48 protein-coding genes (1 of these 48 running past the window's edge) are annotated in these 57518 nt (G+C 69.9%); 17 read left to right on the top strand and 31 right to left on the bottom strand.

What is annotated here, in order from left to right:
* Nucleotides 1-387 (bottom strand): rhomboid family intramembrane serine protease (locus D7Y21_RS09390; RefSeq protein WP_233612039.1); only part of this gene is annotated, 387 nt, incomplete at its 3' end.
* A gap of 228 nt (nucleotides 388-615) precedes the next feature.
* Here D7Y21_RS09390 and D7Y21_RS09395 point away from each other — a divergent pair.
* Nucleotides 616-2499, top strand: coding sequence for an FHA domain-containing protein (locus D7Y21_RS09395; RefSeq protein WP_120566815.1), 1884 nt, complete (start codon nucleotides 616-618; stop codon nucleotides 2497-2499).
* 42 nt (nucleotides 2500-2541) lie between these two features.
* Entirely contained in the window at nucleotides 2542-3135 is a 594-nt protein-coding gene (locus D7Y21_RS09400; protein ID WP_014398871.1) for a response regulator, read from the top strand.
* Here the strand turns inward: D7Y21_RS09400 and D7Y21_RS09405 are convergent.
* Genes D7Y21_RS09405 through D7Y21_RS09415 form a run of 3 tightly spaced genes read right to left on the bottom strand, consistent with a single transcriptional unit; the run spans nucleotide 3132 to nucleotide 5551 of the window.
* Nucleotides 3132-3896, bottom strand: coding sequence for an enoyl-CoA hydratase/isomerase family protein (locus D7Y21_RS09405; RefSeq protein WP_121712657.1), 765 nt, complete (start codon nucleotides 3894-3896; stop codon nucleotides 3132-3134). The two genes, D7Y21_RS09400 and D7Y21_RS09405, sit on opposite strands and share 4 nt — an antisense overlap.
* A 39-nt stretch (nucleotides 3897-3935) precedes the next feature.
* A complete protein-coding gene (locus D7Y21_RS09410; protein WP_120566813.1) occupies nucleotides 3936-4148 on the bottom strand; it encodes an acetyl-CoA carboxylase biotin carboxyl carrier protein subunit in 213 nt (70 codons plus the stop codon).
* Nucleotides 4149-4201: 53 nt separating this feature from the next.
* Nucleotides 4202-5551 carry an acetyl/propionyl/methylcrotonyl-CoA carboxylase subunit alpha gene (locus tag D7Y21_RS09415; RefSeq protein WP_120566812.1) on the bottom strand — a complete coding sequence of 450 codons (1350 nt, stop codon included), beginning with the start codon at nucleotides 5549-5551 and terminating at the stop codon, nucleotides 4202-4204.
* A gap of 173 nt (nucleotides 5552-5724) precedes the next feature.
* On the opposite strand from D7Y21_RS09415, the gene D7Y21_RS09420 reads away from it, so the two are divergent.
* On the top strand, nucleotides 5725-6066 hold the full coding sequence (locus tag D7Y21_RS09420; protein ID WP_233591908.1) for a hypothetical protein: 342 nt from the start codon (nucleotides 5725-5727) through the stop codon (nucleotides 6064-6066).
* Between the two features lie 19 nt (nucleotides 6067-6085).
* On the opposite strand, the gene ftsZ is transcribed toward D7Y21_RS09420, so the two are convergent.
* The 18 genes from ftsZ to mraZ form a co-directional block, all read right to left on the bottom strand.
* Nucleotides 6086-7321 carry a cell division protein FtsZ gene (gene ftsZ / locus D7Y21_RS09425; protein ID WP_120566867.1) on the bottom strand — a complete coding sequence of 412 codons (1236 nt, stop codon included), beginning with the start codon at nucleotides 7319-7321 and terminating at the stop codon, nucleotides 6086-6088.
* Between the two features lie 339 nt (nucleotides 7322-7660).
* Nucleotides 7661-14482: an Ig-like domain-containing protein gene (locus D7Y21_RS09430; protein ID WP_233612040.1), complete on the bottom strand. Its 6822-nt coding sequence runs from the start codon at nucleotides 14480-14482 to the stop codon at nucleotides 7661-7663.
* A gap of 343 nt (nucleotides 14483-14825) precedes the next feature.
* Nucleotides 14826-16061: a cell division protein FtsA gene (gene ftsA, locus D7Y21_RS09435; RefSeq protein WP_120566811.1), complete on the bottom strand. Its 1236-nt coding sequence runs from the start codon at nucleotides 16059-16061 to the stop codon at nucleotides 14826-14828.
* Between the two features lie 41 nt (nucleotides 16062-16102).
* Nucleotides 16103-16960 carry a cell division protein FtsQ/DivIB gene (locus D7Y21_RS09440; RefSeq protein ID WP_120566810.1) on the bottom strand — a complete coding sequence of 286 codons (858 nt, stop codon included), beginning with the start codon at nucleotides 16958-16960 and terminating at the stop codon, nucleotides 16103-16105.
* 135 nt (nucleotides 16961-17095) lie between these two features.
* Entirely contained in the window at nucleotides 17096-18052 is a 957-nt protein-coding gene (locus D7Y21_RS09445) for a D-alanine--D-alanine ligase (protein ID WP_120566809.1), read from the bottom strand.
* Nucleotides 18049-18981 carry a UDP-N-acetylmuramate dehydrogenase gene (gene murB / locus D7Y21_RS09450; protein WP_121712660.1) on the bottom strand — a complete coding sequence of 311 codons (933 nt, stop codon included), beginning with the start codon at nucleotides 18979-18981 and terminating at the stop codon, nucleotides 18049-18051. Before murB ends, D7Y21_RS09445 begins: the two co-directional genes overlap by 4 nt.
* Before the next feature lie 3 nt (nucleotides 18982-18984).
* Nucleotides 18985-20409, bottom strand: coding sequence for a UDP-N-acetylmuramate--L-alanine ligase (murC, locus tag D7Y21_RS09455; protein WP_120566807.1), 1425 nt, complete (start codon nucleotides 20407-20409; stop codon nucleotides 18985-18987).
* Nucleotides 20406-21557, bottom strand: a complete 1152-nt coding sequence (gene murG / locus D7Y21_RS09460; protein ID WP_120566806.1) for an undecaprenyldiphospho-muramoylpentapeptide beta-N-acetylglucosaminyltransferase — start codon at nucleotides 21555-21557, stop codon at nucleotides 20406-20408. The genes murC and murG overlap by 4 nt, the downstream gene beginning before the upstream one ends.
* Nucleotides 21554-22717 (bottom strand): putative lipid II flippase FtsW, encoded by a 1164-nt coding sequence (gene ftsW / locus D7Y21_RS09465; protein ID WP_120566866.1) that lies wholly within the window; start codon nucleotides 22715-22717, stop codon nucleotides 21554-21556. The genes murG and ftsW overlap by 4 nt, the downstream gene beginning before the upstream one ends.
* A gap of 5 nt (nucleotides 22718-22722) precedes the next feature.
* Entirely contained in the window at nucleotides 22723-24093 is a 1371-nt protein-coding gene (gene murD / locus D7Y21_RS09470) for a UDP-N-acetylmuramoyl-L-alanine--D-glutamate ligase (protein WP_121712663.1), read from the bottom strand.
* A 32-nt stretch (nucleotides 24094-24125) separates the two neighbouring features.
* Entirely contained in the window at nucleotides 24126-25304 is a 1179-nt protein-coding gene (mraY, locus tag D7Y21_RS09475) for a phospho-N-acetylmuramoyl-pentapeptide-transferase (RefSeq protein ID WP_120566804.1), read from the bottom strand.
* On the bottom strand, nucleotides 25304-26704 hold the full coding sequence (gene murF / locus D7Y21_RS09480) for a UDP-N-acetylmuramoyl-tripeptide--D-alanyl-D-alanine ligase (protein WP_121712665.1): 1401 nt from the start codon (nucleotides 26702-26704) through the stop codon (nucleotides 25304-25306). Before murF ends, mraY begins: the two co-directional genes overlap by 1 nt.
* A 27-nt stretch (nucleotides 26705-26731) precedes the next feature.
* The gene (locus tag D7Y21_RS09485) at nucleotides 26732-28270 is read right to left on the bottom strand and encodes a UDP-N-acetylmuramoyl-L-alanyl-D-glutamate--2,6-diaminopimelate ligase (RefSeq protein WP_121712667.1); all 1539 of its coding nucleotides are present in this window, start codon (nucleotides 28268-28270) and stop codon (nucleotides 26732-26734) included.
* Nucleotides 28271-28319: 49 nt separating this feature from the next.
* The gene (locus D7Y21_RS09490; protein ID WP_121712669.1) at nucleotides 28320-30341 is read right to left on the bottom strand and encodes a penicillin-binding protein; all 2022 of its coding nucleotides are present in this window, start codon (nucleotides 30339-30341) and stop codon (nucleotides 28320-28322) included.
* Nucleotides 30338-30730 carry a cell division protein FtsL gene (gene ftsL / locus D7Y21_RS09495; RefSeq protein WP_120566800.1) on the bottom strand — a complete coding sequence of 131 codons (393 nt, stop codon included), beginning with the start codon at nucleotides 30728-30730 and terminating at the stop codon, nucleotides 30338-30340. The genes D7Y21_RS09490 and ftsL overlap by 4 nt, the downstream gene beginning before the upstream one ends.
* Complete coding sequence (rsmH, locus tag D7Y21_RS09500) at nucleotides 30727-31632, bottom strand: 16S rRNA (cytosine(1402)-N(4))-methyltransferase RsmH (protein ID WP_121712671.1); 906 nt, start codon at nucleotides 31630-31632, stop codon at nucleotides 30727-30729. The genes ftsL and rsmH overlap by 4 nt, the downstream gene beginning before the upstream one ends.
* A 23-nt stretch (nucleotides 31633-31655) precedes the next feature.
* On the bottom strand, nucleotides 31656-32039 hold the full coding sequence (locus tag D7Y21_RS09505) for an STAS domain-containing protein (RefSeq protein ID WP_014398892.1): 384 nt from the start codon (nucleotides 32037-32039) through the stop codon (nucleotides 31656-31658).
* A gap of 49 nt (nucleotides 32040-32088) precedes the next feature.
* Nucleotides 32089-32541, bottom strand: a complete 453-nt coding sequence (gene mraZ / locus D7Y21_RS09510; protein WP_120566798.1) for a division/cell wall cluster transcriptional repressor MraZ — start codon at nucleotides 32539-32541, stop codon at nucleotides 32089-32091.
* A gap of 237 nt (nucleotides 32542-32778) precedes the next feature.
* On the opposite strand from mraZ, the gene D7Y21_RS09515 reads away from it, so the two are divergent.
* Nucleotides 32779-33489 carry a PilZ domain-containing protein gene (locus tag D7Y21_RS09515; protein ID WP_014398894.1) on the top strand — a complete coding sequence of 237 codons (711 nt, stop codon included), beginning with the start codon at nucleotides 32779-32781 and terminating at the stop codon, nucleotides 33487-33489.
* 33 nt (nucleotides 33490-33522) lie between these two features.
* On the opposite strand, the gene D7Y21_RS09520 is transcribed toward D7Y21_RS09515, so the two are convergent.
* Together D7Y21_RS09520 and D7Y21_RS09525 are read right to left on the bottom strand one after the other, a co-directional pair.
* Entirely contained in the window at nucleotides 33523-35331 is a 1809-nt protein-coding gene (locus tag D7Y21_RS09520) for an acyl-CoA dehydrogenase family protein (RefSeq protein WP_121712672.1), read from the bottom strand.
* A 181-nt stretch (nucleotides 35332-35512) separates the two neighbouring features.
* Complete coding sequence (locus D7Y21_RS09525) at nucleotides 35513-36235, bottom strand: hypothetical protein (RefSeq protein ID WP_121712674.1); 723 nt, start codon at nucleotides 36233-36235, stop codon at nucleotides 35513-35515.
* Between the two features lie 223 nt (nucleotides 36236-36458).
* Between D7Y21_RS09525 and D7Y21_RS09530 the strand changes: the two genes are divergently transcribed.
* The 7 genes from D7Y21_RS09530 (at nucleotide 36459) to D7Y21_RS09560 (ending at nucleotide 44130) form a co-directional block, all read left to right on the top strand.
* Entirely contained in the window at nucleotides 36459-38672 is a 2214-nt protein-coding gene (locus D7Y21_RS09530; protein ID WP_120566794.1) for a serine/threonine-protein kinase, read from the top strand.
* Between the two features lie 97 nt (nucleotides 38673-38769).
* The gene (locus D7Y21_RS09535) at nucleotides 38770-38985 is read left to right on the top strand and encodes a hypothetical protein (RefSeq protein WP_120566793.1); all 216 of its coding nucleotides are present in this window, start codon (nucleotides 38770-38772) and stop codon (nucleotides 38983-38985) included.
* Nucleotides 38986-39063: 78 nt separating this feature from the next.
* Nucleotides 39064-40023 (top strand): CarD family transcriptional regulator, encoded by a 960-nt coding sequence (locus D7Y21_RS09540; RefSeq protein WP_121712676.1) that lies wholly within the window; start codon nucleotides 39064-39066, stop codon nucleotides 40021-40023.
* A gap of 83 nt (nucleotides 40024-40106) precedes the next feature.
* Nucleotides 40107-40619 carry a hypothetical protein gene (locus tag D7Y21_RS09545; RefSeq protein WP_120566791.1) on the top strand — a complete coding sequence of 171 codons (513 nt, stop codon included), beginning with the start codon at nucleotides 40107-40109 and terminating at the stop codon, nucleotides 40617-40619.
* Nucleotides 40606-41556, top strand: a complete 951-nt coding sequence (locus D7Y21_RS09550) for a hypothetical protein (protein ID WP_120566790.1) — start codon at nucleotides 40606-40608, stop codon at nucleotides 41554-41556. The genes D7Y21_RS09545 and D7Y21_RS09550 overlap by 14 nt, the downstream gene beginning before the upstream one ends.
* Nucleotides 41553-43415 (top strand): ArnT family glycosyltransferase, encoded by a 1863-nt coding sequence (locus D7Y21_RS09555; protein ID WP_370038365.1) that lies wholly within the window; start codon nucleotides 41553-41555, stop codon nucleotides 43413-43415. The genes D7Y21_RS09550 and D7Y21_RS09555 overlap by 4 nt, the downstream gene beginning before the upstream one ends.
* Before the next feature lie 148 nt (nucleotides 43416-43563).
* Entirely contained in the window at nucleotides 43564-44130 is a 567-nt protein-coding gene (locus D7Y21_RS09560; RefSeq protein WP_121712678.1) for a hypothetical protein, read from the top strand.
* Between the two features lie 80 nt (nucleotides 44131-44210).
* Here D7Y21_RS09560 and D7Y21_RS09565 read toward each other — a convergent pair whose 3' ends face one another.
* Nucleotides 44211-44600 (bottom strand): ATP-dependent DNA helicase, encoded by a 390-nt coding sequence (locus tag D7Y21_RS09565; RefSeq protein WP_120566788.1) that lies wholly within the window; start codon nucleotides 44598-44600, stop codon nucleotides 44211-44213.
* Nucleotides 44601-44792: 192 nt separating this feature from the next.
* Between D7Y21_RS09565 and D7Y21_RS09570 the strand changes: the two genes are divergently transcribed.
* Nucleotides 44793-45317 carry a hypothetical protein gene (locus tag D7Y21_RS09570; protein WP_233591907.1) on the top strand — a complete coding sequence of 175 codons (525 nt, stop codon included), beginning with the start codon at nucleotides 44793-44795 and terminating at the stop codon, nucleotides 45315-45317.
* An 83-nt stretch (nucleotides 45318-45400) separates the two neighbouring features.
* Here D7Y21_RS09570 and D7Y21_RS09575 read toward each other — a convergent pair whose 3' ends face one another.
* The 4 genes from D7Y21_RS09575 to D7Y21_RS09590 form a co-directional block, all read right to left on the bottom strand.
* Nucleotides 45401-45817: an ATP-dependent DNA helicase gene (locus D7Y21_RS09575; RefSeq protein WP_120566787.1), complete on the bottom strand. Its 417-nt coding sequence runs from the start codon at nucleotides 45815-45817 to the stop codon at nucleotides 45401-45403.
* A gap of 158 nt (nucleotides 45818-45975) precedes the next feature.
* Nucleotides 45976-47160 (bottom strand): iron-containing alcohol dehydrogenase, encoded by a 1185-nt coding sequence (locus tag D7Y21_RS09580; protein WP_121712680.1) that lies wholly within the window; start codon nucleotides 47158-47160, stop codon nucleotides 45976-45978.
* A gap of 13 nt (nucleotides 47161-47173) precedes the next feature.
* Nucleotides 47174-48637, bottom strand: coding sequence for a glutamine synthetase family protein (locus D7Y21_RS09585; RefSeq protein ID WP_199724610.1), 1464 nt, complete (start codon nucleotides 48635-48637; stop codon nucleotides 47174-47176).
* Between the two features lie 67 nt (nucleotides 48638-48704).
* On the bottom strand, nucleotides 48705-50192 hold the full coding sequence (locus tag D7Y21_RS09590) for an aldehyde dehydrogenase family protein (RefSeq protein ID WP_121712682.1): 1488 nt from the start codon (nucleotides 50190-50192) through the stop codon (nucleotides 48705-48707).
* Between the two features lie 88 nt (nucleotides 50193-50280).
* Between D7Y21_RS09590 and D7Y21_RS09595 the strand changes: the two genes are divergently transcribed.
* The 5 genes from D7Y21_RS09595 to D7Y21_RS09615 all read left to right on the top strand — a co-directional run bounded on the left by D7Y21_RS09595 (nucleotide 50281) and on the right by D7Y21_RS09615 (nucleotide 56488).
* Nucleotides 50281-51039: a glutamine amidotransferase gene (locus D7Y21_RS09595; protein WP_199735387.1), complete on the top strand. Its 759-nt coding sequence runs from the start codon at nucleotides 50281-50283 to the stop codon at nucleotides 51037-51039.
* Nucleotides 51040-51141: 102 nt separating this feature from the next.
* Entirely contained in the window at nucleotides 51142-51969 is an 828-nt protein-coding gene (locus D7Y21_RS09600) for a triacylglycerol lipase (protein ID WP_120566783.1), read from the top strand.
* Nucleotides 51970-51972: 3 nt separating this feature from the next.
* Nucleotides 51973-52434, top strand: a complete 462-nt coding sequence (locus D7Y21_RS09605) for a hypothetical protein (protein WP_120566782.1) — start codon at nucleotides 51973-51975, stop codon at nucleotides 52432-52434.
* A 129-nt stretch (nucleotides 52435-52563) separates the two neighbouring features.
* Nucleotides 52564-53781: an AI-2E family transporter gene (locus D7Y21_RS09610; protein ID WP_120566781.1), complete on the top strand. Its 1218-nt coding sequence runs from the start codon at nucleotides 52564-52566 to the stop codon at nucleotides 53779-53781.
* A gap of 139 nt (nucleotides 53782-53920) precedes the next feature.
* Nucleotides 53921-56488 (top strand): ATP-binding protein, encoded by a 2568-nt coding sequence (locus tag D7Y21_RS09615; protein WP_121712686.1) that lies wholly within the window; start codon nucleotides 53921-53923, stop codon nucleotides 56486-56488.
* Nucleotides 56489-56509: 21 nt separating this feature from the next.
* Here D7Y21_RS09615 and D7Y21_RS09620 read toward each other — a convergent pair whose 3' ends face one another.
* Nucleotides 56510-56830 carry a hypothetical protein gene (locus D7Y21_RS09620; protein WP_014398915.1) on the bottom strand — a complete coding sequence of 107 codons (321 nt, stop codon included), beginning with the start codon at nucleotides 56828-56830 and terminating at the stop codon, nucleotides 56510-56512.
* A 26-nt stretch (nucleotides 56831-56856) separates the two neighbouring features.
* Nucleotides 56857-57518 carry the end of a transcription termination factor Rho gene (gene rho, locus D7Y21_RS09625; RefSeq protein ID WP_120566779.1) on the bottom strand. Its footprint extends 952 nt past the window's final position, so only the last 662 of its 1614 coding nucleotides appear in the window; the start codon falls outside the window, past its right edge; the stop codon is at nucleotides 56857-56859.

The raw sequence follows: 57518 nt of genomic DNA on the forward strand, positions 1-57518 counted from the left end.
CAGGAAGACGAGCACCGTGGGCAGCGCGTTCTCCCCGGAGAACCACCCGAGCCGCGCCTTTCCGGCCCCGGTCCGGGCGCGCCGCCCCAGCACCAGCAGCGCCCCCACGCACCCGAACACCCACCCGGACGCGCCCACGCTCACCGTTGGAGACCACCAGAGCGAGCCCGCCATCGTCGCCAGCCCGGACACGGCGAGCAGCGCCACGTAGTCCCACCACCGGCACGAGCGCTCCACCGCCGTGCCCACCCCCGCGAACACCAGCAGGTTGAGGCCCAGGTGCAGGGCGTCCCGGTGCAGGAGGTTGGCCGTCAGGAGCCGCCAGCCCTGCTCCGCGTCCGTCACCAGGGGGCCGGACTTGGCCCCCCAGTGGAGCAGCGCATCCACTCCCGGTGGGCCTCCGGACGCCACCAAGGTGTACAGAATGGCCTGCGCCGCGATCAGCGCTATCGTGAGCCCCGGTATCCTGCCCTCCCCACCCTTTCCGGCCAATCGACCGATGGACAACAGTGCCTTCCTGCCCCTGGGATGGGCGAAAAACCCTGTTGTTCTCGGGGGATACATGGCTTGTCTCGGCAAAGGGCATTCTGCTATAGCTGTACTCGGACCGGACCCGTGCTGAAGCTCATCATCGAAGACGACGAGGGGCGCAAGACCGTTGTTCCCTTCGTGCGCGACGAAATCACCATTGGCCGTCAGGAGGGGAACACCATCCGCCTGACTGAGCGAAACGTGTCACGTCGACACGCCCGGCTCGTGCGCCTCAATGGACACGTCGTGCTCGAAGACCTGGGGAGCTACAACGGCACCCGGATCAACGGAGAGCGCGTCGCAGGCCAGCTCCCTCTCAAGGAGGGCGACCTCATCCAGATCGGCGACTACGATCTGGCGTTGCAGGTCGAGGGCGCGGCCAACGCCGGCGCTCCTACTGGCGCCATCACCGCCAAGGTGCCCGCCTCCCGCCGGCCGGAGCCGGAGCCCGAGGAGGAGGACGACGACGAGGTCGCCGGAGGTCCCCGTCCCCGCGACACCATGGTGGATGGTGAGGACGAGGCGGAGGACGACGACTCGGGCGACGAGCACGAGCACACGCCCGTGTCCGCGGATGCGCGCCGCAACGCCACGTCCATCATCCGCATGGACCAGATGGAGGCGGACCGGCCCCGGCGCGTGGAGCGCGTGCCCGAGGACGAGCAGCCCCGGCTGGTGGTGCTCGGCCCCGCCGAATTCAAGGGCCAGGAGTACGACTGCAACCGCACGGAGCTGCGGATCGGCCGCACGTCGGAGAACGACGTGGCCCTGGACCACCGCTCGCTGTCCCGCACGCACGCGAAGGTCGTGCGCGAGGAGACCGGCGAGTGGCGCGTCATCGACATGCAGTCGGCCAACGGGATGACGGTCAACGGCGAGAGCTACGCCCAGGCGACGCTCTCTCACGGTGACATCATCGAGATGGGCCACGTGAAGCTGCGCTTCGTGGGGCCCGGCTCGCTGGAAGACGACATCGCCGCGCAGGGCCGCACCGGCTCCAAGAAGATGTGGGTCGCCGCGGTCATCGCGTTCCTGTCCATTGGCGCGGGCGCGGCGATCTTCGTGGTGAAGGGCCAGGACCTGCTGCCCAAGCCGCCGGACACCACGCCCCCCGTGGTCGCCGCGGATCCGCAGTCCATCCCGGAGCCGCCGCCGCAGACGAAGCCCCCGGAGACGAAGCCCCCGGAGACCGTGGCCGCGAACCCGCCCGCGACGCCTGAGAAGGCGCCCGAACCTCCGGCGGATCAGGCCTTCCTGGATGCGCTACAGGGGGGCAAGTTGAACATCGCCGCCACCGCGCTCGATTCGCTCCGCAAGACCAAGGCGCTTCCGGCCACGACCCTGGAGGCGCATCAGGCACGGCTGGACAAGGAAAAGAAGGCGGACAGCGCCATCCAAGCGACCCGCAAGGCCCTCAAGGCCAAGGAGGTCGATGGCGCGGTCAAGAGCTTCAGCGCCATCCCCGAGGACACGGTCTTCGCGGAGGCCCGCAGGGAGCTGAGCGACCAGTTGGAAGCCGCGCAGGCGCAGGCCGCGCAGACCACCCCTGTGACGGAGCCCCCTCCTTCGGATGCGCAGGGAGCGACTACCGCCGCCAAGAAGCCGGCTGGGCAGCCCACGTCCGAGTACATGCAGCGAATGAAATCGGCGGAGGGGGTTGCCAAGAACATCGAGGAGATCCAGGCCAAGGTCCGCGCCCTGATCAAGGATCAGGAGCTGGATAGGGCGCTGGTGATTGCCAAGGACTGCGCCTTGATGGCGCCAGACATCCCTGAGTGCCACCTGATGCTGGGCTTCACGTATGCGAAGCGCAATGAAACCGAGATGAGCGTGCGGCACTACGGGCAGTTCCTCTCCCTCACGGATGAGGGTTATCCCAAGCGCGACCTGGTGATCAAAGCCCTGGGCAAGCTCACCGAGACGCCGCCCCCGACGCAAAATCCCCCCACCTCACGTGATGGCAAGTAGATCCCCGCAGCACTTCCCTCAACCCTGCAGCGAGGAGACGCTGTGCAGATTCGCATCCTGGTAGTTGATGACGAGCAGGACAACTGCGACTACCTCAAGCTCGTGCTGACCCGTGAAGGCTACGAGGTCGTCACCACCACGGACCCCACGCAGACGGTGGACATCCTCCGTGGCTCCGACTTCCATCTCGTCATCCTCGACATGATGATGCCGCAGATGTCCGGCACCGAAGTGCTGGAGCTGATCCGCAAGTACGACACGGACATCGCGGTCATCGTCGCCACGGCCTACCCCACCGTGGACACGGCCGTCGCGTCGCTCAAGGCGCAGGCGTCCGACTATGTGAAGAAGCCCATGGAGCCGGAGCAGTTCACGGCCGCCGTGCGCAACGCGCTGCAGAAGAAGGGTCTGTCCCAGGACCCGGAAGCGGACCTGCACCGCGCCATCGGCCGCACCATCCGCGACGCGCGCAAGACGCAGGAGCTCACGCTCAAGCAGCTGGCCCGCCGCACCGGACTGTCCGTGTCCCTGCTGTCCCAGATTGAACGCGCGGAGTCCTCCGCGTCCATCTCGTCGCTCTACAAGATCGCCTCCGCGCTGCAGCTGCGCATGGGCGAGCTGTTCGGCGACACCTAGCGGCCGGAGAACCGGGGCGCGCGCTTCTCCAAGAAGGCCGCGCGCCCCTCCTTCGCGTCCTCGCTGCCAAACGCCTCGCCGCGCACCTGACGCAGGTGCGCGACGTCCTCCGGGGACAACCCGGAGCGCGCCAGCAGCCCGAACGCCTCCTTCATCCCCGACACCGCCTTCGGCGCCCCCGCGGCCAGCGTCGCGCACAGCGCCAGCGCGCGCGACTCTGCATCCTCGGGGCACTCATCCAGCAGGCCCCACGCGAGCGCCTCCGCCGCCGGCAGCCGGCGCGCGGTGAGGAACAGCTGCTTGGCGCGCGACAGCCCCACCAGCCGCACCGCCCGCGACAGGCCCTCCGGCGAGTACACGATGCCCAGCCGGGCCGGAGGCATGAGGAAGAACGCGTCGGAAGCCCCCACGCGGAAGTCGCAGGAGGCCGCCAGGTCGAAGCCCGCGCCCACCGCGCCGCCCTGCACCAGGGCCACCGACGGCGCCGGGTGCCGCTCCAGCTTCAGCAGGCACGCCACCAGCGGGTCATCCGGCAGCCGCCCGTCCGCGCCCGGCGGCCCCAGGTGCGTCAAGTCGTAGCCCGCGCAGAAGTGGCCGCCCTGGCCGCGCACCAGCAGCGCTCGCACGTGGGTGGCAGGCTCCAGCGCCGCGTCCATCCGGGCCAGCAACGCGTCATTCAGCGCGTTGCGCCGCGACGGGTTGGAGACGGTGAGCACCCGGACACCGCCCTCGCGATCCTCCACCTCCAGCGTGGGCTCCATCCTGCGCGTCGCTCCCGTCTCCTTGCGTGAAGCCCGTGGCTACTCGAGCACCACGAGGACATCACCCTCGTTGACCGCCTGCGCTTCCTTGCAGCGGATCTCCTTCACCGTGCCGCCCTCTTCGGCCTCCACGGGCATCTCCATCTTCATGGACTCGAGGATGACGAGCGTGGTGCCGGCCTCCACCTTGTCGCCCACCTTCACTTCGATCTTCCACACCGTGCCCGTGATGTGCGCCGCAACGTCCGCCATGAACCGTCCCTCCTCGGGTGGGAAACGAGCGCGGGGGGTCTCCCCGCCGCCCTTTAAGGCTTCGCGTGATGATCCAGGAAGTGCGTGTCCAGCTCGCCGGCGCTGAAGGCAGGGTCCTTCAGGATGCGCAGGTGGAGCGGGATGTTCGTCTTGATGCCTTCGATGCGGAAGGACTCCAGGGCCTTCACCGCGCGGGCAATGGCCTCGTCGCGCGTGGCGCCGCTGATGATGAGCTTGGCGATCATCGGGTCGTAGTTCGGCGTCACCACGTCCCCTTCCGCGTAGCCGGAGTCCAGGCGCACGCCCTCGCCCGTGGGCGGCTGGAACACCTTCAGGGGGCCGGGGGACGGGAAGTACTTCACCGGGTCCTCCGCGTAGATGCGGAACTCCAGCGCCGCCCCTTTGCGCTTCACGTCCTCCTGCTTCACCGTCAGCTTCTCACCCGCGGCGATGCGCAGCTGCCAGCCGATGAGGTCCAGGCCGGTGGTCAGCTCCGTCACCGGGTGCTCCACCTGGAGCCGGGCGTTCATCTCGATGAAGTACACCTGCCCGTCGGAGTACAGGAACTCCACCGTGCCCGCGTTGGCGTAACCGAACGCCTTCGCCGCCTTCACGGCCGCCGTGAAGAGCGTGTCCGCCAGCGCCGCGTTCCGTCCGTTGGCGAACAGCACCGACGGGGCCTCCTCCACCACCTTCTGGTGCCGGCGCTGGATGGAGCACTCGCGCTCCAGGCCGTGGATGAGGTGGCCGTGGGTGTCGCCCAGAATCTGGACCTCGATGTGGCGGGGCGCCGGGAAGTAGCGCTCCAGGTACACGCCCTCGCGGCCGAAGGCGGCCTTCGCGCGGTCCGTGCACTGGCGGTACACCTTCTCCAGCTCCGCGGGGGTGTTCGCCGCCGCCATGCCAATGCCGCCACCGCCGCTGGCGGCCTTGCACAGCACCGGGTAGCCGATGCGCTCCGCGGCCTCCAGGGCGCTCTGCACGTCCGGCAGCACGCCGTCGCTGCCCGGCACCACCGGCACGCCCGCGGCGGACACCAGCTTGCGCGCCTGGCTCTTGTCCTTCATCCGCGCCATGGCCTCCGGCGGCGGACCCACGAAGACCATGCCCGCGTCCGCGCACGCCTGGGCGAACTCGCCGTTCTCCGACAGGAAGCCGTAGCCCGGGTGCACCGCCTGGGCGCCCGTCTTCTTCGCGGCCTCCAGGATGGCGGGGATGCTCAGGTAGCTGTCCTTCGCGGGCGCGGGGCCGATGCGCACGGCCTCATCCGCCTCCTTCACGAAGGGCAGGTTCACGTCCGCGTCCGAGTGCACCGCCACCGTCTTCACGCCCATGCCCCGGGCCACCGCCCCGATGCGACGCGCGATTTCTCCCCGGTTGGCGATGAGCAGCTTCTGGAACATGGCAGGCACCCTGGCGTTGCGAAGGGCGGCCAAACTAACCCCCACCCCCTTGACTGACAAGCGTCCGGGCGGTCGCGCAACAGGTCCGTACAGTCCCGTAAATTTGCGGGCTTGCGAGCCCCTGGCGTACCTTGCCCGACGTGAATCCTCCCTCGACAGGAACGCACAGCGTCGTGGACCTGCATGGTGCCCGTCGCGCCCGCCGTCTGGACTTGTACCGGAACCGGCTCAACCAGCGGCAGCAGGACACCCGCGCCAATCTGGTGACGCTCTACGAGGGCGGCACCCTCTTCACGCCCGATGGCACCCAGCAGGGCCGCTCCCTGCTCAAGGCCCTGCAGTTGCTGCAGCGCGCCGGCACCCGCCTGGAGGAGCTGTCCGGCGACGGGCTGCTTCCCGCCCCCAGCGCGTCGGAGCGCATCGATGCGCTCTACGACGAGGTGGACGGACTGTTCACCAAATGCGACCGCCTCACCGGCAGGGGCACGGCGAGCGTCGCCCGCCTCCCCCGCTAGCGTCCCCGCCGCTGCCTGACTACGGCAGCTCCGTCTGGCCCTGACGGCGCAGGAACGTGGGGATGTCGAACTGATCCTCGTCCAGGGGCAGCGCCGCGTCCTTCACCACGGCCGTGCGCGCGCTCTGCATGGACGACTTGGGCGACTCCACGGTGGACATGGCCGGACGCGGAGTGCCCTTCGTGGGCACCAGGCTGGCCACCTCCTCACGCGACGAGGACAGCACGGAGGGCTGCGTGGAGGGACGGCCCACCAGCGGCACCTGCACCACCTGAGCCATGGGGCGCACCTTGGGCGCGTCCCGGTGCACGAAGCCCGTGGCGATGATGGTGATCTTCACCTCGTCCTGGATCTGCTCGTCGATGAGCGACCCGAAGATGATCTCCGCCTCGCCGTCCGCCGCGTCGTGCACCAGCGTCAGCGCCTCGTTGACCTCCTGCAGGGTCATGTCGCGGCCGCCGGTGATGTTGATGAGCAGGCCCGTGGCGCCGTCGATGGAGACGTCCTCCAGCAGCGGGCTGGAGATGGCCTGCTGCATGGCGGTGACGGCGCGGCGGTCGCCACAGGCGTGGCCCGTGCCCATGAGCGCCAGGCCCTTGTCGCTCATGATGGTCTTCACGTCCGCGAAGTCCACGTTGATGTAGCCGTGGTACTGGATGAGGTCGCTGATGCCCTGCACGGCGTTGAGCAGGACCTCGTCGGCGCGCTTGAAGGTCTCCAAGAGCGGCATGGGCTCATTGGAGAGCGACAGCAGGCGCTGGTTGGGGATGGTGATGAGCGTGTCCACCGCGGCCTTGAGCTCCACGATGCCCTGCTCGGCCTGCTTGCGGCGCTTGTTGCCTTCGAAGAGGAAGGGCTTGGTGACGACGCCCACCGTGAGGCAGCCCAGGCTCTTGGCGATGTCCGCGATGATGGGCGCGGCGCCCGTGCCGGTGCCACCGCCCATGCCCGCGGTGACGAAGACCATGTCGGCGCCTTCCAGCACCGCGGCGATCTGATCGCGCGACTCCAGGGCGGCCTCGCGGCCCATCTCCGGGTTGGCGCCGGCGCCCAGGCCCTTGGTGAGCGCCTGGCCCAGCTGCAGCCGGGTGGGCGCCTTGCTCGCGGCGAGCGCCTGGACATCGGTGTTGGCGGCGATGAAGTCGACGCGATCCAGCTTCGACAGAATCATCGTGTTGACCGCGTTGCATCCCGCCCCGCCCGCGCCCACGACACGAATCTTCGCGGCCTGCTTGTTCTGCTCGAACTGGTCCATGTCGTCCTCGTGGCGGAAGCACCGCGGCGCCGTCCGCGGAAACACCCACCCTCAACAATCATCAGGAAGTCGGGCGCTTTGGCAAGTATTCCGCTACCAGCCTGTAGCGCCCTGCTGCGCGGCCGAGTCCTGACGCCCACTTACGCGAATGGCATCAGCGGCCATGCGGACATCGCGCGGATGTAAACACCCTCTTGACTCGCGTCCGGTGACTCGCCGTGACCAGTTGTGCGCGCCTTCCGCGCACGCGTGATGTGACAGGACGGGGCGCGGATGACGAAAAGGCCCGGCTCCCTCGGGGGAACCGGGCCTTGCGTGTTTCATTCCTGAAGTGCAGCGCTACGGGGCGGGCTTCTCCACTTCCACCTTGGCCATCCGCGTGATGTTGAACTCCACGCGGCGGTTGTTCTCACGGCCCGCGGCCGTCTTGTTGGTGTCCACCGGCTTCGACTCACCGAAGCCCTCGGACTCCAGGCGCTCGCCCGCGATGCCCTCGTTGACGAGGAACGTCTTCACGCTGGCGGCGCGACGCTTGGACAGGTCCAGGTTGGCGGCGTCGTTGCCCTGGCTGTCCGTGTGGCCCTCGACGCGCAAGAGCTCCACCTGCGGGTTGGCGCGCAGCACGGCGGCCACCTGCTTCAGGATGGGGAACGAGCGCGGCAGGATGACGTCCTTGTTCGTGGCGAAGTAGACCTTCTCCAGGATGAGGATGCGCTCGCCCTCGACGAGCACCTTCACCTTGCCCTTGTCGGGGCAGCCGTCCTCGTCATCCACGCCGTTGATGGTCTCCGGCTCCAGCGGGCACTTGTCCGCCGTGTCGGGGATGCCGTCCTTGTCGTTGTCCGGATCCGGGCAGCCGTCCTCGTCCTGGAAGCCGTCGAAGTCCTCGGGCGCGTTGGGGCACTTGTCGTCCGGGTCCATCAGGCCGTCGCCGTCGGTGTCCACCGGCGCGGGCGGAGGCGGCACGGGCTTCGTGTCCGGGCAGCCGTCATCGTCATCGAAGCCGTTCACCGTCTCCGGCTCGTTGGGGCACTGGTCGGCCGTGTCCAGGATGCCGTCGCCGTCGTTGTCCGGATCCGCGCAGCCGTCCTGGTCCTGGAAGCCGTCGAAGTCCTCGGGGCCTTCCGGGCACACGGGCTTCGGAGGCGCCGGGGCGCGCTCCGGGGTGCTGTAGGCCACGGACGCGAGCACGCGGAAGGTCGGCGTGCCGTAGCCGTGCGTGAGGCCCGGGCCCGCGCCCACCTGCGCGGACAGACCGGTAGGCGCGCGGTACTTCAGGGCCGCGAGCAGCTCCAGGGGACGCTCCTCCTCGTTCTGCTGCTTGAAGCCCATCGAGCCCACCAGCGAGGCCTGGGCGGCCAGCGGCAGGTCACCCAGCGGAACCTCCGCGCCCACCCCGTACGCCAGCGCGCTGCCGACGTTCAGGTTGCGCAGCTGCTGCGACTCGCGGATGTCCACGCCCACGTTGGCGAGCACGCGGAAGCGCTTGCCGTACTCCGCCACCACGCGCGGGTTGACGGACACACCGGACCCGCCGAGGAAGTTCGACGCACCACCCGTGGGCAGCGAGATGGGCAGCACCACGGACACGCCGTAGTCATCGCCATCCAGCAGCCGCGCCTTCGGGATGAGGCGCAGGTCGCCGATGCCGCCCCCGCTCACCCCATTGGCGAAGGAGGAGTCCACGGCCGGCGAGTTCTCCGAGCCCTGAATGGTGATGGGCAGCACGACGCCGATTTCGAACCGGTCGAAGAGGCCGACGGCGCCCATCAGGTCGAAGCCCACCTGGCTCTTCACCAGGGAGGTGACGTACGTGTCCGAGCGGGGGTCGAAGAAGTTGAGCGGCTTGTCGGCGTAGTTGACCGACAGCCCCACGTTCCACCCCAGGTGCCGCTGCACCTTCGCGCCGTGCACCGCGAGCACGTCCGCGACGCCCGGGCCCGGCTTGTACTGCTGCACGTCGATGGCCTGCGACACGGCGGTGGCCTGCGCGTGGGCAGGGGTGCCCATGCCCACGACCAGCGCCATGACGAACACGGCCAGCGCCCCACCCGCGCGCGCCAGGAGGTCCCCGGCGCGGCGGAAGCGGCGGCCCACCAGGGGCAGCGCCAGCAGCATCAGCGCGAAGGGCGCCAGCGAACCGGAGCCGCCCGTGCTGCAGCCGTGGCCCACGACCAGGAAGTCGTCGTTGGCGTCGAGCGGATCGGAGCCGCCCTTCACTTCCGTGCCGTCATCGATGCCGCCCTGGTCGGTGTCCTTCATGTTCGGATCCGTCTCCGTGGCGTCACGGCGGCCGTCGTGGTTGGCGTCCTCCTCGCCGTCCTTCAGGCCGTCGCCGTCCGTGTCCGGGTTCTTCGGGTCCGTCTTCGTCGTCGGATCCGCGTCCGGCTTGAAGTTCGGGGACGTCTTGTCGGTGCCCGCCGGAGCGGTCTCCGCGGTGACACCCATCTCCGTGCCGTCGTTGATGCCGTCGTTGTCGCTGTCCGGGTCGAGCGCGTCGATGACGCCGTCGCCGTCCGTGTCCGTCAGTCCGTCGATGCCGTCCGGCACGCCGTCGTCGTCGGAGTCGGAGTCGAACGGATCCGTCCCGTGCTCCAGCTCCGTGGCGTTGTCGATGCCGTCGCCGTCCGCGTCCTGGTCATCCGCCGGGTTGAGCGGGTCGGACTCCTGCACGTCCACGCGGCCGTTGTGGTTCCTGTCCTCGATGCCGTCGAACACGCCGCCGTTGTCGGTGTCGGGGTCGAGCGGGTTCGTCTTGGTGTCGGGGTCCTGGTCCGCCTTGAACTTCGACGGGTCGGTGTCGCCGCCCTGGGGCACGGTGAGGCCCAACTCCAGGCCGTCCGTCAGGCCGTCGTCGTCCGTGTCGATGTCGTTCGGATCCGTCTCGGTCGGGTCCTTGAGGCCGTCGTGGTTGGCGTCCTCGTTGCCGTCGGTGAGACCGTCGTCATCCGTGTCGTCGTCCAGCGGGTTGGTCTTCGTCGACGGGTCCTTGTCCGCCACGAACCTGGTCGAGTCGGTGTCGTCGCCCTGCGGCTGGGTGAGGCCCAGCTCCACGCCGTCGGTCAGGCCGTCGCCGTCGGTGTCCGGGTTGTTCGGATCCGTCTCGTCGGCGTCGACGACGCCGTCGTGGTCCTTGTCCTCGTTACCGTCGAGGATGCCGTCGTCATCCGAATCGTCGTCCAGCGGATCCGTGCCGCCCACCTTGACCTCGATGCCGTCGGGGATGCCGTCGCCGTCGGTGTCCGGGTTGTTCGGGTCGGTGCCCGCGAGGACTTCTTCGGCGTCCGTCAGGCCGTCGTTGTCCGTATCCACCGTCCCCGCCTGGTTGACGGTGAAGGTGGTGGTCGCGGTCGTGCTGTTCGTGCCCGCGCCGTTCGTGGACACCGCGGTGACGGTGTACGTGCCGTCCGCCAGCGGGCCGGGCAGCGCCTGGCTCCAGTTGCCGGAGGCGTTCACCGCGATGGGGCCGTAGATCGTGCCCTGGAACAGCACCGTCACGGACGTGGCGTTCGCGGACGTGCCCGACACCGTCACGTTGGGGACCACCACCGTGGCGCCGTTGGCCGGGACGGTGATGGCCACCGTCGGGGCGGCCGTGTTCACCGTGAAGGTGGTGGAGGCCTGCGTGCTCGTGGTCGTCCCATCCGAGGACACCGCCGTCACCGTGTACGTACCGTTGGCCAGCGGACCCGGCAGCGCCACGCTCCAGCCGTTACCCGTCAGCGCCGCCGGGTAGTTCGTCCCCTGGAACGTGACCGTCACGCTGGTGGCGTTCGCGAACGTGCCCGTCACCGTCACGTTCGGGTCCGTCACCGTCGAGTTATTGGCCGGCTCCGTGATGGTCACCGTCGGCGTCGTCGGCACCGACACCGTGAAAGTGGTGGAGGCCTGCGCGCTCGTGGTCGTCCCGTTCGAGGAGACTGCCGTCACCGTATACGTGCCGTTGGCCAGCGGGCCCGGCAGCGCCACGCTCCAGCCGTTACCCGTTAGCGTCGCCGGGTAGTTCGTCCCCTGGAACGTGACCGTCACGCTGGTCGCGTTCGCGAACGTGCCCGTCACCGTCACGTTCGGGTCCGTCACCGTCGAGTTATTGGCCGGCGCCGTGATGGTCACCGTCGGCGTCGGCGCCGGCACCGTGAAGGTGGTGGAGGCCTGAGTGCTCGTGGTCGTCCCGTTCGAGGACACCGCCGTCACCGTGTACGTGCCGGCCGCCAGCGGGCCCGGCAGCGCCACACTCCAGGTGTTGCCCGTCAGCGTCGCCGGGTAGTTCGTCCCCTGGAACGTGACCGTCACGCTGGTCGCGTTCGCGAACGTGCCTGTCACCGTCACGTTCGGGTCCGTCACCGTCGAGTTATTGGCCGGCGCCGTGATGACCACCGTCGGAACCGGCACCGCCACCGTGAAGGTGGTGGAATCCTGCGCGCTCGTGGTCGTCCCATCCGAGGACACCGCCGTCACCGTATACGTGCCGTTGGCCAGCGGGCCCGGCAGTGCCACACTCCAGGTGTTGCCCGTCAGCGTCGCCGGGTAGCTCGTATTGTTGAAGCTCACCAGGACGCTGGTGGCATTCGCGAACGTGCCCGTCACCGTCACGTTCGGGTCCGTCACCGTCGTGCCGTTGATCGGCGCCGTGATGGTCACCGTCGGCGTCGTCGGCACCGCCACCGTGAAGGTGGTGGAGGCCTGCGTGCTCGTGGTCGTCCCGTTCGAGGACACCGCCGTCACCGTGTACGTGCCAGCCGCCAGCGGGCCCGGCAGCGCCACACTCCAGCCGTTACCCGTCAGCGTCGCCGGGTAGTTCGTCCCCTGGAACGTCACCGTCACGCTGGTCGCGTTCGCGAACGTGCCTGTCACCGTCACGTTCGGGTCCGTCACCGTCGAGTTATTGGCTGGCGCCGTGATGACCACCGTCGGCGCCGGCACCGCCACCGTGAAGGTGGTGGAGGCCTGCGCGCTCGTGGTCGTCCCATCCGAGGACACCGCCGTCACCGTGTACGTGCCATTGCCCAGCGGGCCCGGCAGCGCCACGCTCCAGGTGTTGCCCGTCAGCGTCGCCGGGTAGCTCGTGTTGTTGAAGCTCACCAGGACGCTGGTGGCATTCGCGAACGTGCCCGTCACCGTCACGTTCGGGTCCGTCACCGTCGTGCCGTTGACCGGCGCCGTGATGGTCACCGTCGGCACCACCACCGTGAAGGTGGTGGAGGCCTGCGTGCTCGTGGTCGTCCCGTTCGAGGACACCGCCGTCACCGTGTACGTGCCAGCCACCAGCGGGCCCGGCAGCGCCACGCTCCAGGTGTTGCCCGTCAGCGTCGCCGGGTAGTTCGTGCCCTGGAACGTCACGGTCACGCTGGTCGCGTTCGCAGCCGTACCGGTCACCGTCACGTTCGGGTTCGACACCGTCGAGCCGGTGGCCGGCGTGGTGATGGTCACCGTCGGCGTCGCCGCGGCGGTGATGGTGAAGGCGTTGGTGTTGCTCTTGGGGCTCGCCTGGCCGTTGACCTCCGCGTACGCGTACACCGTGTGAGCAGCGACGCTGAGCTGGGTCGTGGGCGTGAAGGTCCAGTTGCCCGAGGCATCCGACGTCGTCCGGCCAATCTCCACGTTGTCCACGATGACGACGATGGTCGTGTTCACCGGACCCGTGCCGGTGAAGGCGGGCGTCCGGTTGGACGTGGTGGAGCCGTTGGCCGGCGTGGTGACAACCGGAGCCGCGGGCACGGTCAGCGCGGACGTGAGCGTGTTGACCACGCCGACATTGCCCGCCGCGGAGCCGTACGTCGCGCCGTCATAGGTAGAGCCCGCGAGCGCCTGCGTGCCCGCCGCACCGCCCGAGGTCGCCGTGGCCGCCACGGTGTTGCAGTTGATGGCCGCGCCCTGGAGGAAGATGTTGCCACCTCCCGCGCCTCCGCCCGTCCCGTGCTCATCCGCGGAGCTGATGCCGCCACGGCCGCCCTTCGCGGAGATATTGCCGGGATTGCAGGTCAGATTGCCATTGAAGCGCAGGGACAACGTACCGCCCGCGCCACCGCCACCCGCCGCGTCATTATCCGAGTCGCCGCCCGCCGCGCCGTCCGCATTGATGACACCGGCGCCCGCGAGCGAACCGCCGCGGATGAACACGGCACCACCCGCGTTGCCGCCACCACCGCCCACTCCGTCGTTGCCATGACCCGAACCGCCACCACCGCCGAACAGCACGCGCGTCGGCGGCAGGAAGTTCATCTTCGCGCCGCCCAGGCCGCCCACCGCGCGCGCCGGGGCGGTGTCACCCGTCCACGTCCGGCCGCCGATGCCGCCCTGACCGCCGTTGCCGCCGCCACCACCACCGGAGTTGTGGCAGATGCCGGCGCCGCCCGCGTTGAGGATGTTGCCCCGGCCCGTGATGCCGTCGGCATCAGGGTACGCCGCCGGAAGCTTGAAGCGACCCGGCACCACGCCTTCTCCCTTGATGGCACCGCCCGGATACACCTCGTCGAACTCCGTGCAGTTGTCGCCATCCCCGTTGAAGTACGTCGCGCCACGGAAGCCCGCGCCATTGGCGGAGATGGTGCCGTTGTTGATGACCGCGCCCTGGGCCAGGAAGACCACGATGCCGCCCAGGCTGTCGATCTGGTCCTCGTCGTTGGACCAGCCCTTGGCGACGATGCTGCCACCCGCACTGACGGTCACCGTCGTGTACTCGGGCACGCGGATGGCCTGGGCCGCGGAGCGGCGGGCCAGCTCGTCATCGTCCGGGCCGCCCAGGAACGGCACCGTGAGGGGCGAACCGAAGGTGAGGCGCGTGTCCGTCAGCGCCGTCACACGCGCGAACTGCCAGCGGCCCACCGGGTCTGATGAGAAGTCGAACGGCCCCTGGTTGCCGGACGTCACCGGGCCCGCGTAGCCGGTGGACTGGTACACCATCACCAGGTCGCCGACGGCGAAGCCCGTCGTGTCCGTCACCTCCACGAACGACTGCCCGGCGTTCGCGGGTTCCGTCAGTCGCGCGTAGGTGTTGATGGTCAGCGTCTGGCCGGCGCCGACCGTCAGCTCACCGTTGTGGCCATTGCCCAGACCGAACGTGTCAGGTTCCGCGAACGCGGGTGGCGCCAACAGCACGGCACACAGCAGGGCCAACAGGCCCGCGGCCGAGCGGCGAAGTCCCGTGAGGGGCGTCAGCAACCGCGAAGTCTTTTGTGGAGTCATAAGGTCAGAGGCTCACCAGGAGCGGAGAAATCCGTTCCGGGAGCCACGGGCTCCCATAGCAAGCCGGAAGCCATCCTCTGTCGAATTCCCAATCCGTCCAAATCCTGGAACTTGCACGACTGGCCGCCCGTACTTAGGGCGAGAGTCCGGAAGCCGGATCCGGATTCCGGATTCTGGAAAGGGCTCCGCGTCTTGGACGGACGCGTCAGCGTCCCCCTCTGACACGTCAAACGAGTTCCCGGACACACGCCTCCAGAAACGCGAAAGGGCCCCCGAAGGGGCCCCTTGGCTCAACGCGTCAGCAAAGCCGGGAACCGGCCTAGAAGATCTCTTCCAGCCACTCGCGCATCCGGCCCTTCACCTTCTTGTAGACGTTGCCGTCCTCGCGGATGCGGAACATGCGGCGGTCCATGTGCTTGGCGCCGTAGACGACCAGGCCCACGCCCGTGGCGTACATGGGGCTCTTCACCACGTCCACCAGGCCGCCAATGCCGCGCGGCATACCCCGGCGCACCGGCAGGCCCAGCACCTCTTCCGCCAGCTCCGGCATGCCCGCGAGCAGCGTGGAGCCGCCCGTGATGACGATGCCGGACGCGAGCAGGTCCTCGTAGCCGCACTTCTGGATCTCCCGGTGCACCAGCTGGAAGATCTCCTCCACGCGCGGCTCCAGGATCTCCGAGAGGATCTGCCGGCCCAGGACGCGCGGCTGACGGCCGCCCACGCTGGGGACCTCAATCGTCTCGTCCTTGTTGATCATGGACGCGAGCGCGCAGCCGTACTTCTGCTTGATGCGCTCGGCCTCGTGCGCGGGGGTGCGCAGGCCGATGGCGATGTCGCTCGTCAGGTTGTTGCCGCCCAGGGCAATCACGGCCGTGTGGACGATGGCGCCGCCGGAGAAGATGGCGATGTCCGTGGTGCCGCCGCCGATGTCGACGAGGCACACGCCCAGCTCCTTCTCGTCCTCGCTCAGCACCGCTTCGGCGGAGGCCAGCGGCTGGAGCACGATGTCGGAGACGTTCAGGCCCGTGCGATTGGCGCACTTGACGATGTTCTGCGCGCTGGAGACGGCGCCCGTGACGATGTGCACCTTGGCCTCCAGGCGCACGCCGGCCATGCCCAGGGGCTCCTTGATGCCGCCCTGGTCGTCGATGATGAACTCCTGCGGCAGGACGTGGATGACCTCCCGATCCAACGGGATGGCCACCGCCTTCGCCGCGTCGATGACGCGCGCGATGTCCGCGTCGCGGACCTCCTTGTCCTTCACCGCGACGATGCCCTGGGAGTTGAAGCCCTTGATGTGGCCGCCGGCGATCCCCGTGTACACGTGGGAGATCTCCGCCCCGGCCATCAGCTCGGCTTCCTCCACGGCGCGCCGGATGGACGACACCGTGGCCTCGATGTTGACCACGACGCCCTTGCGCAATCCCTTCGACGGATGCGTGCCGATACCGATGATGTCGATACCGCTATCGGTCAGCTCGCCGACGATGGCGCAGATCTTCGTCGTGCCGATGTCGAGGCCGACGATGATCTCCCCCGACTTCTGCTTCGCCATGACTCCTCCCAGGCTCCCTCACTTTCGTGAAGGAAGCATCCTCACTGCGTCGAGTCCCCGCTCCGCACGGAGTCGGACCCACTCGAAAGCCTCACCGCCACCCAACCCGGTCGGGCACGGTTATCCAGGCGAATGATCGCGGCCGCAAGCCCCCTTGTGCTGAGCTCGCGTCGAACGCGCGCCAGCCGCTGGAGCTTGACTTCCGTATCGCCAGCACCGAGGCGCACCTCCTGCCCCGTCGCCGTCACCAGCGCAAGCCCGGTGTTCTCCAGGCGCACTTCAGAAAGCCGCTCGGATCGCCCGGGCAACAGCCGCGCATAAGCACGGGTTACATCCAGCGCGTCGCGGAACTTCGAACGCACCGCGTCCGGGTCCGCCACGTACGCATCGCGCTCCACGCCCGTGACGAGCGGCAAATCCAGCCCGTCCCCCGGGGTGACGCGCTTGAAGGGCTCGCCCTCCTCGTCCAGCACGTACAGGTCGCCCAGCACCGCCAGCGCCGCGGGTGCGTGCTCCGTCACCTCCACGGACACCCCGCGCGGAAACCGGCGCGTCACCTCCACCGTGCGCACCCAGGGGTGCTGGCCCATGGACCGCGCCAGCGCGGCCGGGTCCAGCGTCCACAGGTTCTGCCCCGCCGTGAGCCCGGACAGCTTCAAGAGCTCCGGGCGCGACGCGCGCTCCAGGCCGGAGAAGTTCACCGACTCCAGCGCGAAGCGCGGCGACACCACCGCCCAGGCGCGCAGCTCGATGCCGCCCCAGATGAGCCCCGCCGTCGCCACCGCCAGCCCCAGCGCCTTCGCCACCGACGGCCCGTGCGAACGGACCGCGCCCTTCACCGCGTCATTGCGCGGTGCGGCGTCCAGGCGGCGGCGGTTCTTGGATTTTCCGAAGGCCATGACTAGGGAGGCGCATGCTGCGTGCGGACATCGAACCACGCCAGTTTTTGGCTACAGGCACGTCGCTGTAGCGGCATGGGGGGACAACCCCGGCCCCGCAAGAGACCGGAACTCCAGGAAAGAACGCGGAGCGGCTCAAGCCTTGAGCGAAGCGCCCTGGAGCAGCCGCTCACAGAGGGCCGGGAAGTCGATGCCCCGCCCCGCCGCGATTTTGGGCAGGAGGCTGGAGGCCGTCATTCCGGGCAGCGTGTTGATTTCCAGCAGGAACACGTCGCCACTTTCCGTGACGATGACGTCCGAGCGCGACCCGCCGGAACACCCCAGCGCCTTGTGGGCGCCCAGGGAGACCTCGTTGACGCGCGCGTACAGGTCCGGGGGCAGCGGCGCGGGGAAGAGATACTGAGTACCGCTGCCGGCCTTGTACTTGGCTTCGTAGTCGTAGAACTCGCGGGCGGCCTTCACTTCGATGACGCCCAGGGCCTCGTTGTCCAGCACGCCGCCCTGCACTTCCCGGCCCTTGATGAACTGCTCCACCAGGAGCGTGCCGGCGTGCTTCGCGGCGTCCTGGACGGCGGCGGTGTACTCCTCGCGCGTCTTGCAGATGTGCACGCCCACGCTGCTGCCCTCGCGGCTGGGCTTCACCACCACCGGGAAGGGGAACGGCAGCCGGTCCGCCTCCGCGAGCGCTCCTTCCGCCGAGTCGAAGGCGCGGTAGGGCGGCGTGGGGATGCCGCGCGCGACGAAGATCTCCTTCGCGTACACCTTGTCCATGCCCACGGCGGAGGCCATCACGCCGCTGCCGGTGTAGGGGATGAACATGGCCTCCAGCAGGCCCTGGATGCAGCCGTCCTCGCCGAAGCGGCCGTGCAGCGCGAGCCACGCCACGTCCACCTTCTCCGCGATGAGGCGCGCGGGCAGGTCCTTGCCCACGTCGATTTCCACCACGTCGTAGCCCAGCCCCCTGAGGGCGCCCGACACCGCGGCGCCCGTGCGCAGGGACACCTCGCGCTCGCTGGAGAGGCCGCCGTACAGCACGCCGACGCGCTTGCCCTTCAACTCAGCGGGGGTGAAGCCTCGGGGACCGATGCTCATGGCAGGAAGACTCCGACGAATTTGACTTCGGGGTGCATGACGACGCCGGAGGCTTCCTTCACCCGCTCTTGCATCAGGGTGATGAGGCCCCGCACGTCGCGAGCGGCCGCGCCGCCCAGGTTGACGATCCAGTTCGCGTGCAGGGTGGACACCTGCGCGCGCCCCAGGGTGTGCCCCTTCAGGCCCACGAGTTCAATGAGCCGCCCGGCGTGGTCGCCCGGCGGGTTGGTGAACACGCTGCCGAAGTTGGGCTGACTCAAGGGCTGCGTGCGCTTGCGGTAGCCCAGGTCCGCGTCCATGGCCGTTTTGCTGGCCACGACATCGCCCTTGGGAAGATGGAAGCGCACGCGGGTGACGATACCTCCCGCGGGCAGCGTGGCGTGACGGTAGGTGTGCGGCACCTGCGCTTTGTTCAGCCACCCCACCCCGTCCGCGGTGGCGACTTCAATGGCCTCCACCACGCGGAAGCACTCGCCGTTCTTGGTGCCGGCGTTCATGGTGACGGCGCCGCCCAGGGTGCCGGGGATGCCCGCGAGGAACTCCGCGCCCACCAGGCCCTGCGCGCGCATCACGTTGACCAGCCGGGCAATGGCCGCGCCCGTGCCCAGCGTCACCCGGCCGTCGTCCGGGCCCACGTCCAGCGCCTCCGGGAACAAATCCGGGGGCAGCTTCACGGTGAGCCCCGGCACGCCGCCGTCGCCCACCAGCGTGTTGGCCCCGCCGCCCAGCACCGTCACGGGGATGCCCTCGTCGCGGGCCAGGCGCAGCAGCTCCACCAGCGCCTCCGGTGAGCGTGGACGCACCAGCGCCTCCGCCGGACCGCCCACGCGCACGCTGATGAGCGGCGCCAGGGGCTCGCCCGGCTTGACGTCCAGGCCCGGCAGCCGCGCCACGCGCGCCGCCAGCGGTGTCACCTCGCCCGCCCGCATCCCCTACCCGCCCTTCGCCGCGCCCATCAGGTTGAGCAGGTCCGGGCCCACCTGGGTGATGTCACCCGCGCCCAGCGTCAGCACCAGGTCGCCCTCGAGCACGCGCTCGTGGAGCGCCTTCGCCACGTCCGCGCGCTTCTCCACGAACGTCACGTCGCGGTGGCCGTGCGCGCGGATGGCCTCCGCCAGCGCGTCGCCGGTGGCGCCCGGAATCGGCTCCTCGCCCGCCGCGTAGACGCTGGTGACGAAGAGCACGTCCGCGTCGTTGAACGCGGTGGCGAACTCCTTCATCAGGTCGTGCGTGCGTGTGTAGCGGTGCGGCTGGAAGGCGGCAACCACCCGGCGGCCGAAGGCTCGGCGCGCGCCGGACAGCGTGGCCATGACTTCCGTGGGGTGGTGACCGTAGTCGTCCACCACGGTGACGCCGCCCACCTCGCCGCGCACGGTGAAGCGGCGCTGCACGCCGCCGAACTCCGCCAGCGCGGAGCGCACCGTCTCCAGCGGGATGTCCATCTCCTCCGCGATGGCCACCACCGCCAGCGCGTTGAAGGCGTTGTGCGCGCCCACCATGCGCACGCGGAACTCGCCCAGGTCCTCGTCCCGGCGGAAGGCGCGGAAGGTGGTGGTGAAGCCGTCCAGCGAGATGCCCTCCAGCCGGTAGTCCGCCATGTGCGAGCTGCCGTAGGTGACGAAGCGCTTCTCGATGCGCGGCAGCAGCGCCTGGACGTTGGGGTTGTCCAGGCACAGCACGTTGAGGCCGTAGAAAGGAACGCGGTTGCAGAACTCCACGAAGGCGGACTGGAGCGTCTCCAGGTCGCCGTAGTGGTCCATGTGCTCCGGGTCGATGTTGGTGACGACCGCGATGGACGGGTGCAGCTTGAGGAAGCTGCCGTCGGACTCGTCGGCCTCCACCACCATCAGCTCGCTCTTGCCCAGCTTGGCGTTGGAGTCGAGCACGTTCACCTTGCCGCCCACCACCGCCGTGGGGTCCAGGCCCGCCGCGGACAGCACCGTGGCCACCATGGACGTCGTCGTCGTCTTGCCGTGGCTGCCGGCGACGGCGACCGCGTACTTCAGGCGCATCAGCTCCGCGAGCATCTCCGCGCGAGGGATGACGGGAATCTTGCGCTGGCGCGCCGTCACCACCTCCGGGTTGTCCTTGCGCACCGCGGAGGAGATGACGACCACGTCCGCGTGCACCAGGTTGGACGCCTTGTGGCCCTCGTAGAGCGTGGCGCCCAGCTTCGCCAGGCGGCGGGTGATGTCGCTCTCGCGCAGGTCCGAACCGGAGACCCGGTAGCCCAGGTTGAGCAGCACCTCCGCGATGCCGCTCATGCCGATGCCGCCCACGCCCACGAAGTGCACGTGCGCCGCGTGGCGCGTCTTGAAGAGACTGCCGGGCTTGTTGCTGACGTTCTTGCTGCTCATGCCTTGCTCCCGGGTGCCTTCTTCACATCCTTCTGTCCGCGGTCACGTCCGCCCGGGCCCCAGGCCTGGGTGGTCAGGTCCACGCACACGTCCGCCAGCTCCTTCGCGGCGGCGGGGCGGCCCAGGATGCCCGCCTTCTTCGCCATCTGCTTGAGCTTCGCGGGGTCCGTCATCAGGCCGCGCAGCGTCTCCGCCAGCTTCGCCCCGGTGAGCTCCGACTCGCGGAACATGATGGCCGCGCCCACGTCCACCAGCGCGCGGGCGTTCACTTCCTGGTGGTTGTCCGTCGCGTGCGGGAAGGGCACCAGGATGCTGGCCTTCTTGCACACCGTCAGCTCCGCCAGCGACGTCGCGCCCGCGCGGCAGATGACCAGGTCCGCCTTCGCGTAGGCGGAGGACATGTCGTCGATGAACTCCACCACCTGCGCCACGTCCGCGAAGCCCTTGTCCGCGTAGCCCTTCTTCACGCTCTCCAGGTCCAGCTTCCCCGTCTGGTGGACGATGTCGAGCTGCCCCTTCACGTCGCCCAGCGAGTCCAGCGCCTCCAGCACGCGGTTGTTGAGGCCGCGCGCGCCCAGGCTGCCGCCGAAGATGAGGACGGAGAACTTCTCGTGCGCGGAGCTGCTGCGCAGGTAGTTGTCCATCAGCTTCTTGCGGATGGGGTTGCCAATCATCTGCACCTTGGCTTCCGGGAAGTGGTTGCGCGCTTCCTCGAAGGAGGTGAAGACGACCTTCACGATGCGGCCCAGCACCTTGTTGGTGAGCCCGGGCAGCGCGTTCTGCTCCTGGATGGCGGTGGGGATGCCCATCAGCCACGCGGCCAGCACCACCGGGCCGCTCGCGTAGCCGCCCACGCCCACCACCACGTCCGGCTTGTGGCGCGACAGGATGCGGAACGACGCGAGGAACGCCAAAGGCAGCGCGATGAGCCCCTTGAGCAGGCCGATGAGCCCCTTGCCCTTGAGCCCCTGCACCTTCACCAGCTCCAGCGGGTAGCCCTCCTTGGGCACCACGCGCGCCTCCAGGCCCTTCTCCGTGCCCACGAACACCACTTCGTTGGCGGGGTGGCGCGTGACGACCTCCTCCGCCAGCGCGATGCCCGGGAACAGATGGCCACCGGTGCCGCCGCCCGCGATGAGCACCTTCACGCCGTCACCTCCCGTAGGTCCGTGGTGCCCGTGCGCACCGGCCTCGTCGCGCCCTGCGTGTTCGCGCTGAGCGACAGCAGCACGCCCGCGGAGCCCATCAGCACCACCAGCGACGTGCCGCCGTAGGACACGAACGGCAGCGTCAGGCCCTTCGTGGGCAGCAGGCCCATGGCCACGCACATGTTCACCGTGGCCTGGAACGCGATGATGGAGCTGATGCCCAGGCCCAGGTACGTGCCGAACGTCTCCCCCGCCGCCAGGGCCGCGCGGATGCCGCGCCACAGGACGATGGCGTACAGCACCACGAGCAGCCCCACGCCGATGAGCCCCAGCTCCTCACCCAGGATGGAGAAGATGAAGTCCGTGTGCGCCTCCGGCAGGAAGAACAGCTTCTGCCGGCCGTCCCCCAGCCCCAGGCCGGTGATGCCACCGGAGCCGATGGACATCAGGGACTCCGCCACCTGGTAGCCCACGTCGTGCCGGTGGGCCCACGGGTCCAGGAACGCGAGGATGCGCTTCATGCGGTAGGGACTGGTCGCGATGGCGACGAAGGCCAGCGGCAGCGCGAGCAGGATGGAGCCCACCAGGTACGACAGCTTCGTGCCCGCCGCGAACAGCAGCACGAAGAGCATGAACACCAGCAGCACGCTGCTGCCGAAGTCCGGCTGGAGCATGCACAGGAACACCAGGATGCCGCACAGGGCGAGGTGCGGCAGGAAGCCGATGGAGAACGTGGCCACCTTCTCCCGCTTCTTCGCCAGCGAATAGGACAGGTACACGAGCCACGCGAACTTGGCGATTTCCGCCGGCTGCAGGCTGAAGCCCGGCAGGCGGATCCACCGCCGCGCGCCGCCCGCCGTGGTGCCGATACCGGGGATGGCCACCGCGATGAGCAGCACGATGGCGACGAGCAGGAGCGGGTATGCCAGCCGCGCCAGCTTCCGCCACCCCAGCTTCATGGCCACCGCCATGCCGACGAGGCCCAGGCCCGCGGCGGACAACTGGCGCTTGAGGAAGTAGAGGCTGTCGCCCAGCTTGTCCTGCGCGAGCACGGCGCTGGCCGAGTACGTCATCACGAGGCCCAGCGAGACGAGCGCCAGCACCGCGCACAGCAGAATCGGATCGAACCGCACGGGGGCGGCCGGAGGAGAGGTCTTCATCACGGTCAGAGCGCCCCGACGAGGCGCTTGAACGTGTCGCCCCGGTCCTCGAAGTTCTTGAACTGGTCGTACGACGCGCACGCCGGGGACAGAAGGACCGTGTCCCCCGCCCTCGCCACCTCACGCGCCTTCGACACCGCCTGGGCCAGCGTGCCGCACGCGTGCACCGGCGCGTCGTTCGCGTACGCCCGCGCCAGCGCGTCCGCGTCCTGGCCAATGGTGAGCACGCCCTTCACCTTGCCCTGCCCCGCCTCCACCATGGGCGCGTACGGCGCGCCCTTGCCCTTGCCGCCCGCGATGAGCCACACGTCACCCGCGAACGCCTTGAGCGCCACCAGCACGGAGTCCACGTTGGTGGCCTTGGAGTCGTTCACCCACTCCACGCCATCCAGCACGCGCACGCTCTCCAGCCGGTGCGCCAGGCCCGGGTAGCTGTCCAGCCCCGCCTGCACCGCGTCCTTCGCCACGCCGCCCAGCCGGGCCAGCAGCGCCGCCGCCATCGCGTTCTGCGCGTTGTGCGCGCCCCGGAGCGAGCGGTTGGTGAGCGTGTAGGACTCGCCCGCGAACTCCAGCTCGAAGCCGCCGGGCCGCGCGATGGCCAGCCCCGCCAGCTTCGGCGCGTCCACCACAGGGCGGCCCGTGAGGCTGAAGCCGTACACGGGCACGCGCGCGGAAGCAGCCAGCCCCATCACCGCCGCGTCGTCCGCGTTCACCACGGCGAAGTCGCTGGCGCCGTCCTGGTTCATGAAGATGCGCGCCTTGGCCGTGCCGTACTCGGCGTGGTTGGCGTAGCGGTCCAGGTGGTCCGGCGTGAGGTTGAGGATGGCCGCGCCCGTGGGCTTGAGCTGGTGGATGCCCTCCAGTTGGAAGCTGGACAGCTCCACCACCAGCGCGTCCCAGTCACCGGGGGACATGGCGGCCTCCGCCAGCGGGCGCCCCAGGTTGCCGCCCACGAAGGTGCGCAGGCCCGCCTTCGTGTACAGCTCGCCGGTGAGCGCCGTGGTGGTGCTCTTACCGTTGGTGCCGGTGATGCCCAGGAAGCGGGTGCCCGTGAGGAGGCGGCCCGCGAGTTCAATCTCGCCCCACACCGGGATGCCCGACGTGCGCGCGGCCTCCAGCTCCGGCAGGGACAGCGGCACGCCCGGGCTCACCACCACCAGGTCCTGGCGGGTGAGCAGCCCCGGGGGCGTGGCGCCCGTGACGAGCGTCACGCCCTTCGCGTGCAGCTCCTTCGCGACGTCGCCGAGCGCGTCCTCGGAGCGCGCGTCCAGCGCCGTCACCTTCGCGCCGTGCTGGACCAGCAGCCGCAGCGCCGCGACGCCGCTCTTGGCCAGCCCGAACACCGCGACCTTCCGACCGGACAGCGAGGGATTCATGGGGCGGGCCGACCTCGATGGGGGCAAAGCGACTAGCGCAGTTTCAGGGACAGCAGGGCCACGCCACCACAGAGGATGGCGACAATCCAGAAACGCACGATGATCTTCGGCTCGGCCATGCCCTTGAGCTCGAAGTGGTGGTGCACCGGGGCCATCTTGAAGACGCGCCGGCCTGTCATCTTGAAGGACGCCACCTGGATCATCACGGAGAGCGCCTCCGCGAAGAAGATGCCGTGGATGATGGCGGACACGACTTCGTTCTTGGAGAACACGGCCAGCCCGCCCAGCGCGCCGCCCAGGGCCAGCGAGCCGATGTCGCCCATGAACACGGACGCCGGGTAGGTGTTGAACCAGAGGAAGGAGATGCCCGCGCCCACGATGCTCGCGCAGAAGACGGCCAGCTCCGCGCCGCCCGGCACCTGGAGGATGCCCAGGTAGCGGTACAGCGGCGTGGCGGTCAGCCGCGTGACGCCGTTCACCGTCTCCGTGTCCGCGATGTGCAGCGTGGTGCCCGCCACGTAGCAGAGCACGCAGAAGGTCACCGCCGACACGATGGTGGGGACGATGGCCAGGCCATCCAGGCCGTCCGTGAGGTTCACCGCGTTGGACGTGCCCACGATGACGATCCACGCGAACACCACGTAGAACCAACCCAGGTCCGGGTTGAACCAATGGGACGGCACGAACGGCAGCGTCAGCCGCGTGTCGATGAGCAGCGTGGGCCCGAAGGAGCCGTCCGCCTTCGTCCACGTGCACATCAGGCCGAAGATGGCGATGAGGAAGAAGACCGTCTGCAGCGCCATCTTCTTGCGCCCGGCCAGGCCCTTGGAGTTGCGCTTGGACAGCTTGAGCCAGTCGTCCAGGAAGCCGATGAAGCCGTAGCCGAAGGTGAGGAGGATCATCACCCAGACGCCGCGGGACTTCAGGTCCGCGAACAGGAGCGTGCCCGCCGCGATGCAGATGAGGATGAGCGCGCCACCCATGGTGGGCGTGCCCTTCTTCTTCTGGTGCGAGTCCGGGGTGTCCTCGCGCACGTTGCTCTGCCCGTGCTGCTTCAGGCGCAGCCGCGCGATGAGGCGCGGGCCGATGAGCATCCCCAGGAGCAGGGCGAAGACGCCCGCGGCGATGATGCGGAAGGTCGGGTAGCGCAGGAAGTTGAGGACGCGCCCTGCCTCGGTGTTCTGGATGAGCTCGTACAGAAGGTACAGCACTAGTGACTCCCTCCGGGGGGTGCCGCGCCCGTGAGGGCCGCAACCACGCGCTCCAATCGCATGCCGCGACTGGCCTTCACCAGCACCACGTCACCGGGCGAAAGCCGGGGCGTCAACCACGCCACCAATGGCTCCACTTCGGTGAAATGGGCGGCGGAATCTCCCATGCCCGACGCCTTGAAGCCCGCGTCCGACCTGGGACCAAAGAACGCAGCCAGCTTCGCGTGCTCAAGCACTCGGGCCCCGAGCCGGACGTGTTCCTCGAACTCGCCCGCGCCCAGCTCCAGCATGTCGCCCAGCACCGCCACCGCCCGGCCGCCTTCCGGCACCAGCGTGCCCAGCGTGACGAGCGCGGCCTCCATGGAGGCCGGGTTGGCGTTGTAGCAGTCGTCCACCACCGTGATGCCGTTGCGGCCATCCACGATGTTGAGCCTGCGCGCGTACGGGCGCGCGGACTCCAGGCCCTTCACGCACTCCTCGGGGGAGTAGCCCAGGGCCAGCGCCGTCGCGAACGCCGCCGTCGCGTTCTGCGCGTTGTGCGGCCCCACGAAGTGCAGGCGCACCGGCCAGTCCTTCCCCTGGTAGCGCACGGTGGCCACCATGCCGTCGCGGCCCAGCGTGTGGACCGCCGTGAGGCGCACGTCCGCCCCTTCCGCCCGGCCGAACGTCAGGTGCTTCGCGCCGCTGCGCGCGGCCTGGCGCACGATGAGCGCGTCGTCTACGTTCACGACAGCAGTGGCCTGGGGCAGCAGCTCGCGGAACATCTCCCCTTCCGCCTCCGCCACGCCCTCCAGGCTGCCCAGCCCCTCCAGGTGCTCCGGCTGGACGACGGTGATGACACCGGCGTCCGGCTGCACCTTGCGGGTGAGCCTTTCGATTTCGCCCGGCTGGTTCATCCCCACTTCGATGACGGCCGCCACGTGGGACGGCTCCAGCCGGAAGAGCGTGAGCGGGACGCCCACCTCGTTGTTGAAGTTGCCTTCCGTCTTCAGCGCGGGGCCCCGAGTGGCCAGGATGGCGCCCACCATCTCCTTGGTGGTCGTCTTCCCGTTGGAGCCCCCCACCGCCGCCACCGGAATCTGGAAGCGGCGGCGGTGCAGCGCGCCCAGGCCGCCCAGCGCGGCCAGGGTGTCATCCACTTCGTACAAGGCGAAGCCCGGGGGCAGGGCCGGCAGCGCCCTCCCCCGCTTCACCACCGCCCCGGCCGCTCCCTGGCGCTGGGCACCGTCCACGAAGTCGTGGGCGTCGAAGCGCTCGCCCTGCAGCGCCACGAAGAGGCACCCGGGGGTGAGCGACCGCGTGTCGGTGCAGACGGCGGGAAAGCCCGCTTCCACGGGCTCCCCGCGCCGGGTCGCACCCGTCGCCTGCACCACCTCGTCATCGGAGAATCGAACGGCCATGGAGGGGGGGTGTGGCCTTGAGAAGGTTCAGCCCGGGATGCGGTTGGCCAGCGCGCGCGCGGCGACCTCGCGGTCGTCGAAGGCGAGCTTCTCGGTACCCACCGTCTGGTAGGTCTCGTGGCCCTTGCCGGCGATGAGGACGACGTCGTCGTCCTTGGCCAGGTTGATGACCTGCTCGATGGCGGCGCGGCGGTCCGCGTCCACCAGGTAGCCCTTCTCCCCGATCTTCGCCTTGCCCTCGGAGATGCGGCGCAGGCCGCCCTTCTCCAGGCCCGGCGTCACCTCGGAGATGATGGTCTCCGGATCCTCCGTGCGCGGGTTGTCGCTGGTCACCATCACCAGGTCCGCGCCCTCCGCGGCCACCGCGCCCATCAGCGGGCGCTTGCCCTTGTCGCGGTCGCCGCCGCAGCCGAAGACGACGATGACGCGGCCCTTGGCCAGCGCGCGCGCCGCTTCGAGGGAGCGCTTGAGCGCGTCATCCGTGTGCGCGTAGTCCACCAGCACCGCCGGAGCCGGGCCGCCGCGGTGGTTCTCCGCGCGGTCCATGCGGCCGGCCACGCCCGTGACGAGCTCGATGCCGCTCTTCACGTCCGAGCGGCTGATGCCCGCGCCCAGCGCGATGCCGGCGGCGAGCATGATGTTCTCCAGGTTGTGGGGCCCCAGGAGCTTGCTCTTCACCTTGATGTCGCCCGCGGGCGTCTTCAGGGTGGCCTCGATGCCCTTGAGCGAATAGGCAGCGTCCGCGGCGGAGATTTCACCGGCGCCCGTGCGGCTGAACTTCCACGCCATGCGCTTCTGGTTGCGCAGCTCCGTGTAGACGCGGCTGGCGAAGGTGTCGTCGCCGTTCACGACCGCGGTGCCGGAGGCAGCCAGGTTCTCCAGGAAGAGCTTGCGCTTCACCTGGAAGTACTCCTCCAGGTCCTTGTGGTAGTCCAGGTGGTCGCGAGACAGGTTGCTGAAGCCCGCGGCCTTGAACGTGAGCCCGTGCACGCGCTCCTGCGCGAGCGCGTGGCTGGAGACCTCCATCACCACCGTCTCCACGCCCGCGTCCACCATCTCGCGGAAGATGCGGTGCAGCTCCAGCGGATCCGGGGTGGTGTTGGCCAGCTCCGTCGTCTTGCCGCCGAACTTGTAGCCCAGCGTGCCGATGACGCCCGGCGCCGGAGAGCCGGTGTACATGGCGGCCGTGGCGAGGATGGCCTCCAAGAGGTACGTGGTGGTCGTCTTCCCGTTGGTGCCGGTGACGCCCAGGAGCGTCAGCTTGTCCGCGGGGCGGCCGTGGAAGTTGGCCGCGATGAGGGCCAGCGCCTTGCGCGCGCTGCTCACCTTGAAGAACGGCACCTGCGACGACTGGCCCTGCTTCTCCGACACCACGGCGACAGCGCCGCGCGACACGGCTTCACCAATGAACTGGGCCCCATCTTCCTTCAGGCCCGGCACGGCAATGAAGAGATCCCCCGGCTTCACGCGCCGCGAATCCTGCGTCACTCCCGTGACGTCGACCGCGGAACGGCCGCCCGAGGTCTGCTCGGCTCCACACCCTGCGAGGACATCCGTCAGCTTCATCTCTTCCCCTTCACACGCATTGCTTGCGGGGCCTGGAAAGGACACGGCCTCATTGCCGCGTCGCCAGTTCCAGCGTCACCCGGGCCCCCTTCTCCACCAGCGCACCGGCGGGGGGGGTCTGAGATACGACTCGTCCACTTCCTTGCAGCTGTGGCTCCAGCGCCGCGGCGAGCAGCTTCACCACGGCCTCCCGTCCTGCCTGTCCCTGGACGTCCGGCACACGCACCGTGCCGGGTTCCGGGGTCTCGGTCACCGCATCCTCCAGACCGGCCCTGACGGGCACGGCCTTCGCCAACGCCTTCGGTGCCGGAGGGGGCACCACGGGCGCGGCGGCCGCGGCCACCTCGGCGGGTGCCACCGTACGGGACGGGGGCACGGCCAGGTGGGCCATGGCAGCGGTAGCGATTTCCTTGAAGGCAGGGGCAGCCACGTTCCCCCCGTATACGTCTGTCTTGGGTTCGTCCACCACCACGAGAATCACGGCGCGCGGGGCCTCGGCTGGCACCATGCCCGCGAACGACGCGATGCGTTTGTCGGAATACCCCCGTGCCACGGGGTCCGCCTTCTGCGCCGTGCCCGTCTTTCCGGCCACCCGGTAGTCGTCCATGGCGGCCTTGGGCGCGGTTCCTCCCTTGACCACCACGCTCTCAAGCATGCCCACGACCTGGCGCGCCACCCTCTGGGAAACGACCCGGCGCAGCTCCGTGGGCTGGTTCTCCAGCAGCACCACGCCGTCCGGGTCCACGACCTTGGAGACCAGGAACGGGCGCATCAGCACGCCGTCGTTGGCCAGCGCCCCGTAGGCCGCCGTCAGCTGGACGGCGGTGGAGGTCATACCCTGGCCGAAGGATTGGGTGGCCAGGGAGATGTCCGATTTCGGAAACGGGATGACGCCGCGGCTCTCGCCGGTGAGCGCCAGGCCGGTGCGCTCCGCGAAGCCGAAGGCGTGGTAGGCGGCGACGAACTTCTCGCGGCCCAGGGCATCCGCGACCTTCGCGGCGCAGATGTTGGAGGACACCTGGAGGATGCCCTGCGCGTTGAGCCAGCCGTGCGGGTGGGTGTCCCGGATGGTGTGACGGCCGATGCGGAGGGCGCCGTTCTCACAGAAGAACAGCGTGTCCGGGGTGATGGCCTTCTGCTCCAGCGCGGCGGCCACCACGAAGGCCTTCATCGTGGAGCCGGGCTCGAAGGCGTCCAGCGCGGCGCGGTTGCGGATGGCGTTCTTCACGCCGTCCTCGGGCGTGTTGGGGTTGAAGCGCGGGTTGTTGGCCAGCGCCAGCAGCTCCCCGGTGCGCGGATCCAACACCACCGCCATGCCCGCCGCCGCCTTGGCGTCGTCCACCGCCTTGGCCAGCGCCTTCTCCGCCACGTACTGGAGGTGGCGGTCCAGCGTGAGCGTGACGGCGGCGCCATGGCGCTCCAGCGGATCCATGGCGCCCTGGACCATCAGCTTGCGGCCCTTGGCGTCGCGAATGCCGGAGGTGCGCGAGTTCTGCCCGGACAGCTCGTCCTCGAAGGCCAGCTCCAGGCCCTCAAGGCCGTGGCCGTCGGTGCCCACCATGCCGATGATGTGCGCGCCCAGCTCTCGCTGGGGATAGAAGCGCTTGGGCTCCTTGGTGAAGCCCAGGCCCGGCAGGCCCAGCGCCTTCACCGCCTCCACCTCCTGGGGCTTCGCCTGACGCTTCACCCACGCGAAGCGCTTGGCGCGCGACAGGCGCGCGGTCAGGTCGCCACTGTCCAGGTGCACGGCGCGGGCGAGCTGACGGGCCGCCTGCCGCACGTCGGGGAGCATGGACGGGTCCACCCAGATGGAGTCCACCTCCACGCTCTGCGCGAGCGGCGTGCCGCGCCGGTCGAAGATGTCTCCGCGCCGGGCCGGGATGTCGATCTGCCGAACGTACTGGTCCTGCGCCAGGCCGCGCAGCTTCTCCTGCTGGAAGACCTGGAGGTAGACCGCGCGGCCGAACGCCGTGCCCAGGAGCGCGAGGAACAGCCCGAACAAGAGCTGGACCCGCAGCCTGAGCCCCTTCGTGTTCGACTCCGGAATCCGCGCGCTCTTGAGGTCCCTCACCGACCGGTCCCCCGCTCCGCCACGCGGACGGCCGGGGCCGCCGAACGGGCCTGCGCGGTGCCGGAGCCCTTCACGCGCTCGTCGGCGATGGACACCACCGCGCCGCCCTTGGGCATGGCCATGCCCAGCTGCTCACGGGCCACGCGCTCCAACCGGCCCGGCGCCTTGAGCGTGGCCAGCTCCAGCTTGAGCCGGTCGTTCTCCCGGGTGAGCGAGCGGCTCTCGCCCTCCGCGTTGGACAGGCGGTAGCCCATGTCCACCACCAGCACGCGGCTGGTCACGTGGAGGATGCCCACGGCCACGAACAGGGTGAAGAGCATGACGGCGGGCAGCAGGTGCATCAGCACGCCGGCCACGGACACGGAGGGACGCGAGAGGGCCTTGCTCATCGGATTTTCTCCACCGCGCGCAGGTGCGCGCTGCGAGAGCGGGGGTTGGCCTCGACTTCCGCTTCGGAAGCCGCGACGGCCTTCTTGGACACGAGGGCGAAGTCACCCTGGCTGTTGCACACGCACACCGGGAAGCCCGGCGGACAGGTGCACCCACCCACCAGGGCGCGGAAGGCTTCCTTCACCTTCCGGTCCTCCAGGGAGTGGAAGGAGATGACCGCGGCGCGGCCCCCCACCTTCAGCAGCGAGGGCAGCGCGGCGAGCAGCGCGTCCAGCGCCTCCAGCTCCCCGTTCACCGCCATGCGCAGCGCCTGGAAGGTGCGGGTGGCGACGTTGATGCGGTCCGGCCACGCCTTGCGGGGCACGGCGCGCTTCACCACCTCCACGGCCTCCAGCGTGCGCTGGGGCAGCGCCTTCTTCAGCTCCCGCGCGATGGGCCGCGCGAAGGGCTCTTCCCCGTAGTCCTTGAGCAGCTTCGCCAGGTCGCGCTCGTCCGTTTCGGCGATGAGCTCCGCGGCCGTGACGCCGCTGTCGCCCATGCGCATGTCCAGCGGGCCGTCCTTCATGAAGGAGAAGCCGCGCTCGGCCACGTCCAGCTGGGGCGAGGACACGCCCAGGTCCACCAGCACGCCGTCCACGGGCAGCAGGTCGTGCGCGACACGGAGCAGGTCCGCGAAGTTGCCCTGCCGGGCCTGGAAGCGCGTGTTGCCGCCCATGCGGGCGGTGGCCGCGGCGAGCGCCACGGGGTCCCGGTCCACGCCCACCACCGTGGCGCCCCGGGCGAGCAGCGCCTGGGTGTGGCCTCCGCCTCCGAGCGTGCCGTCGAGGATGACCTTGCCCTCCGCCGGGTTCAGCAGCTCCACCGTCTCGTGGAGCAGGACGGTCTGGTGCTGGAAGTCCACGAGAGGGGGCCTTGGGGTGCGGGTCAGACGAAGGGAGCGCGCGCGAGCTGGAAGGCGGCCCGGGCATCGTTCATGTGCGGGTACAGCTCGAAGGCGTCATGGGCGCCGGCCGCGCGGAAGATGGCGGCCAGGTACGGCGACAGCCCGGACAGCTTCACGTCCCCACCGGCGCGGCGGAACGCGTCCGTGCGGGCCATCAGCGGGCGCACGCCGCGGTAGTTCAGGTGCGACACGTCCGCGAAGTCCAGGACGACCTGGCGCGTGCCCCGGTGCAGCCGGTGCATCAGGTCCTCACACAGCTTGAGCAGGTCCGCCTCCTCCAGCTCGCCCTCCAGCATCAGCGTCTCCACGCGCTCGGACGCCGCCACCACCGCCCTGTTCCGACGAACCTCCTGCACCTGGTCCATGCGCCTGCCCACCCTTCTCTCGCGAAACTAGAGGCTGTCGACTTCCTGGCTACGGCTGGCGCAGCTCGCCCAGCACCCGCAACACGTCCGGGGAGGTGGCTTCCTGGCGCGCGTCCTCCTGCGCCTTCGCCCAGCCTTCCTGGCTCCAAAGCTCAATCACCTTCACCATCCCCGCCCACACCACTTCCTTCTCCAACTTCGCGTACGCCCTGAGCGACGGCGGGATGAGCAACCGGCCCAGCTTGTCCAGCGGGCACTCCTGCGCGCTGGCCACGTACAGCCGCATCAACGTCTTGACCCCCGGCTCCATGGGGTTGCGCCGGGCGAGCGCGGTCTCCAACGCCTCCCACTCCCGCACCGGGTAGGCGTGGAGGCAGGGGTCCAGGGCCGTGGTGACGATGAGCCGCTCGTCGTAGGCGCCCACCAACGTCTCCCGAAGCTTCGCCGGGAGGCTGGTGCGCCCCTTCGCGTCGATCTGGTGCTCATAGACGCCTCGGAACACGCGGGACGATCCACCTTTTCAGCCCAGCACGGGACGGACCACCACTCCTTCCCACTTCTTACCCCTCTGCGGCCGGCATACATACGCGCCCCCCCCAGGGGGGTCAAGAAAGCGCGCAACAGGCTGGAACACCGCTCGCCCGGCGCCGGACATCCCCCAGGGCACATGCCGGACGGCCTACCTTTGGGGGTGGGGTAAACTTGAGTTCTTTCGCTCCCAGGCTGAGACTGGGAGCGCGTGAACACGAACGTTCGACTGAAGGTGGCCTACAAAACGCCGCAGTCGCTGGTCGGTGAGTACACCCGCAGCGTGGGTCAGGGCGGCGTCACCCTGGAGACGCGCAGGGCCCTGCCGCTGGGCACCCGCTTCACCTTTGAGCTGCACGCGGGCGGCATGCCGCGGCCGGTGGAGGTGCTGGGCGAGGTCGTCAAGGTGGAGCCGCGCCCCGGCGAGCGATTCATGCTCACCGTGCGCTACGACGGCGCGGAGGATCGCAGCGCGCTGGACGCGGTGCTCCAGTTCATCTTCGCCCAGGAGGAGCAGAACGGCCTGCGCCGCTTCCCGCGCCTGCCGCTGCACCTGCGCGCGCGGGAGAGCGACCCCCGGGCGCCGTTCTTCTACGTGCGCGACATCTCCCGCGGCGGCGTGGGCCTGGAGGTGGACGCCCCCGCCCTGCCCCGCGAGGTGCAGGTGGGCACGCCCTTCTTCATGGAGATGGACATGACGGAGGGGCCGCTGCTGCTCCACGGCGAGGTGGCGTGGACGTCGTCCGTGCCGCGCAAGGGCGTGGCGCAGGCGGTGACGCCGGGCTTCGGCGCGACGTTCGGCAGGCTGCGGCCGGACATGCTCCAGCGGCTGGAGGACCTGATGGCGCTGGAGCACCTGCCGCCCGCGCCCTGGCGGGCCCGGGTCAGCTTCGGCCTGGATGCCGTGTCGCGGATGCCCTGACGCTGCGTCCAGGGCACCCGCGCGCTTCAGCTGTTACAGCGGGTTGTACGGGTAGCCGCCGGCCTCTTCCAGGCCCGCGACAATGGTCTCCCGCAGCTCCGCCGGGTCGTACGGCGTGAAGGCGTCCAGCGCGGACAGGCGCTTGAGCTCCAGAGAGAGCGTGTCACCCTTGAGCGTGGCGCAGAGCGCGCGGCGGGTGCGCTCGAAGGCGCGGGTGGTGGACTCCATCGCATACAGCCGCACCAGCGCCACGCGCACCGGGTCCTGCACGCCGCCGGTGGCGGCCTGACGGGTGCGCGTCACCATGGAGTCCAGCGCGTACGCGTCCATCACCACGTCCGCCAGCGCGGCCATGACCTCCTGGTGCTTGTCCAGCTCCGTGCCGAAGGTCTCCGCGGCCAGGCGCATGCCGTGGATGGCCAGGTGCTTGGCGCACTCGGCGGCGATCTCCTCGTTGGCCAGCGCGTCGTGGCGGCCCGCGCGGGGACGCTCGCCGCGGCTCAGCTCCTCCGCCACGGAGCGCGCCTGCGCGAACAGCGGCAGGTCGCCCTTCACGGCGCGCTTGAGCAGCATGCCGGTGATCAGCATCCGGTTGATTTCGTTGGTGCCCTCGAAGATGCGGTTGATGCGCGCGTCGCGGTAGGCGCGCTCCACCGGGTACTCCTCGATGTAGCCGGCGCCGCCGTGCACCTGCACCGCGTCGTCCACCAGGAAGCCGATGGCCTCCGAGCCGAAGACCTTCATGATGGAGGCCTCGGTGGCGAACTCCTCCATCGCGGCGATGACGTGCGCGTCGTAGTCCGCGTCCGAGCGCTCCTTGGACGCAAGGCGCCCGTCCACCAAGCCCGCCGTGCGGTACGTCATGCTCTCCACCGCGTAGACGAGCGTGGCCATGCGCGCGAGCTTCTCGCGGATGAGCGGGAACGTGGCGATGGGCGCCTTGAACTGCTTGCGCTCCTGCGCGAACTTCAGCGCGCTCTGCAGCTGCAGCTTCATGCTCCCGATGACGCCCGCGCCCAGCTTCAGGCGGCCGTAGTTGAGGATGTTGAAGGCGATGCGGTGGCCCTTGCCCAGTTCTCCCAGCAGGTTCTCCACGGGCACCAGTGCATCTTCGAAGTAGAGCGGGCACGTGGACGAGCCGCGGATGCCCATCTTGTGCTCCTCCGGGCCCACGGTGAGGCCCGGGGTGTCCTTCTCCACGATGAAGCCGGTGAACTTGTCACCGTCCACCTGCGCGAAGACGACGAACACGTCCGCGAAGGCCGCGTTGGTGATGTAGAGCTTGGAGCCGTTGAGGACGTAGTGCTTGCCGTCCGCGGACTTCACCGCCTTCGTCTTCGCCCCGCGCGCGTCGCTGCCGCTGCCCTGCTCCGTCAGCGCGTACGCCGCCACCCACTCACCCGTGGCCAGCTTCGGCAGGTACTTCGCCTTCTGCGCCTCGTTGCCGAACCACACGATGGGCAGCGATCCGATGCCGGTGTGCGCGCTGGACGTCACCGACCACGAGCCCAACAGGCTCATGGCCTCCGCGAGCAACAGCGACGTCGTCTTGTCCAGGCCCGTGCCGCCGTACGTCTCCGCGATGTCCACGCTCAAGAGGCCCAGCTCGCCCGCGCGGCGCAAGAGGTCGCGCAAGAGCGCGTTGTCCTTGCCCTCGATGCGCGCGGCCTGGGGCAGCACCTGCTCCCGGCAGAACTGGAGCGCCGTCTTGAAGAAGAGCCGCTGCTCCTCGGAGAACGCCTCGGGCGTGAGGATGCGGGTGGAGCCCACCTCCTGGAAGAGGAAGGTGCCCCCGGCGAGAACATCCTGGGGACGGGAAGCGGGCTCGGTTGCGGCGACCATCAACGACCTCCGGGGAGGGAGCATTGCCCTCCGAAGCCTTCAGGGAAAAAGGCGCGCGGCACATTAGGGCGCGCGGACCTCCACGGGTAGTAGCGGCGCGGACCCACCACCTCAATGCGTCGTGGGACTCCACCCGGGGTGCGTGCCCGCCCGCCAGGCGGGAGGCTTCGCGGCCCCTGGCTTACGGGGAACCCGCGTCCGGAGCGGACCGGGGCGTGGGGTACACGAGGCAGAGCGTGTCGAAGAGCCCCTCCTCCGGCGCGACGTACGTGCCGCCGAGCGCCCGCGCCACCTGCACCACCTCCGTGCCGAACGAGGGGACGAGGCACAGGTCGTCCGACGTGGTGAAGCGCGTCTTCAGCCGGGCCAGCGCCCGCCGCAGCGTCGCGATGTCCTGGCGCCCGCCGCGCACCGGCACGGAAGGGCCGTTGCGGTCCGGCCCCGGCAGCTTGCCCACGCTGGTGCTCAGCTCGAAGCCGTCCGCGCGCTGGATGATGCGCAGCTTGCCGGGCGCCACCTCCTCCAGCCACGCCCGGAAGCCCTGCTCGTCGCGCAGCACCAGCCGGTAGGCCACCGGCGCGTCCGGGTGCAGAAGCCACACCTCCGCCGCCTGCGCGCGCAAGACCGCCAGCGAGTCCGACACCTGCGCGAGGAACGTGTCCGCGTCCCCCACGGCGACGAGCACATCCCGGCCCCGCACCCGCTCCGCGAGCCTGGCCGCGTCCTGGGCTCGGGCCGGCGTGAAGGTCTCCGTGCCCAGGCGCACCTGCTCTCCCGACAGCTCCAGCCGGAGGACGTCGTCCGGGAGCGGCTCGCCCCAGGCGGGCGCGGACACGGGCGTGACGGTCGCATCCGCCCAGGTGCCCGCGTCCCTGGGAGCGGGTGGAGGGGACTCCGACTCCACGCGGAGTGCTGGAGCAGGAGATACCGTGCGTGTCGGCTCGGCGGGCGTGGGCTCCCGACAGCCACCCCATGTGAGGCTGCTCCACACCAAGAGGAAGAATGCAGGGTTACGGGAACAGGCTGGCGAGCGTAGCGGAATATTCCACCCAGGGCGTCTGAATGGCCTCATGATAGCTTCTCGCGGTTTTTGCGAAGGACTCCCCTCCACCGGAGCCGATTCGAACGTGCCGCCGCTTTCCGCCGGCTTCCAGTTCGGCAAGTACAAGCTGCTCGAGCGCATCGCGACGGGCGGCATGGCGGAGATCTACCGCGCCCGGATGACGGCGGTGGCGGGCGTGACGAAGCCGGTGGTCATCAAGAAGATCCTCCCGGGCTACGCGGACGACAGCGCGTTCGTGTCCATGTTCATCAACGAGGCGCGCATCGCGCTGGGGCTGTCGCACGGCAACATCGCGCAGATCTTCGACTTCGGGGAGGTGGAGGGCGAGTACTTCCTCGCGATGGAGTGGGTGGACGGCCATCCGCTCTCGCACGTGCTGCGCCGCGCGCGGGAGAAGGGGCTGCCCGCGCTGCCGCCGCCCCTGGCGGTGCTGGTGGCCATCGACATGCTCCGGGGGCTGGCGTACGCGCACACGCGGCTGGATGACAACGGCCGCCCGCTGCACATCGTCCACCGGGACGTGAGCCCGCAGAACGTGCTCCTCTCCTTCGAGGGGCAGGTGAAGCTGGTGGACTTCGGCATCGCGCGGGCGCGGCTCGCCGGGCGCTCCGACACGAAGGTGGACCCCGCGAAGGGCAAGTACGTCTACTTCGCGCCGGAGCAGGCGCGCGGCGAGGCGCTGGACGCGCGCACGGACGTGTTCGCCGCGGGCACGGTCCTCTACGAGATGCTCTGCGGACGGCGCCCCTTCGAGGGCTCGCTCCAGGACGTGCTGCGCAAGATTTCCCAGGGCGACTTCCCCCGCCCGCGCGAGTGGGTGCCGAACATCCCGGCCGCGCTGGAGCGCATCCTGCTCACCGCGATGGCCACGAGCCCGGAGCAGCGCTACCCCACCGCGCAGGCCTTCGCGGAGGCGCTGGCGCGCCAGCTCCACGTCACCGCGCCGGACGTGTCCGCCAGCGACCTGGGCCACTTCATGGGCTACCTCTTCGAGCCGGAGCTCGTGGAGGCCGGCCGCCCGGTACAGCTGCCGCGCGAGTTCGTCGCACGGGTGGGCCGCTGGAGCGGCATCGCCGAACCGCCGCCCATCGCCACGCCCCCGGAGGTGCCCCGCCACGTCTCCGAGCCCGGGGGGGAGCCCCGAGGCGATTTGACGACGCAGCCCCTGCCCCCGCAGGCGATGCCGCCGGAGCCGCCGCCCGCGTGGCACCGCTCCCTGCGCGGCTGGGCGGTGCGCGGCGCGCCGGTGGTGGTGGCGGCGCTCGTGGCCACGTGGCTGGGCCTGGTCATGGGCGGCTCCAACACGTTCGCGGTGGAGCTCAGCTCCTCGCCCCCGGGCGCCACCATCCGCGTGGACGGCCGGACGCTGGCGGAGACGACGCCCACGCTCATCACCCAGCTTCCGTCGGACCGCGACCACGTGCTGGAGGTGCTGCTGCCGGGCATGGTGCCCTTCAGCCAGCGCGTGCACGCCGAGCGCGGCACCACGCTGGCGGTCCATGCGCGGCTCGCGCCGAAGCAAGCGGTCGCGGCGCGCGCCCTGCCCCGCACGGGGCCGGACAACACGCCCGCGTCCATTGCCCGCTATTCCTCTGGAGGCCCGTTCGCGCTCAGCGCGGTCGCGCATGCCCTGCGTGTGCCCCCGTCCCAGGCGGCGCGCATGCGGTTGGATCCGTCCCGCACCTACGGCCTGCGCGTGGAGGGCCGCGTGTCGGTGGGCGGCCCGCTGCCGGTGGCCCAGGCCGTGTACTTCCTGGAGGGCGGCACGGCGCTGGCCGCGCGCGACAGCTTCGGCCTGGTGGGCGCCGACGAGGTGCTGGTGCGCGACGCCTCCGTCCTCTACGTGTTCCTCTGGGACGACCGGCCCGACGACAACCGCGGCGCGCTCCAGGTGCACGTGCGCGAACAGGCGAGCGGCGCCATCACCACCCTGCTCCTGGACGCGCGCCGGCACGCCGTCTCGCTGTCCCCCCACGACGGCTTCACGCTCCGGGAGCTGGATCCGTCCACCACCTACCGCGTCGTGGTGCGTTCGGCCGGGGAACCGGCGCGCACGCGCGGCTTCGGCGGCGGCGAGGTGAACGGCGTGCTCGCGCTGCACGGCGCGGGGCCGTCCCCGGCCGTGGCCCCGGGCACGCTGGAGGTGCTGGAGGTCAATCAGCCCACGGTGATGCGCGGCGCGAGCTGGCTGCGGCTCGCGTTCCCGGATGACGACGTCCACGACAACTCCGGCGGCCTCACGCTGGAGGTGACGCCGGTGGCGCCGCTGCACCAGTAGCGCGCGCGACGGGCCGCTACAGGACACCGCCAGCCTGTAGCCGAAAAATTGATCATCCGGGCGCCGCCCCTACCCTGGGCCGCCACGGAGGACGCTCATGAAGAAGCTGCTGGCGGTGCTGGCCCTGGGGATCGCGGTGATGGCGACGGTGGGACTTTCCACCCGCGTGGACGCACGGCCCGGAAGCACGGCGGACGAGGGGCCGACCGACGCCCAGATCGACGCTGTCCTGGACTCGCAGGCTCACGAGATCATGGCCAAGCTGTTGGAAGCGCAGCGCAGTGCCAACCGGATGACAATGCTTCCCCGGTAATCTCGTGGCATCCGGCGAGGCTCGGTGCTACGACCGGCGCTCGCTTCGGTGCTCATCCCACCCGCCCACGAGGGGGCCATGCCAGAAGGGTCCGCTGCACTCCAGCTCCAGGTTGGAGACCGGGTCGTCTACCCCAACCAGGGGGTCTGCCGCGTTGCCGCCATCGACGTGAAGGAGGTGGCGGGCCAGAGCCTCACCTTCGTCACCATGCGCCGGGAGGAAGACGGCGCGGTCGTGATGGTGCCACAGGGGAAGATCCTCTCCATCGGCGTGCGCAAGGTGGCCAGTCCCGCCGACGTGGAGGAGATCTACGCGTTCCTCCGCTCGGACAGTGACAAGGCCGACCTGGATTGGAAGCAACGCGCGCGCACCAACCTGGACCGCATGACCCAGGGCGGCATCCTGGGGCTGGCGGAGGTCGTCAAGGGACTCCAGGTCCTCAGTGAGCTGCGGCCGCTGCCCACCAAGGAGCGCGAGCTCTACGACAACGCCCGGCACCTGCTGGTCTCGGAGGTCGCCGCCGCGCTGGGCACCGCCGAGGCCAACGCCGAGGACTCCATCGACATCGTCCTCTTCCCGCCCGGGAAGGAGCGTCCCAAGCGCACCGCCGCGGAGTTCGCGCGGCCCGGTGGCGACGAGGACGACATGGACCTGGACGGCGACCTCATGGGTCTGGAGGGCGGAGAGCTGGACCTGCCCTCGGACGAGGAGCCGCAGTCCGAGTCCGAAGAGGAGTCCTCCGAGGAAGAAGGCGGCGAGAAGGAAGGCGGCGAGGAGGGGGGCGAGGACGCTCCCAAGAAGCGCGGCCGTCCGCCCAAGGCCAAGCCGGCCGAAGGCGAAGAGCCCGCCGCCCCGAAGAAGCGCGGCCGTCCGCCCAAGCCGAAGCCCGAGGTGGCGGAGGGCGCGGAGCCCGCCGCGCCGAAGAAGCGCGGCCGTCCGCCCAAGGCCAAGCCACCCGAGGGCGCCGCACCCGCGGAGCCCGCCGCGCCGAAGAAGCGTGGCCGTCCTCCCAAGGCGAAGCCGCCCGAGGACGAGTGAACCCCACGGCCCTCCGGCCGCCCGCGTCGCGCCGCAAGCGCGCGCCCGGCACCGCGAGGGCCTTCCCGCCGAGGTGACGCCCCGTGATTCGCGTCGTGACGCTGGACCCCTTCGACGACAAGCAGCTCGCCAAGTTCAACCGCACGCTCTACACGGCCTTCGGCGTGGGCAGCGAGCACAGCGGCTCCGCGGAAGTCCCCGCGGGCATGTCCGAGCCCCTGGACGCGGAGAAGCTGCTCAATGAGGTGACGGGCATCCGGGCCTACAAGGACGACAAGGTGCTGCTGCTCACCTCGCGCAAGCTGAAGGACCGCGACCTGCCCAGCGGCAAGGCGCCCACGTCGGGCTTCGCCAGGTACGGCAAGGACCGGGCAATCCTCTCCATCGCGCCGTTCAAGGACCTGGAGAAGGACTTCAAGCCCATCGCGCGCCACGCGCTGCACCAGCTGGGCACGCTCTGGGAGCTGCACCACTGCCTGGATCCGCGCTGCTCGATGTACCCGCCCTGGACGCCGTCCTTCAATCAGGGCGACCACATCTTCTGCACCTTCTGCCGCGAAAAGAGCGAGCAGAAGATCCGTCTTGCCAAGTCCTAAGGTCCTGCGCGCCCTGCCCCTGGTGGAGCTGGGGGCTTTGTTGCTCGTCGCGCTCGGGTGCCTCGCCTTCCAGCTGAGGCTTCCGGGCCGGCTGCCCACGGACGCGGACGAGCGCGCCGTGGCGGACGTGCTGGCCCGCGACGCGCGCCCCGGGGACGCGGTGCTGCTGTTCCCCTGGTGGACCGAGCGCGCCCGCCTCTTCGTGCCTCCTTCCGTGCCCGTGTACGGGTGGCTGGAGTCGGACGGCGCGGATTTGAGCGCGCACCCGCGCATCTGGGTGCTGGGCCAGCCGGAGCTGCCCCGCTCCGACGTGGGCGCATTCGACGCGGCCTTCCAACCCGGCCGCAAGGCGCTGGGCCCCGAGTCGCGCCAGGGCCCGCTGTCGCTGCGCCTCTACGAAAACGGCCGCTACCGCCCGCGCCACTGGGTGGCGAGCGAGTCCGCGAGCGCGGCGCGCGTGTACCTGGAGCAGCCGGACGGCTCGCGCCGGGACTGCCCCTTCGACGGCAAGGTGCACCGCTGCCCCGGCCCACCGCACCTGTACGTGGCGCCGGAGTGGCACGAGATCCTCTACGAACCCCGGCGCTGCCTGTGGATGCACGCGCCGGGAGGGCCGCAGCGGCTGGTGGCCGAGTTCTCCAACGTTCCTTCCGGCATGGGCCTGCGGCTGGAGGGCGGCATCATCTTCGAGTTCGCGCACTCCAAGGACCCGCGCCTGTCCACCTCGTACCTGGGCGTGGATGACGCGGCCACGGGCGAGCGGCTCCTGGACGTGCCCATTCCCCCGGGCCGCGAGGGCGTGCAGAAGGCGGAGGTGGTGCTGCCGCCCGGACCGCCGCGCACGGTGAAGGTCTGGGTGCAGGCGGACAACGCGGAGTCGCGGCAGGTGTGCCTGGACGTGATGGCGCTGGAGCCCGCGGTGGGGGTGAAGCCATGACGGCTCCGGCGACGTTCCAGATGACGGGACGCCCCGCGACGCGCGAGGAGAAGTTCACGGCCCTGGCGCTGTGGGTGCTGGCGTTCGCGGCGCTGTGGAGCACGGAAGCCGCCGTGGGCTTCACGCGCGACGAGAGCGTCTACTTCGCCGCGGCGGAGGGCTATTCGCAGTGGTTCCGGCTGCTGCTGCACTCGCCCGCGCAGGCGTTCACGGACAGCGCCATCGTGCGGTTGTGGGACTACAACCACGAGCACCCGGCGCTGATGAAGACGCTGTTCGGGTTGAGCCACCTGCTCTTCCACGACACGCTGGGCGTGATGCGCGACGCGACGGCCTACCGGCTGCCCGCGTTCGCGATGGCGGCGCTGGTGCCCGCGCTGTGCTTCCTTTTGGGCAGCGCGCTGTACGGCCGCACCGCGGGGTGGTTCGCCGCCCTCTCCTTCCTGCTGGTGCCGCGCCAGTACTTCAACGCGGAGCTGGCGTGCTTCGACATGCCGGTGGCCGCGATGTGGCTGCTCGTCGTGTACTGCTTCTGGCGCGCGCTGGAGAGCACCCGCTGGGGCATCGCGTGCGGCGTGGCGTTCGGACTGGCCATCGCCACGAAGCACAACGCCCTCTTCCTGCCGTTCGTGCTGTCGCCGTTCGCGCTGTGGCGCGCGTGGCAGGCGAGCGAGGGCGCTCCGGAGGCTCGCGTGCGGCTGGCCCGCTTCGTGGGCCTGTTCGCGGCGGTGGCGGTGCTGTACGGCCTGCTGGTGGTGTTCCTGGGCGGGCCCGCCGGGTTCCAGAAGAAGTTCCTGCTCCTGAGCCCGCACACGCTGTTCTTCGTGGGGCTCGCGGTGGGCAGCGTGGTGCTGCTGCGCGACCTCGGGCGGGTGAGCCTGCCGGTGACGCGGGCGCTGGTGCCGCTGGCGGCCATGGCGGTGCTGGGCCCGGTCCTCTTCTACCTGCACTGGCCCTACCTGTGGCACGCGCCGGTGGACCGCACCGCGTGGTACCTGGCCTTCCACGCGACGCACAACCACTACGCCTGGTTCTACCTGGGCACGCTGATGCGCGGGCCGCCCTTCCCTCTCAGCTACGTGTTGGTGAAGACGGCGCTGACGGTGCCCACCAGCCTCTTCGCGCCCATGGTGACGGGCTTCGTGGTGCTCGTGGGCCGCGCGCTGCTCGGCTTGAGTGAGCGCACGCGCGAATGGGTGCGGATGCCCACCGCGGCGGAGGCGCTGGTGGGCGTCAACGCGGTGACGTCCATCCTCATCATCAGCCACCCGCAGGTGCCGCACTTCGGCGGCGTGAAGCACTGGTTCCCGTCCATGCCCTTCCTGGGCATCCTCGCGGGCGCCGCGGTGGCGCGCGGGTGCTTCGCGCTGTGGGAGGTGCTGAAGGCGCGGCGGCCTTCGGTGTCACCGCTGGTGGTGACGGTGCCGGTGTTCGCGCTGCTCATGGCGCCCGCGCTGCTGGGGCTGGTGCGGGTGTTCCCGTACGGCACGGCGGCGTACTCGGAGCTGGCGGGTGGGCTGCCGGGCGCGGCGACGATGGGGATGCAGCGGCAGTTCTGGTCCAGCCACGTCACCGGCGTGCTGCCGTGGATCAACGAACACGCGAAGCCGGGCGCGCGCATCTACCTGCACGAGGTCAACGGCTTCTCGTTCCGCGACTATCAGCGCAACGGCATGCTGCGGCCGGACGTGCGGGCGGTGAACAGCCCGTTCGACGCGGACATCGTCGCGTACCAGTACCACCAGGAGTTCCGCGAGCACGAGTTCCTCACGTGGCAGGCCTTCGGCACGCGCACGCCCGTCACCGGGCTGTACCTGGACGAAACGCCGCAGGTCATCGTCTACCAACGCCCGGAGTAGGTCCCGGCCTGGATGACGCAGGAAGCCATGTGCACGACCGTGCACTCGGCGGCCTCGCGGGCGACCAAGAAAAGCGGACAGGACGGGAAGGCGTGAGGCCAAGGTAGGCTGGCGGTGTCGGCCATTCCACCTTCCCGAGGAGGAACACATGACGCGCTGGACGGGCTTGTTGACGGTGATGGTGCTGGGTGCGGGCGTCGTGGGTTGCGACGACGCGAAGCCACCCGCGAAGGTGACGCGCGCGCAGGTGAAGCGGACGGGCCCCGCGACGATGGAGATCATCCCCGTCGAGGGACAGCTGCCCTACTGCATGCTCTTCACGATGTCCGAGAAGGGCGTCATCCGGCAGCTCACGCTCACGCGAGAGAACCGCTCCATCCGCTGCGACCCGGGCCGCCCCGTCGCCAACACCAGCTTCCGCGTGCCGGTGCAGGAGGGGAAGGTGCGCATCTACGTCTTCTTCTCCGACGAGCGCGTGCCGGCGGGCTCCGTGGCGCAGCAGCTCTACGACTTGCGCGACCGCGAGCGCGTCACCGCCATGGACCTGCGGCTGCCGGGGCGCATCTTCGTGGAGACGCTGGAGTTCACGCCGGAAACAGGCGAGCCGGAGCAGACGGGCGGCATCGTGGGCGCGGGCGGCGTGGTGACCTCCGACGGAGGCACGGCCTCGGACGCCGGCACTCCCGCCCTGACCGTGGAGCCGCTGGCCAACTGACCTCCAGACGCGAAGAGGCCCGAGGGTGGAAATCCGCCCCCGGGCCTCCGTGCTGCTTCAAGCTGAGACACCGTGGCCGCCTAGTTCAGCCAGCCACCGCTGTAGCGGCTGCGTTCCAGCCGGGCCAGGCGCTCCCGCTGCTGCCGTTCGCGCTCCAGCCGCGCCTGCCGCTCGCGTTCCTGACGCTCGCGCTCCAGTCGGGCCTGCCGTTCCCGCTGCTGCCGTTCGCGCTCCAGCCGGGCCTGCCGTTCCCGCTCCTGCCGTTCCCGTTCCAGGCGCGCCTGCCGCTCGCGCTCCTGCCGTTCGCGCTCCAGCCGCGCCTGACGCTCGCGCTCCTGACGCTCGCGCTCCATGCGGGCCTGGTCCTGGCGGCTCACGAGGGGGGTGGCGGCGTGGAAGTCCGCCGCCATCACCGGGGAGCTCGCGACGAGCGCCACAGCCACCACCATCTTCTTGAGCATCGCCTTCATGACCTGCCTCCGTGAGCCGCGTTGTTGCTGCGTTCTGAACCTACTGACGGGGGAGGCCCTGCTTGATTCAACCGCGCCATCGGAAGATGGCCCTGTTGAAACACTCTGAAATCAAACCGGAGTGAAGCCGCTTCGCACGCGGACAGGAGGGTAGGCTCGCGGTCGGTATCCCTCCTTCCCAGGGAAGAACACGTGACGCGCTGGACGGGCTTGTTGACGATGATGGCGTTGGGCGCGGGCTCCGTGCGCTGCGACGACGCGAAGCCCGCGAAGGTGACGCGTGCGCTGGTGAAGCGCACGGGCCCGGCGACGATGGAGATCATCCCCGTCGAGGGACAGCTGCCCTACTGCATGCTCTTCACGACGTCCGAGAAGGGCGTCATCCGGCAGCTCACGCTCACGCGAGAGAACCGCTCCATCCGCTGCGACCCCGGCCGTCCCGTCGCCAACACCAGCTTCCGCGTGCCGGTGAAGGAGGGGAAGGTGCGCGTCTACGTCTTCTTCTCCGACGAACCGGTGCCGACCGGCTGGGTGGCGAGGCAGCTCTACGAGCTGCGCGATCGCGAGCGCATCACCGCCATGGACATGCGGCTGCCGGGGCGCCTCTTCATGGACACGCTGGAGTTCACGCCGGAAACAGGCGGCGTCGCGGACGCCGGCAGCACGGCTCCGGATGCGGGAGCCCACACGCTGTCCGTGGACTCTGGCGCCCGCTGACCTCCAGACGCGAAGAAGCCCGAGGGTGGATCTCCGCCCCCGGGCCTCCGTGCTGCTTCAGGCTGTGACACCACCGTGGCCGCCTAGTTCACCCAGCCGCCCCGGTAGTGCGAGTCGCGCCGCGCCAGCCGCTCCCGCTCCTGCCGTTCCCGCTCCATCCGAGCCAACCGCTCCCGCTCCTTGCGCTCCCGCTCGATCCGGGCCTGGCGCTCCCGCTCGAACCGCTCGCGCTCCAGCCGGGCCTGACGCTCACGCTCCATCCGCGCCCGCTCCTTGCGCTCGCGCTCCAGCCGGGCCTGACGCTCGCGCTCCATCCGCGCCCGCTCCTGCCGTTCCCGCTCCAGGCGCGACAGCCGCTCCCGCTCGTGCCGCTCGCGCTCCATGCGGGACTGGTCCTGACGGCTCACGAGGGGGGAGGCGCCGTGGAAGTCCGCCGCCATCACCGGGGAACTCGCGACCAGCGCCACAGCCACCACCATCTTCTTGAGCATCGCCTTCATGACCTGCCTCCGTGAGCCGCGTTGTGCTGCGTTCTGAACCTTCTGACGGAGGAGGCACCGCTTGATTCAAGCGCTCCAAAGGCACGGGGCCCCTCCCGTTTCCCTCGGAAGAGGCCCCGCTGAAACACTCTGAAATCAAGCCGGAGTGAAGCCGCTTCTCAGTACGCCTCGCGGGCCATGGCCAGCAGGTCCGCCTCTGTCACGGCGCGCGGATTCCCCTGGTGGGACGCGTCCTGGAAGGCCTTCTGCGCGATGTGCTCCAGGTCCTTCTCCTGCACGCCCGCTTCGCGCAGCCGCGTCGGAATCCCCACGGACGCCGCCAGCTTGCGCACGCGGTCGATGGCGTTGGCCGCGAGCACCTCCTCACGCGCGTTGGACGTGTCCCCCAGCGCTGTGGCGATGCGCGCCAGCCGCGCCGTGCAGGCCGCGCGGTTGAACTCCATCACCGCGGGCAGGACGATGGCGTTCGCCAGGCCGTGCGGCACGTTGGAGATGGGCGTGAGCGCGTGCGCCAGCGCGTGGCTCGCACCCAGGCCCTTCTGGAAGGCCATCGCGCCCTCCATCGCGGCCACCATCATGTCCGTGCGAGCCGCCAGGTCGCGGCCCTCCTTCACCGCCGTCACCAGCGAGCGCCCCACGCGCATCACCCCGTCGATGGCCACCGCGTCCGCGAGCGGATGGAAGCCATTGGCGACATACGCCTCGATGCAGTGGGTGAGCGCGTCCATGCCCGTGGCCGCGGTAACGGACGGGGGCAGACCAAGCGTCAGCTCCGGGTCGATGACGGCCGCCTTCGGCAGCAGGTGCGGGCTGAAGATGACCGTCTTGCGGCCCGTGTCCGCCAGCGTCACCACGCCCGAGCGCCCGACTTCAGAGCCCGTGCCCGCCGTCGTGGGAATGGCGATGAGCGGAGGCAGGTCGTCGCGCACGTACTGGCCGCCGCCCTTCGCGTCGTCGTAGCGGCTGAGCGGCGGCTCGTGCGTGGTGAGCAGTTGCACCAGCTTGCCCGCGTCCAGCGCGCTGCCACCGCCCAGGGCGACGATGCCGTCCGCCTTGTGCGCGCGGTACGCCTCCAGGCCCGCGAACACGTCGCGCTCCGTGGGGTTGGGCTCCACGCGGTCGAACACCGCGCAGTCCATCCCCGCGCCCTTGAGCACGTCCGCGACGCGCGCGGCGAGGCCCGCCTTCACCACGCCCGCGTCCGTCACCAGCAGCGGGCGCTTCATGTTCAACCGCGCCGCGTGCGCGGGCAGCTTCTGGAGCGCGCCCGCGCCGAACACGATGCGCGTGGGCCACGCCATCTCCGTGACGCGAGGCTCCGAGGGAATGTCGAAAGGTTTCATGGAAGGTCCTCCTTCAGATGAGCTCCAGGTAGCGCTCCAGCTCCCAGGAGGTGACCGCCCGCTCGTACTGGCGCACCTCCCACTCGCGGGTGCGCACGAAATGGTCCACGAAGCCCTCGCCCAGGATTTCGCGGGCGCGCTCGCTGTTCTTCAAGAGGGCCACCGCGTCCTTCAGGGTGCGGGGCAGCGGCTTCGTGTTCTTCGCCTCGTAGGCGTTGGACAGCACGGGCGCGGGCGGCTCGATTTCGTTCTCGATGCCCCACAGGCCCGCGGCCAGGCTCACCGCCATGCCGATGTACGCGTTCATGTCCGCGCCCAGCTGGCGGTACTCGATGCGCATGGACTTGCCGCTGTCTCCGATGACGCGGATGGCGCAGGTGCGGTTCTCCAGGCCCCACGTCGCGGTGGTGGGCGCCCAGGTGTTCTCCACGCTGCGCTTGTAGCTGTTGATGGTGGGCCAGTAGAGCGCCGTCAGCTCCGGCATCAGCGCCACCTGCCCGCCGATGTAGTGCCGCATCAGCTTGCTCATCCCGTGCTTCTGCGACGGGTCGTGGAAGAGGTTCTCCTCCTCCTTCAGGTTCCACAGCGACTGGTGCACGTGGCCGGAGCAGCCCGGCAGCTTCGGATCCACCTTCGCCATGAAGCACGCGGACACACCGTGCTTCGCGCAGATCTCCTTCACCACCGTCTTGAAGAGCGCCGCGCGGTCCGCCGCCAGCTCCAGCGTGTCGTAGCGGATGGCGGCCTCGAAGACGCCAGGGCCCGTCTCCGTGTGGAAGCCCTCGATGTTGAGCCCGTACGCGTTGCACCCGTCGATGAGCGCGTGCACCAGCGGCGCGTTCATCGACGTGCGCAGCCACGAGTAGCCGAACATGCCCGGCGTCAGCGGCGTGAGGTTCTTGAAGCCCTTCTCATGCAGGCTCTGGGGGCCCTCCTTGAAGAGGAAGAACTCGTACTCCGCGCCGAACTTGGGCAGGAAGCCCAGCTTGCGCGCGCGCTGACCCATCTTCTGGAGCAGCTGGCGAGGGCTCGCCTCGAAGGGCGTGCCATCCGGGTTCACGAAGTCCAACAGGAACGCCGCGGTGTCCGGCTCCCACGGGATGATGCGCGCCGTGGACAGGTCCACCTTCGCGGGCGTGTCCGGGTAGCCCGTGTGCCAGCCCGTCACCTTCGTGTTGTCCAACAGCTCGTCGCCCAGGTCCCAGCCGAAGACGACGTCGCAGAAGCCCATGTTGCTCTTCGCCGCGCTGTAGAACTTCTCCAGCGAGACGTACTTGCCGCGGAAGACGCCATCCACGTCGATGGCGCCCAGCTTCACCTTGCGGACGCCCTTCTCGTCCATCCACCGGCGCAGGGAGTCCATGTCCCCCTGCTGTCCGGGCACCGCTCGCGGCCCTCCCTCGCTGCGCTCCTTCCCTCGGGCCCGGCGGGCCATCGCCGGATGGGTGAGCACCTTGGCCTTGGGACGCGACGCCATGCGGACCTTCCTTTTCTTCGTCATGCGGCGGTGAAGCGGTGGAATGGAATGGAGCGCGCGGGGTGCGTCACGGAGACGGCAACTTCGTCCACACGGCCTTCGTCTGGAGATAGCCATCCAGCGCGTGGTGGCCCAGGTCCTTGCCCCAACCGGATTCCTTGTAGCCACCGAAGGGCGCCGCGTCGTCGAACTCGTTGAAGCAGTTGATCCACACCACGCCGCTCTTCACCTGCTTCGCCAGCGCGTGGGCCTTGGCCACGTCACCCGTCCAGATGGACGCGGCCAGGCCGTACTGCGTGCTGTTCGCCATCGCGATGGCCTCCGCGTCGTCGCGGAAGCGCAGGCAGCTGAGCACCGGGCCGAAAATCTCCTCCTGGGCGATCTTCATGTCCGGCTTCACGTCGCCGAAGATGGTGGGCTTCACGAAGCAGCCCTTCGCCTTGAAGCCCTCCGTGTCGCGGCCACCGCCCGCGAGCAGCTTCGCGCCCTGCTGCTTGCCGCTCTCGATGTAGCCCAGCACCACGTCCATCTGCTTCTGGCTCACCAGCGCGCCCATCTCCGTGGTCGCGTCCAGCGGGTCGCCCACCTTCATCGTGCGCGCCTTCTCCGCGAGCTTCGCGACGAAGGACTCGTAGGCGTCCTGGTGCACCAGCACGCGGCTGCCCGCGTTGCAGGTCTCACCCTTGTTGCCGAAGATGCCCCAGAAGCACGCGTCCACCGCGCGGTCGAAGTCCGCGTCCGGGAAGATGATCTGCGGGCTCTTGCCGCCCAGCTCCAGCGTCAGCTTCTTCAGGTTGCTCGCGGCGGACGCCTGGAGCAGCCGGCGCGCGGTGCGGCCGGAGCCGGTGAACGAAATCTTGTCCACGTCCGGGTGCCGGGCAATCGCCTCGCCCGCGGGGTCGCCCAGTCCGGTGATGACGTTGATGACGCCGGGCGGGAAGCCCGCCTCCAGCGCCAGCGCGCCCAGCTTCAGCGCGGTGAGCGGCGTGTACTCGGATGGCTTCACCACCACCGTGCAGCCTGCGGCCAGCGCGGGCCCCAGCTTCCAGCCCAGCATGCACGTGGGGTAGTTCCACGGCACGATGGCGCCCACCACGCCCACCGGCTCCTTGAGCGCGTAGGTGTGGAAGGGGCCGTCCACGGGCAGCACCTCGCCCGTGATGGTGCTGGCCATGTCCGCGAAGTTCGCGAGCGTCGCGGCGGCCGGCGCCACGTCACCCCGGATGGCGTCCTTGAAGGTCTTGCCGTTGTTCAGCGATTCGACGAGCGCGAACTCCTCGCGGCGCTCATAGAGCAGGTCCGCCAGCTTGCGGATGAGCTTGCCGCGCTCGCGGCCGGTCATCTTCCCCCACGGCCCGGATTCGAAGGCGCGGCGCGCGGCCTTCACCGCGCGGTCCACGTCCGCGGCGGTGCCCGCGGGAACGTCCGCGATCTTCTGTCCGGTGGCGGGATTCACCACCGCGAAGGTGCCCCCTTCGATGGGGTCCACCTGCTGCCCGTCGATGTGCAGCTTGAGGACAGGGAGCTTGGGAGTGAGCGAACGAGCGTCGGTCATGGCGAGGCCTCGGGTGAGCACGGCGCGCGAGCGACCTGGAAGTGGCGGGCACCGGACACGGACGGCTGGACACGGTAGGAATGGGGACATGACGCGGCAACCTGCCCCCATGAAGAACGTCCTCCTGCTGAAAGCCGGCGACGCGGCGACCTCCGTCCAGCTCTCCGTGGGCGACTATGAGCGGTGGTTTCTGCAAACCATTGGACTGTCCGGTCAGCGTTTCGACGTCCTTCCCGTGCACAAGGGCGCGCCCCTGCCGAAGGACGCGAAGGGCTACGACGCGGTGATGATGACGGGCTCGCCCCTGTCGGTGACGCAGCGCGAGCCGTGGATGGAGCGCGCGGGCGCCTTCATGGTGGAGGCGGGCGAGCAGGGCATCCCCGTGCTCGGCGTGTGCTTTGGTCAACAACTGCTCGCGGAAGCCTACGGCGGCAAGGTGTCGCGCAACCCCAACGGCCGCGAGACGGGCACCGTGGAGGTGGCGCTCTCACCCGAAGGCCGCGCGGATCCGCTGTTCAGCGGCCTGCCGGAGCGCTTCACCGTGCAGCAGACCCACGAGGACATCGTCTCGCGCCTGCCGGAAGGCGCCACGGTGCTCGCGGGCAACGCCAACACCGCGAACCAGGCGCTCGCCTTCCGGAACAACGTGCGCGGCGTGCAGTTCCACCCGGAGATGCCCACGGACGCCATGCGCGCGGTCATCCTCGCCCGCGAGGACAAGCTGGAGTCGCTGGCGCGGGAGAAGGGCATCCCCGAGGGCGAGTACGTCCCCCGGCTGTTGTCCGGCATCACCCCGACGCCGCACGCGCACCGGGTGCTGATGAACTTCCTCGAACACTTCACCTGACCGGACCGTCCGGGTTCGGGCCGCGAGTTGGCGCGCGACCTAGCTTTGCTCCGTGTTCCAGGACGGCGGTCCACGCACCGTCCAGGAGGGCGGGGGCTGGGGATGAATCCGTTCGTGCTGCAGTACCGGAAGCTCAAGTGCCAGCTGAAGTACCTGGCCAGCTACGTGGATCTGGATCCACGCGGCAACCAGGTCGTGCGTCGCACGGACTTCAAGCACTGCCAGAAGCCGGTGCTCCTGTTGCACGGCTTCTTCAGCACGCGCCGCGTCCTGGAGGTGCTGGAGCACCGCCTGCGCCGCGAGGGCTACTGCGTCTGGTCCATCCACCTGGGTGGCACCATGGACCGCTTCAACACGCACCGCATCGACGAGCTGGCGCGCAAGGTCCAGGGCAAGGTGGACCGGCTCTACGAGCGCCACCCGGGCATGGGGCCGCTCACCATCATCGGGCACTCCAAGGGCGGCCTCATCGGCACGTACTACGTGAAGCGGCTGGGCGGGGACACGCGCGTGAAGAGCCTCATCACCCTGGGCACGCCGCACCGGGGCACACGCATGGCCTACCTGGGCTGCGCGACGCTGGGCTGGTTCAGCCGCAGCATGTGGCAGCTCACCCCGAAGTCGCGCTTCATCAAGGACCTGGGCGTGGGCGCCTTCCCGCGCCACGTGCGGCTCACGTCCATCTACTCGCGCGACGACGTCATCGCGAAGTTCCCCTCCTCCGTGCTGGACGTGGACGGCCAGCCCAACGTCTTCAACGTGGAGCTGTCCGGCGTACCCCACGGCGAGCTGCTCACGCGCCGGGCCGTGTGGGAGATCATCCAACGCGAGCTGGCCCTGGGCTATGTTGACGGCCCCGTGGCCACACCCGTCGCCGCGCTTCCGCCCCCTCCCCTTCCGGTGGCCCTGCCCGCCGCCGCCAGCCCCTGACACATGCCCTCGCGCTGGGACCACCTCTTCGACCTCAAGCCCGTCGCCCTCGTGGACCACCTGCTGGACGAGGTGGCGCGGCTGCTCGCCAAGGACCTGGAGTCCTGGCCCCCGCCCGTCCAGGACCTGGACCCTGCCACCCTGGGCGAGTTCGCCCCGCTGTTCCAGGAGGCCACCCGGCGCCCCGCCCCGGCCGTCTACACGGAGGCCCTGCGGCTGGCGAAGTGGGACCTGGCCCGCGAGTTCGACGCCTTCGACGACTACGTGCGCAACAAGCGCTACCTGGAGCGGGGCCTGGCCCCCGAGGACCGCGTCCCCCTGCTCTTCCTCACCCGCTGGCTCACCGAACAGATGCTGGGCCTGGGAGAGGCCACCCAGGGCCGCATCAAGCGCCCCCTGATGCGCGAGTGCCTGGACCGCCTGGAGCCCCGGCTGGGCGACCGGTCCCGGCTGCCCCAGGCCTGAGCCCCCGGCCGGCCGCCTGCCTTCATCCGAGAGGTTCCGGACCCTTTGGGGGCATAGGAGCCGGGGCCCACAGGAAGCTTTCCGCCGGGAACTTGTCAGGAGGGAGGCCACTGCCTTAAGCCCGGGTGCATGTCGCAGCCCGTGGAAGCCACCGCCCCCGACGAACGCCGCAAGCGCCTGCTCCTCCTCGCCGGGTTGTGGGTGGCCATCGCGGTGACGCTCTTCGCCCTGCGCTCGGTGGTGATGCCCTTCGCGGGCGCGGCGCTCATCGCGTACCTGGTGCAGCCGCTGGTGGCGCGCATCACGCGGCTGAAGGTGGCCGGCCACACCGTGCCGCGCTGGGTGGCCATCCTGCTCATCTACGCGGGGTTCTTCCTGGCGGTGTACCTCTTCTTCGTCGCGCTGGTGCCGCAGCTCTACCGCGAGGTGGCGCGCATCAGCCGCGAGATGGCCGCCTTCGCCAGCGCGCTCACGCCGGAGCACGTGCAGGGGCACGCGCAGCGCGCGGAGGCGTGGCTCAACACGTACGGCATCCCCGTGGCCCTGTCGGACCGGGCCATGGAGGACGCGGCGGGCGCGTCCGGCGGCTTCAGCATGGCGCTGGACCTGGAGCAGATGCTCACCGACGCGGTGACGCGCGTGACGTCGCTCGCGAAGGAGAACCTGGCGGACATCGTCAACGTGTCGCGCCGCATCGTCACGGAGGTGTTGACCGGCGTCTTCATGCTGTTCTTCATCCTGATGGTCGCCGCGTTCTTCTCCATCGACGCGCAGGCCATCCGCCGCTACTTCGGCACGCTCATCCCCGCGGAGTTCCTGCCGGACGCGAAGACGCTGGTGGCCCGCATCGACAAGTCGCTGTCCGGCGTGGTGCGCGGGCAGGTCACCATCTGCCTGGTGAACGGCGGCCTCACGCTGCTGGGCCTGCTCCTCTTCGGCGTGAAGTTCGCGTTCCTGCTGGCCACCATCGCCACGCTCTTCAGCCTCATCCCCATCTTCGGGACCATCATCAGCTCGGTGCCCATCGTCCTCATCGCGCTGGCGGACGGCTTCCAGAAGGGCGTCGCGCTCCTGCTGTGGATCATCGGCATCCACGCGCTGGAGGCGTACTTCCTCAACCCGAAGATCATGGGCGAGGCCGCGCGCATCCACCCCGTGGTGGTGGCCTTCTCCCTCATCGCGGGAGAGAAGCTCTTCGGCCTCTGGGGCGCGCTGTTCGCGGTGCCGGTGGCCTCCATCGCGGTGGCCTGCTTCGACTACGCGCGCCTCAAGGCACAGCCGCCCCCGCTGGTGGCCGCTCCGGCCCAGCAGGCGGTCGCCGCCACGGACGCCGCCCCTGCGGCCTGAACTTCTCCACCGTGGTGGGATGCGGGCGGTCCCAAGCGTCCACCGGTGGAAAACCTGGGGCTGGCTCCCACTTTCCCCCCTGGCCATCCCGGGGGCGAATGACTAATTCCAGGCACGCCTCCGCCTCTGAGGACGTGTGATGCCCCCCAGCCCCTCACCGGCCCCGGACTACCGGAGCCTGTTCGAAGCCGCGCCCAACCCGTACCTCGTGCTGACGCCGGAGTTCGTCATCATCGGGGTGACGGACTCGTACCTGCGCGCCACGCGGACGCGGCGCGAGGACATCCTGGGCCGCCACATCTTCGACGTCTTCCCGGACAACCCGCAGGACCCGCAGGCCAGCGGGGTGACCAACCTGCGCGCGTCGCTGGAGCGCGCGGTGAAGACGCGCGCCCCGGACGCGATGGCGGTCCAGAAGTACGACATCCCCCGGCCCGAGGAGGCCGGCAGCGGGTTCGAGCTGCGCTACTGGAGCCCGCTGAACACCCCGGTGTTCGGCGAGGACGGCTCGGTGCGCTACGTCATCCACCGCGTGGAGGACGTCACCGACTTCATCCGCCTGAAGCACCTGGACGAGGAGCAGAGCCGCCAGCACGCCGAGCTCCGCGCCCGCGCGGACGAGATGGAGGGCGAAATCTTCCGGCGCGCCCAGCAGATCCAAGAGGCCAACCAGCAGCTGCGCGTGGCGAACGAGCAACTGGGCGAGCTGGACCGGCTCAAGTCGGAGTTCTTCGCCAACGTCAGCCACGAGTTCCGCACGCCGCTGACGCTGATGCTGGGCCCCACGGAGGACCTGCTCGCCGGGCGAGCGGGCCCGCTGTCGGACGAGGTCCGCAAGGAGATGGAGCGGGTGCACCGCAACGCCGGGCGCCTGCTCAAGCTGGTGAACGCGCTGCTGGACCTGTCGAAGCTGGAGGCGGGCCCCCGGGAGGAGCGCTTCGCGCCCACGGACCTGGCCGCGCTGACGAAGGACGCGGCGTCCAGCTTCCGCTCCGCCATGGAGCGCGCGGGCCTCAAGCTCACGGTGGACTGCCCTCCCCTGTCCCAGCCCGTCTACGTGGCGCCGGACCTGTGGGAGCAGATCGTCCTCAACCTGGTCTCCAACGCGTTCAAGTTCACGCTCCAGGGCAGCGTCACGCTGCGCCTGCGCGAGCACGGGCAGCGGGTGTCGCTGGAGGTGGAGGACACCGGCTCGGGCATCCCCGCGCACGAGCTGCCCCGCCTCTTCGAGCGCTTCCACCGCGTGTCGGGCTCGCCGTCGCGCACGGTGGAGGGCAGCGGCATCGGGCTCGCGCTGGTGCAGGAGTTCGCCCGGCTGCACGGCGGCAGCGTGTCCGCGAGCAGCACCGAGGGCGAAGGCAGCACCTTCCGCGTGGAGCTGCCCCTGGGCCACGCGCACCTGCCGCAGGAGCGCATCCGCACCACCTCCCGGCCGCGCTCCGCGGCGCGCGAGGCCACGTCGGCCTACGTCGAGGAAGCCCTGCTGTGGGGCAGCGCGAAGCCCAAGGACCGCACGCAGTCCTCACACCACCAGCACCCGGCGTCCGCGGATGGCCACGCGCTGGCCCCGGTGCCGCGCGCGCGCATCCTGCTGGTGGACGACAACCGGGACATGCGCGACTACATCCAGCGCGTATTGTCCGCCGAGTACGACGTGGAGGTGGCGACGGACGGCGAGAAGGGCCTGGAGGCCGCGCTGGTCCGGCCACCGGACCTGGTGCTGTCGGACGTGATGATGCCGAAGCTGGACGGCATGGGCCTCCTGAGGGCCCTGCGCGCCGCGCCCACCACCCGCGAGCTGCCCATCCTGCTGCTGTCCGCGAAGGCCGGTGAAGAGGCCACGGTGCAGGGCCTGACGTCCGGCGCGGACGACTACCTGGTGAAGCCCTTCTCCGCGGGCGAATTGCTCGCGCGCATCGCGTCCAACCTGAAGCTCGCGAGGATGCGCGGGGAGATGGCCAACGAGCGCGCCCGCGCGGAGAACCTGACGGAAGCCCTGCGCGCCCGCGACGACTTCCTCTCCGTGGCGGCACACGAGCTGCGCACGCCGCTGGCGGCCTTCCAACTGCACCTGGAGCTGGTGGAGCGCGGCCTGGGCAAGGACGCTCCGCCCAAGGCGCTGGAGCGCCTGAAGCAGGCGCGGTCCTTCATCCGCCGGCTGGCGATGCTCGTGGACGTGCTGATGGACGTGTCGCAGATCACCAGCGGCCGGCTGAAGATCACCCGCACGGACGTGGACCTGGGTGACCTGCTGGTGGAGGTGACGCGCTTCGCGGAAGAAGAAGCGCGCCGTGACGGCACGCCGCTCACCGTGGACGTGAAGGGTCCGGTGATGGGCACCTTCGACCCGTCCCGCATCTCGCAGGTGGTGCACAACCTGATCGCCAACGCGCTGAAGTTCGGCCGGGGCCGCCCGGTGGACGTGACGCTCCAACCGGATGGGGAGGTCGTGCGCCTGTCCGTGGTGGACCACGGCATCGGCATCAAACCGGAGGACCGCGAGCGCATCTTCGACCGCTTCGAGCGCGCCGTGTCCACGCACCACTACGGCGGCCTGGGCCTGGGGCTCTGGGTGTCGCGTCAGGTGGTGGAAGCACACCAGGGCCGCATCGACGTGGAGGACACGCCGGGCGGCGGCACCACCTTCCGCGTGACGCTGCCCTTGAGGGATCCGCCAGTGGACGTGGTCAGCGGGCTGGCCGGCTGAAGCAGGCCGTGCGGCCGCCCGCTACTGGCAGGCGGCGGCGCAGCGCGCGTTGCGGCAGGTGGGGATGCACCGGCCGCAGTCCACGCTGTTGGGAGTACACGTCCCGTCGCACCGCACGCCGGTGCAGTCCGGCCCCACGTCGCGGTGGGTGATGGCGGTGCCCTCACCACAGCACGCGTTCGCGACGCAGTCCGAGTCGTCGTAGCAGACCTGGCTGGAGAGCACCGGTGGGGTGTCTCCAATGGGCAGGTCCTCCACCCCCAGGTCGCAGCCCGCCAACAGCCCCAGGGTGAGGCCCGCGACAGCGCGGGCGACAAGAAGAGGGAGGCGGGCACGACGCATGGGGGGCTCCTTGGGCCGGAAGGGAACTACCGGTTCATCGAGCCCAGGAACTCCGCGTTCGCCGCCGTCGGACGCATGTGCTTGAGCACGAACTCCATCGCGTCGATGGGGGTGAACGGGTGGAGCACCTGGCGCAACGCCGTAATGCGCACCAGGTCCGCCTGAGACAAGAGCAACTCCTCCTTGCGGGTGCCGGATTTGTTGATGTCGAGCGTTGGGAAGATGCGCTTCTCCATCAACTTCCGGTCCAGGACGATTTCGGAGTTACCCGTGCCCTTGAACTCCTCGAAAATCACTTCATCCATGCGGCTGCCGGTGTCGATGAGCGCCGTGCCGATGATGGTGAGGCTGCCACCCTCTTCGATGTTGCGGGCCGCGCCGAAGAAGCGCTTGGGCTTGTGGAGCGCGTTGGCGTCCACGCCGCCGGAGAGGATCTTGCCGGACGCGGGCACCACCGTGTTGTAGGCGCGCGCCAGACGGGTGATGGAGTCCAGCAGGATGCAGACGTCGTACTTCTGCTCGACCAGGCGCTTGGCCTTGTCGATGACCATCTCCGCCACCTGCACGTGGCGCGTGGCGGGCTCGTCGAAGGTGGAGGACACCACCTCGCCGCGCACGCTGCGCTCCATGTCCGTCACTTCCTCCGGGCGCTCGTCCACGAGCAGCACGATGAGGTAGACGTCCGGGT

Origin of the sequence: Corallococcus sp. AB045 (assembly GCF_003668895.1) — a bacterium.
GTDB lineage: Bacteria > Myxococcota > Myxococcia > Myxococcales > Myxococcaceae > Corallococcus > Corallococcus coralloides.

What these genes read in the sequence shown, in the direction of transcription:
- D7Y21_RS09580 (WP_121712680.1), bottom strand. Translation starts at nt 47,160, where the DNA reads ATGAAACCTTTCGACATTCCCTCGGAGCCTCGCGTCACGGAGATGGCG.
- D7Y21_RS09505 (WP_014398892.1), bottom strand. Translation starts at nt 32,039, where the DNA reads ATGGACCAGGTGCAGGAGGTTCGTCGGAACAGGGCGGTGGTGGCGGCG.
- D7Y21_RS09485 (WP_121712667.1), bottom strand. Translation starts at nt 28,270, where the DNA reads ATGAAGCTGACGGATGTCCTCGCAGGGTGTGGAGCCGAGCAGACCTCG.
- D7Y21_RS09585 (WP_199724610.1), bottom strand. Translation starts at nt 48,637, where the DNA reads ATGGCGTCGCGTCCCAAGGCCAAGGTGCTCACCCATCCGGCGATGGCC.
- D7Y21_RS09615 (WP_121712686.1), top strand. Translation starts at nt 53,921, where the DNA reads ATGCCCCCCAGCCCCTCACCGGCCCCGGACTACCGGAGCCTGTTCGAA.
- D7Y21_RS09445 (WP_120566809.1), bottom strand. Translation starts at nt 18,052, where the DNA reads ATGAGCATCGGTCCCCGAGGCTTCACCCCCGCTGAGTTGAAGGGCAAG.
- ftsL (WP_120566800.1), bottom strand. Translation starts at nt 30,730, where the DNA reads ATGAGCAAGGCCCTCTCGCGTCCCTCCGTGTCCGTGGCCGGCGTGCTG.
- ftsZ (WP_120566867.1), bottom strand. Translation starts at nt 7,321, where the DNA reads ATGGACCAGTTCGAGCAGAACAAGCAGGCCGCGAAGATTCGTGTCGTG.
- murB (WP_121712660.1), bottom strand. Translation starts at nt 18,981, where the DNA reads ATGCGGGCGGGCGAGGTGACACCGCTGGCGGCGCGCGTGGCGCGGCTG.
- D7Y21_RS09520 (WP_121712672.1), bottom strand. Translation starts at nt 35,331, where the DNA reads ATGGTCGCCGCAACCGAGCCCGCTTCCCGTCCCCAGGATGTTCTCGCC.
- murC (WP_120566807.1), bottom strand. Translation starts at nt 20,409, where the DNA reads ATGAGCAGCAAGAACGTCAGCAACAAGCCCGGCAGTCTCTTCAAGACG.
- D7Y21_RS09560 (WP_121712678.1), top strand. Translation starts at nt 43,564, where the DNA reads ATGACGCGCTGGACGGGCTTGTTGACGGTGATGGTGCTGGGTGCGGGC.
- D7Y21_RS09605 (WP_120566782.1), top strand. Translation starts at nt 51,973, where the DNA reads ATGCCCTCGCGCTGGGACCACCTCTTCGACCTCAAGCCCGTCGCCCTC.
- D7Y21_RS09540 (WP_121712676.1), top strand. Translation starts at nt 39,064, where the DNA reads ATGCCAGAAGGGTCCGCTGCACTCCAGCTCCAGGTTGGAGACCGGGTC.
- D7Y21_RS09405 (WP_121712657.1), bottom strand. Translation starts at nt 3,896, where the DNA reads ATGGAGCCCACGCTGGAGGTGGAGGATCGCGAGGGCGGTGTCCGGGTG.
- ftsW (WP_120566866.1), bottom strand. Translation starts at nt 22,717, where the DNA reads ATGAAGACCTCTCCTCCGGCCGCCCCCGTGCGGTTCGATCCGATTCTG.
- D7Y21_RS09590 (WP_121712682.1), bottom strand. Translation starts at nt 50,192, where the DNA reads ATGACCGACGCTCGTTCGCTCACTCCCAAGCTCCCTGTCCTCAAGCTG.
- D7Y21_RS09415 (WP_120566812.1), bottom strand. Translation starts at nt 5,551, where the DNA reads ATGTTCCAGAAGCTGCTCATCGCCAACCGGGGAGAAATCGCGCGTCGC.
- D7Y21_RS09620 (WP_014398915.1), bottom strand. Translation starts at nt 56,830, where the DNA reads ATGCGTCGTGCCCGCCTCCCTCTTCTTGTCGCCCGCGCTGTCGCGGGC.
- D7Y21_RS09600 (WP_120566783.1), top strand. Translation starts at nt 51,142, where the DNA reads ATGAATCCGTTCGTGCTGCAGTACCGGAAGCTCAAGTGCCAGCTGAAG.
- D7Y21_RS09410 (WP_120566813.1), bottom strand. Translation starts at nt 4,148, where the DNA reads ATGGCGGACGTTGCGGCGCACATCACGGGCACGGTGTGGAAGATCGAA.
- murF (WP_121712665.1), bottom strand. Translation starts at nt 26,704, where the DNA reads ATGGCCGTTCGATTCTCCGATGACGAGGTGGTGCAGGCGACGGGTGCG.
- D7Y21_RS09595 (WP_199735387.1), top strand. Translation starts at nt 50,281, where the DNA reads ATGACGCGGCAACCTGCCCCCATGAAGAACGTCCTCCTGCTGAAAGCC.
- D7Y21_RS09535 (WP_120566793.1), top strand. Translation starts at nt 38,770, where the DNA reads ATGAAGAAGCTGCTGGCGGTGCTGGCCCTGGGGATCGCGGTGATGGCG.
- D7Y21_RS09565 (WP_120566788.1), bottom strand. Translation starts at nt 44,600, where the DNA reads ATGAAGGCGATGCTCAAGAAGATGGTGGTGGCTGTGGCGCTCGTCGCG.
- ftsA (WP_120566811.1), bottom strand. Translation starts at nt 16,061, where the DNA reads ATGGCGAAGCAGAAGTCGGGGGAGATCATCGTCGGCCTCGACATCGGC.
- murD (WP_121712663.1), bottom strand. Translation starts at nt 24,093, where the DNA reads ATGAATCCCTCGCTGTCCGGTCGGAAGGTCGCGGTGTTCGGGCTGGCC.
- D7Y21_RS09610 (WP_120566781.1), top strand. Translation starts at nt 52,564, where the DNA reads ATGTCGCAGCCCGTGGAAGCCACCGCCCCCGACGAACGCCGCAAGCGC.
- D7Y21_RS09555 (WP_370038365.1), top strand. Translation starts at nt 41,553, where the DNA reads ATGACGGCTCCGGCGACGTTCCAGATGACGGGACGCCCCGCGACGCGC.
- D7Y21_RS09440 (WP_120566810.1), bottom strand. Translation starts at nt 16,960, where the DNA reads ATGGCCTTCGGAAAATCCAAGAACCGCCGCCGCCTGGACGCCGCACCG.
- D7Y21_RS09575 (WP_120566787.1), bottom strand. Translation starts at nt 45,817, where the DNA reads ATGAAGGCGATGCTCAAGAAGATGGTGGTGGCTGTGGCGCTGGTCGCG.